Raw genomic sequence first — 56,666 nt, forward strand, 5'->3', positions numbered from 1 at the left:
GTGGGGCAAGGGGTTTGCGGAATTTAAGGCAGGATCGCAGGCATGAACGGCAAATTGGTCACCCTGATCGGCGGGGGCGGGTTCCTCGGGCGCTATGTCGCGCAGGATCTGCTGAAAGCAGGCGCGCGATTGCGCATCGCGCAGCGCGACCCGCGCAGCGCGCTGTTCCTGCGCACGCAGGGCGGGCTGGGCCAGACGCAGTTCGCCGCGATCGACGTGACCAAGCCGGACTCGATCGCCCGCGCGATCGAGGGGTCGGACGGCGTGGTCAATCTGGTCGGCGTGCTGAAGGGCAATTTCCACGCCGTACAGGCCGAGGGCGCGGGCAATGTCGCGCGCGCCGCGGCGGCCGCCGGGGTCGGCGCATTGGTGCATGTCTCGGCGATCGGCGCGGATGCCGCCTCGCCTTCGGCCTATGGCCGGTCCAAGGCGGCGGGCGAGGAACAAGTGCGCGCCGGCTTCGCCAAGGCCACCATCCTGCGCCCGTCGATCGTGTTCGGGCGCGAGGACCAGTCCGTCAATCGCTTCGCCGGCATGATCGCCAGCGCCCCGGTGGTGCCGGTGCTGCGCGCCGGCGCGAAATTCCAGCCGGTCTATGTCGGCGATGTCGCCGCCGTGGTGGCCAAGGCGCTGGCCGATCCGGAAACGTTCGGCGGCAAGACGTTCGAGCTCGGCGGGCCGGACGTGCTGACGATGGGCGCGCTGATCCGCTGGATCGCGCAGGCGATCGGGCGCACGCCCAGCATCGTCGAGCTGCCCGATCTGGCCGGCGCGCTGATCGCCCGCGCCGGCTTCCTGCCCGGCGCGCCGATCACGATGGATCAGTGGAAGATGCTGCAGAGCGACAATGTCGTCACCGGTACGGACGGCCTGGACGCGTTCGGCGTCGCGCCGACGCCGCTCGACGCGGTCGCGCCGGCCTGGCTGGTGCGCTATCGCCGCCAGGGCCGCTTCGGCACGGTCAGCGACGCTGCCTGAGGCGCGCGGCCGGCACGGCCATCAAGGGGGGATTTCCACGTGTACGATCTGATTGTCATTGTCCTGCTCGGCATCGTCGAGGGGGTGACCGAATTCCTGCCCGTCTCCTCGACCGGCCATCTGATCCTGGCCGGCGCATTGCTCGGCCTGCCCCAGGCCGACGCGACGTTCGACATCGTCATCCAGCTCGGCGCGATCCTCGCCGTCGTGGTGCTGTTCTGGGGCCGCTTCATGAAGGTCGGCCGCGGTCTGCTGGCGCGCGATCCGGCGGCGATCCGCTTCACGCGCAACGTGCTGCTCGGCTTCCTGCCCTCGGCGGTGGTCGGGGCGATCGCCTATAAGTCGATCAAGGCGGTGCTCGAGGCGCCGTTGGTCGGACCGCTGGTGGTGGCGATCGCGCTGATCGTCGGCGGCGTGCTGATCCTGCTCATCGAACGGCTGCAGAAGCATGTCGTGACGCGCTCGGTCGAGGACATGCCGTGGCGCACCGCGCTGGCGATCGGCGTGGTGCAGTGCCTGTCGATGATCCCCGGCGTCAGCCGCTCGGGCGCGACGATCATGGGCGCGCTGACCTTGGGCGTCGATCGTGAGACGGCGGCGGAATACAGCTTCTTCCTCGCCATCCCGACAATGTGCGGTGCCACCGCGCTGGCGTTGTACAAGAGCCGCAACGAGCTGGGCGATGCGCATCTCACTGCGATCGCGATCGGCTTCGTCGTGTCGTTCGTGGTGGCGCTGGCGGTGATCCGCTGGTTCGTTGCGTTCGTCGGCCGGCACGGCTTCGCGCCCTTCGCCTGGTACCGGATCGTCGCAGGATCGATCGCGCTGATCGCGTTGCTCGCGCGATAGGGCCGAATGGGGACTATATCCATTGATGGGTGTGAAGACGGCGTTAGATCACTGCCTTCCGCCTACCTAAATAGGTAAGCTTGGCTTACATAACGACGCAATTTGTCGTGACTCAGCTCGAAAATGTAATTATGCGCGCCTTCGACACAAGGTGAGGCCGCATGACCGAAACGATGCTCCAGTTCGTAGGACGGCCGCAGGCCTATCCCGGCAAGCGCCCGGCGGATCTGCGCGCCGAGGATTTCCGCGAGATCGCCAATCGCTATGCGCCGCCCGCCGCGGAGGACCAGGCCGGGCGCTGTTCGCAATGCGGCGTGCCCTATTGCTCGGTGCATTGCCCGCTGCACAACCATATCCCCGATTGGCTGCGGCTGACCGCCGAGGGCCGGCTGCGCGAGGCCTATGAGCTGAGCAATTCGACCTCGACCATGCCCGAGATCTGCGGCCGGATCTGCCCGCAGGACCGGTTGTGCGAAGGCAATTGCGTGATCGAGTTCACCGGGCACGGCGCGGTGACGATCGGCGCGGTGGAGAAATTCATCACCGATACGGCGTGGGAGGAAGGCTGGGTCGAACCGGTCACGGTCGGTCCGGCGCGGGGCCAGTCGGTCGGTATCGTCGGCGCCGGCCCCGCGGGCCTCGCCGCGGCGGAATATCTGCGCAATTACGGCTATGACGTGCACGTCTATGATCGCTACGATCGCGCCGGCGGGCTGCTCACCTATGGCATTCCCGGCTTCAAGCTCGAAAAGCACGTCGTCATGCGCCGCGTCGAGCGGCTGAAGGACGGCGGCATCGTCTTCCACGAGAATTTCGAGGTCGGCCGCGATGCCAGCCTGGACGAACTGCGCCAGCGCCATGACGGCGTGCTGATCGCCACCGGCGTGTACAAGCCGCGCGCGATCAAGGCGCCGGGCGTGGGCAGCGACGGCGTGGTCGACGCGCTCGATTTCCTCACCGCATCCAACCGCAAGGGCTTCGGCGATGCCGTGCCGGCGTTCGACGACGGCTCGCTGGATGCCGCGGGCAAGCATGTCGTGGTGATCGGCGGCGGCGATACGGCGATGGATTGCGTGCGCACCTCGATCCGCCAGGGCGCCGCAAGCGTGAAGTGCCTCTATCGCCGCGACCGCGCCAACATGCCCGGCTCGCAGCGCGAAGTCGCCAATGCCGAGGAAGAAGGCGTCGAATTCGTCTGGCTGTCCGCGCCGGAAGCCTTCGCCGCCGGCAATGACGATGCGCTGGGCCGCGTGACCGGCGTCCAGGCCAGCCGCATGCGCCTCGGCGCCGCCGATGCGAGCGGCAGGCGCGCGCCGGAGATCGATCCGGCGGGCGGGTTCGACGTGCCCGCCGACCTCGTGATCAAGGCGCTTGGCTTCGATGCCGAGGATCTGCCGACGATGTTCGGCGCGCCGGAACTCGGCGTGACGCGCTGGGGCACGGTGCTCGTCGGCAAGACGCTGATGACCTCGCTCGACGGCGTGTTCGCGGCCGGCGACATCGTGCGCGGGGCGAGCCTCGTCGTATGGGCGATTCGCGACGGCCGGGATGTCTCCGCGGCGATGCACAAGTGGCTCAAGGCCAAGGCGGCCGCCGCGAAGGTGGCTGCCTGAACGATCTACCCCGGATACCGCGCGCCTGCGCGATCTACCTCAATGTGAAGGACTGGCTGGCATGACCGACATGGACGCCGAACGCACCCGCCTTGCCGCCGAAGGCATGTACCGCCCGGAATTCGAATCCGATGCGTGCGGCGTCGGCCTGATCGCCGCGACCGACGGCACCCCCTCGCGCCGCGTCGTCCAGTCGGCGATCGATGCGCTCAAGGCGGTGTGGCATCGCGGCGCGGTCGATGCCGATGGCAAGACCGGCGACGGCGCCGGGCTGCATGTCGATCTGCCGCTCAAATTCTTCGACGATGCGGTCGCCGCCTCGGGGCATCGCCCGCTGCCCAATCGCCTCGCGGTCGGCATGATCTTCCTGCCGCGCACCGATCTCGGCGCGCAGGAGGAATGCCGCACGATCGTCGAGAGCGCGATCATCGAGGAGGGATACAAGATCTATGGCTGGCGCCAGGTGCCGGTCGACGTGTCGGTGATCGGCCTCAAGGCGCAGACCACGCGCCCCGAGATCGAGCAGATCATGATCGCCGGGCCGCTGCCCGAGGAACAGTCCGCCGCCGAATTCGAGAAGAACCTGTATCTCGTCCGCCGCCGGATCGAGAAACGCGTCATCGCCGCGCAGGTCCAGGGCTTCTACGTCTGCTCGCTCAGCTGCCGCTCGATCATCTACAAGGGGCTGTTCCTGGCCGAGAGCCTGTCGGTCTTCTACCCCGATCTGCAGGACCAGCGCTTCGAATCGCGCGTCGCGATCTTCCACCAGCGCTATTCGACCAACACCTTCCCGCAATGGTGGCTGGCGCAGCCGTTCCGCTGCCTCGCGCATAACGGCGAGATCAACACGATCCGCGGCAACAAGAACTGGATGATCAGCCACGAGATCAAGATGGCGGCGAACGCGTTCGGCGAGCATTCGGAGGATATCAAGCCGGTGATCCCGGCCGGCGCCTCCGATACCGCGGCGCTCGATGCGACGTTCGAGGCGATCTGCCGCTCGGGCCGCGATGCGCCGACCGCCAAGCTGATGCTGGTGCCCGAAGCCTGGGCGCCCAAGGGCGAGATGCCCAAGCCGCATCTCGACATGTACAAATATCTCGCCAGCGTGATGGAGCCGTGGGACGGCCCGGCCGCGCTGGCGATGACCGACGGGCGCTGGGCCGTCGCCGGCATGGACCGCAACGCGCTGCGCCCGTTGCGCTACACGCGCACCAGCGACGGGCTGCTGATCGTCGGCTCGGAAACCGGCATGGTCATCGTCCCCGAATCGACCGTGGTCGAGAAGGGGCGCCTGGGACCCGGGCAGATGATCGCGGTCGATCTCGATACCGGCACCCTGTTCAAGGACCGCGAGGTCAAGGATAAGATCGCCGGCGAGGCCGATTACGCCGCGATGGTCGGCAATTTCCTCGACGTCGATGATCTGCCGCCGGCGCCGGGCGATGCCGTGACGCGCTTCCCGCGCGCCGATCTCACGCGCCGCCAGATCGCCGCCGGGCAGACGCTCGAGGATATGGAGCTGATCCTGTCGCCCATGGTCGAGGGCGCCAAGGAAGCGATCGGCTCGATGGGGGACGATACGCCGCTCGCCGTCGTGTCGGACAAGCCGCGGCTGATCAGCCAGTTCTTCCGGCAGAATTTTTCGCAAGTCACCAACCCGCCGATCGACAGCCTGCGCGAACGCCATGTCATGTCGCTCAAGACGCGGTTCGGCAATCTCGGCAACATCCTCGATACCGACGAGCGGCGCGATGGCGTGCTGGTGCTCGAATCGCCGGTGCTGACCGGCGCCGACTGGCTGCGCTTGAAGGCGTTCTTCGGCACCAAGGTGGCCGAGATCGACTGCACGTTCGAGGCCGGCGGCACGCCCGACACGCTGCGCGGCGCGATCCAGCGCATCCGCCGCGAGGCCGAGCAGGCGGTGCGCGAGGGCAAGAGCGAACTGTTCCTCAGCGACATGAACGTCGGCGAGGATCGCATCGCCATTGCCGGCGTGCTCGCCGCCGCGGCGGTGCACACGCATCTCGTGCGCAAGGGGCTGCGCTCCTATGCCAGCATCAACATCCAGAGCGCCGAATGCCTCGACACGCATTATTATGCGGTGCTGATCGGCGTCGGCGCGACGACGGTGCATGCCTATCTGACCGAGGCCTCGATCGCCGACCGGCACGAGCGCGGCCTGTTCGGCGAGCTGTCGCTCGACGAATGCCTCAAGCGGCATCGCAAGGCGATCGACGAAGGGCTGCTCAAGATCATCTCGAAGATGGGGATCGCGGTGATCTCCTCCTATCGCGGCGGCTACAATTTCGAGGCGGTCGGCCTGTCGCGCAGCCTGGTCAACGATTTCTTCCCCGGCATGCCGGCGAAGATCTCGGGCGAAGGCTATGCCTCCCTCTTCGTCAACGCGACCGACCGGCACGATGCTGCCTATGACAGCGCAGTCGCGCATCTGCCGATCGGCGGCTTCTATCGCCAGCGCAACACCGGCGAGACGCATGCCTATTCGGCGCAGCTGATGCATCTGCTGCAAAGCTCGGTCGCGTCCGATTCCTATTCGACCTATCTGCAATTCTCGCGCGGCGTGGAGGCGCTGCCGCCGGTCTATCTGCGCGATCTGCTGCAGTTCAACTTCCCCGACGAAGGCATCCCGCAGGATCAGGTCGAGGCGATCACCGAGATCCGCAAGCGCTTCGTCACGCCGGGCATGTCCTTGGGCGCGCTCAGCCCCGAGGCGCACGAAACGCTGGCGATCGCGATGAACCGGATCGGCGCCAAGGCGGTGTCGGGCGAAGGCGGCGAGGACAAGGCGCGCTACACGCCCTACGCCAATGGCGACAACGCCAATTCCGGCGTCAAGCAGATCGCCTCCGGCCGCTTCGGCGTCACGGCCGAATATCTCGGCAGCTGCGAGGAGATCGAGATCAAGGTGGCGCAGGGCGCCAAGCCAGGCGAGGGCGGGCAGCTGCCCGGCTTCAAGGTGACCGAATTCATCGCCAAGCTGCGCCACGCGACGCCCGGGGTCACGCTGATCAGTCCGCCGCCGCATCACGACATCTATTCGATCGAGGATCTCGCCCAGCTCATCTACGACTGCAAGCAGATCAACCCGCGCGCGCGCGTCTGCGTCAAGCTGGTCAGCTCGGCCGGCATCGGCACGGTCGCGGCGGGCGTGGCCAAGGCGCATGCCGACGTGATCCTGATCGCCGGCCATGTCGGCGGCACCGGCGCTTCCCCGCAGACCAGCATCAAATATGCCGGCACGCCGTGGGAAATGGGCCTGTCGGAAGTCAACCAGACGCTGACGCTCAACGGCCTGCGCGGCCGCATCAAGCTGCGCACCGATGGCGGATTGAAGACCGGGCGTGACATCGTCATCGCCGCGATCCTCGGCGCCGAGGAATTCGGCATTGGCACGCTGAGCCTCGTCGCGATGGGCTGCATCATGGTGCGCCAGTGCCATTCCAACACCTGCCCGGTCGGCGTGTGCACGCAGGACGAGAAGATGCGCGCCAAGTTCACCGGCACGCCGGAAAAGGTCATCAACCTGATGACCTTCATTGCCGAGGAAGTGCGCGACATCCTCGCCCGCCTGGGCTTCCGCAGCCTCGACGAGGTGATCGGGCGCACCGAACTGCTCCGCCAGGTCAGCCGCGGCGCCGAGCATCTCGACGATCTCGATCTCAACCCGATCCTCGCCAAGGTCGATGCCGACGATTCGCAGCGCCGCTTCTCGCTCAGCACCTTCCGCAACGAAGTGCCCGACAGCCTCGACGCGCAGATGATCCGCGATGCGGCGGCGGTGTTCAGCCGCGGCGAGAAGATGCAGCTGACCTATTCGGTGCGCAACACGCACCGCGCGGTCGGCACGCGCCTGTCCTCGGAGATCACCGCCAAGTTCGGCATGTCGACGCTGGCCGACGGGCATGTCCATGTCCGGCTGCGCGGTTCGGCCGGGCAGAGCCTCGGCGCGTTCCTGTGCAAGGGCGTCACGCTGGAAGTGTTCGGCGATGCCAATGATTATGTCGGCAAGGGCCTGTCGGGCGGCAAGATCGTCGTGCGCCCGATGGTCAGCGCGACTTTGGCCAGCGAGCGCAACACGATCATCGGCAATACCGTGCTGTACGGCGCGACCTCGGGCAGCCTGCTCGCGGCGGGCCAGGCCGGCGAGCGCTTCGCGGTGCGCAATTCGGGCGCCAACGTGGTGGTCGAGGGCTGCGGCGCGAACGGCTGCGAATATATGACCGGCGGCGTGGCGGTGGTGCTGGGCGAGGTCGGCGCCAATTTCGGCGCTGGCATGACCGGCGGGATGGCGTTCGTCTACGACGCGGACGACAGTTTCGCGCGCCGCGCCAATCCCGAAAGCATCACTTGGCAGCGCCTCGCCTCGATGCACTGGGAATCGGTGCTGCTCGGCCTGGTCCGCGCGCACCATGCCGCGACCGACAGCAAATGGTCGGGCGCGCTGCTCGACGATTGGGGCCGTGCGGTCGAGCGTTTCTGGCAAATCGTGCCGAAGGAAATGCTCGGTCGCCTGCCGCACGCGCTCGACGACAGCCTGGAGGTCATCGCCGCCGAATGACGCGGGACTCGATGCCGGCCGCCTTTCCTGCTAGGAGGTGCGCCGGTATTCGGATCGGACGGCGTATCATGCGACTGATTTCTTTGGCTGTTTCCACCGCCGCGTTGATCGCGGCAGCACCTGCGGCGGCAAATGAGCGCGCCGCGCCGAGCGTCGATCAGGTCGCGCGCGCGCTGGCCGATCCGCAGGTCCAGGCCGGCGTCGCGACGGTGCTCGATGCCTTTGCCGGCACGGTGCTCGACACGCGCGTCGGGCCACTGGCGCATTATACCGACAAGGTCCGCCCGGACGATACGCTGCGCGATGTCGCGCGGCGCGGCGATCCCGCCTTCGACCGGCATCTGCAGGAGCGCACCCGCGGCGCCGTCGCGCTGGCCGGGCGCACCGCGCAGGATGCCGCGACGATGCAGGCCGAGCTGGCCCGCACCGCCGCCCGGCTGCGCGATCTGATGGCGACCACCTCGGCCGTGCTGGACGCCGTTTCGACCGGGCAATAGGCCGGTACGGCACGGAATTTTCGGGCAGCGCCGCCACCCCCTATCGGCCTCCGGCGCCTTCGCCTAACAGAAGTGCATGTGGCAACTTCATCAATTTCCGCTCTGCCCGTTCTCGCGCAAGGTGCGCCTGCTGCTGGGCGAGAAGGGCGTCGGCTACGATCTCGTGCGCGAATCGCCGTGGGAGCGGCGCGACGAATTCCTCGACATGAACCCGGCCGGTCAGGTCCCGCTGATGATCGATCCGGCGCGCAAGATCCTGCTGATGGATTCGATGGCGATCTGCGAATATCTCGAGGAAACCGTCGATAAGGCGCAGATGATCAGCGGCACCGCGCCGAATCGCGCCGAGATCCGCCGTCTGGTCTCCTGGTTCGACACGCAATTCTATGCCGACATCACCGCGCCCTTGATGCACGAGCGCATGATCAAGCGGCTGGTGACCAAGGAATCGCCCGATTCCAAGGCGCTGCGCGAGGCGATGAAGGCGGCGGTGCGCCATCTCGATTATACCGATTATCTGCTCGGCCATCATAACTGGATCGGCGGCACGACGATGAGTCTGGCCGATCTGGCGGCGGCGGCGCAGATTTCGGTGACCGATTATCTCGGCGGGATCGATTGGAAGAATCACGAGGAAACCGCGCGCTGGTATGCCGGCATGAAGAGCCGCCCGAGCTTCCGCCCCTTGCTCTCGGAACGGATGGAGGGAATCTCGCCGCCGCCGCATTATGACGACGTGAATTTCTGATGCACGTGACGCACGATGCCGCGGCCGGCGCCGCCGCGACGATCGGCTTCGACGACTTTCTCGCGGTCGATATCCGCGTCGGCACGATCCTGGAGGCGCTGCCGTTCCCCGAGGCGCGCAAGCCAGCCTACCGGCTGGTGATCGATTTCGGCCCGGTGATCGGCGTGAAACGCTCGTCCGCGCAGATCACCGAGCATTACAGCCTCGCCGATCTGCCCGGCCGACAGGTCGCGGCGGTGGTCAATTTCCCGCCGCGCCAGATCGGGCCGGTGATGTCCGACGTGCTGACCCTGGGCTTTCCGGACGAATCGGGCCATGTCGTGCTGGTCTCGCCCAGCCGGCCCGTGCCCAATGGCGGACGCCTGTTCTAGGCCGGCCCGCCGCCCTTCAGCACGATCTCGCCTTCATCCTCGCCGTCCCAATAATGCGCGCGCACGCCGACGACCTTGATCAGCACCAGGCCCGGCGTGTCCACGACCTGCGGAAACCAGCGGTCGAGCCCGCTGGTCCAGTGCTCGGCAAACGCCGCCTTGTCGCGGATCAGATCCGCCCGGCCCTCGATCGCGACGAAGAACGGGCGCAGCCCGAGCATTCCGGCCTTGCCCTGGAACGATAAGGAGACGTTGGGCGCGGCGGTGATGTCCTTGACCATCCGCGTGTCGTCGGTGGTGAAATACCAGCTGTCGCCGTCATAATCGACCTCGCGATTGTTGCTCATCGGCCGCGCGGCGATCGCGTCATTGTCGGTCCGGGTCGAGAGCATGGCGAAGTCGATATCTTTCATCGCCTCGGCGATGTCGTGCAGCGTCTTGGGCATGGCGTCTCTCCTGTGTCGATCGGTGAACGACCCAGGCGGCGCTTGGCTCCCTTTGCGATCAGTCGCTCTCGATCAGCCTCAACGTGGCGGCGTCGCGCGCCCCGCCGAAAAAGGCATCGAGACACTGTCCGAACCCGGCCGCGCCGCCCGCCGCCTCGAACAGGGTACAGCTCGAGCGCAATTTCACCGCGTCGATCCCGCCCAGGATCGCCTCGGCCGAGCGCTGGCCGGCATGGCCGAGCATCGCCGCGACACAGGCCGCCAGCCGCGCATTGAGCAGCGGATGCGCCAGATAGGCACGCGCTTCGGCCAGGTCGCGGATCGCGTAGAACCGCGCGGTCGGGCTCTGCCCGAGCCCGGCGATCTGCGGGAAGATGAACCACATCCAGTGGCTGCGTTTGTCCCCCGCGCCGAGCTCGGCCAGCGCAGTGTCGTAGCTGTCGCGTTGCGCGTCGAGGAACCGCTCCAGGCTCACCGCTAGGTCTCCGCCAGTTCGGGCAAGGCCCAGTCGATCGTCCCGCGGCCGTGTGCGGCGAGAAAGGCATTGGCCTGCGAAAACGGCCGCGATCCGAAAAAGCCGGTCCGCGCCGACAGCGGCGAGGGATGCGCCGCCATCAGCACCAGATGGCGGGTGGCATCGATCAGCGCCGCCTTCTGCTGCGCGTGCGCGCCCCACAGCAGGAAGACGACCGGTTCGGCCTTGGCGCTGACCAGCCGGATCACCGCATCGGTGAACGGCTCCCAGCCGCGCTTGCGATGCGACGCCGCCTGCCCCTCCTCGACCGTCAGCACGGTGTTGAGCAGCAGCACGCCCTGTTCCGCCCAATGGTCGAGGAAACCGTGCGCAGCGCGCGCGATGCCGAGATCCGCCTGCAATTCCTTGTAGATGTTGACCAGCGAGGGCGGCGGTCGCACGCCCGGCTGGACCGAGAAGCACAGGCCGTGCGCCTGCCCCGCGCCGTGATACGGATCCTGGCCGAGGATCACCACGCGCACCCGATCGAGCGGCGTCAGATCGAACGCGCGAAAGCGATCCGCCGGCGCCGGGAAGATGCGCTTGCCCGCGGCCTGCTCGGCTTCCAGAAAGGCCTCGAGCGCCGCCATCGACGCGCCGTCCAGCGCGGGACCAAGCGACCCGCGCCAGCTGTCATGCATCATCCCAGCCCGCATGCCCGATCAGCGCTTCCGGACGAATTCGGCGCGCAGCACCAGGCCCTTGATGCCCTCGTAGCGGCAGTCGATCTCCTGCGCGTCGCCGGTCAGGCGGATCGACTTGATCAGCGTGCCGCGCTTCAGCGTCTGCCCGGCGCCCTTGACGGTCAGATCCTTGATCAGCGTCACCTGATCGCCGTCGGCGAGCAGATTGCCGACCGAATCGCGCACCTCGACCGCGCCGTCGCCCGCCGGGGCCGCCGCCGCGTCGGCCGCGCTGATCCATTCGCCGCTCGCCTCGTCATAGACGAAGCTGTCATCGTCATTCGCCATGGATCGGATCAGCTCTTGATCGTGACCATGTCGACCGACTTGTTCTTGGTCGAGCTGTTGGCGGCGATCGCCTTGACCTTTTCGGCCTTGGGCTTGCGGACTTCCTTGTTCGACTTCTTCTGGCTCTTCGCCATGGCCGGTTCCTCACGGGCGAGATGCCCGGTGCCGAGCATAGGCCGCAAATCGCGGCATGGCGCGCGGATTCGGAACCTGCCGTGCATTCGGGCCATTGAAAGAAAGGATCGAGGAGAATGCGCATGCTGGAACATATCCCCCATTGGCTGGGCTCCGCGCTGCACGGGCTGCGCGCGGGGGCGGACAAATTGGCGATCGCGCAAGGCGACCTGCACGGCGCGGCGACGATCGACCTGTCGAGCCCGGCATTCGGCGCGCAGGGCCGCCTGCCGCCGCGTTTCACCGCGGATGGCGAGGGCGTCTCGCCGCCGCTGGTCTGGGGGCCGGTGCCCGAGGGCACGGCGATGCTCGCCTTGCTGGTCGAGGATGCCGATGCGCCGACGCCCGCGCCGCTGGTCCATGCGATCGTCTGGGGCGTGCCGGCCGATGCCGGGCGGATCGCCGAAGGCGCGATCGTCGCCGATGGCACGGGCAGCGCGGCGGCCGGCGATGTCGGGCGCAATTCCTATTTCAGCGAAGGCTGGCTGCCGCCCGATCCGCCGACCGGGCATGGCGATCATGCTTATGCATTCCAGCTGTTCGCGCTCGATGCGGGCGTCGCCGATCCCGGCGAGACGCCGGGCCGCGCGGCGCTGCTGCGGGCGATGGCGGGGCATGTGCTGGGCGCCGGTGTGCTGATTGGCACCTATTCGCGGGGGGAGGTGGCGGCGAGCGGTCCGCTGGGGAGCGTGCTGCCGGCCTAGGCCGGCGGTGTCAGCCGAGGGCTGCGCCGGCCAGGGCCTGCTGGCCGATCAGGGCGAGGAGGGTGACGGCGAAGGCGGCGACACCCAGGAAAATGCTGCGGGTCATGCCGGCGCGATCCGGACGGTTGCCGATCACGCGATCGGCAACACGGGAACCGCAGCGCTGACCATCAGCGTGGCGACGAACAGAGCGGCGACGGCGGAGAAAGCGACGCGCTGGAGAGCTTCGAACCGAACGGACATGATGACTATTCCCTGTATTTCCGGCGGTCCGGACCATCCGTCCGCCGATGCAGGGAAGATTGCATGCGCCGTGCCAGTTTTCGAAGCCGTTGGTTTTCCTCGCTTTATCTGCGGGGAGCCGCGTTCGATCGCAAGTCGGGCCAAGTAACGTGGTGAAATACGCCAACCTTTGGCGCGGCGTTCAGCAGTCCGCGCGCAGCCGGTTGCGACCGGCATTCTTCGCGGCATAGAGCAGCGCATCGGCGCGCCCGAAGGCGCTGGCCAGCGGCTCGTCGCTGCCGGCGCAGGTCAGTCCGGCGGAGAAGGTCACTTCGCCAAGCGGCTCGTCCGTGCCGCGCAGCCGATAGCGTTTGGCGGCGACGGTCAGCCGCGCATCGTTCAGCGTCCGCTGCGCCGCCTCATGGTCGACATCGCTGAACAGGATGGCGAACTCCTCCCCACCATAGCGCGAGACGAGGTGCCCGGCGCAGGTCTGCGACAGCGCCTCGGCGATCGCCTTGAGCACCCGGTCGCCGACGGCATGGCCGAAGCGATCGTTGACCGCCTTGAAGCGATCGACATCGCACACCGCGATGCACAGCCGCGCGCCGCTCGCCGCCGAGGCGGCAAAGGCCTCCTCGAACGCGCGGCGATTGGGCAGATCGGTCAGCGGGTCGCGGCGTGCATTGTCGCGCGCCTCCTCCAGCTTGGCGCGCAATTCGCTCGCCTCGTGCGTCGCCGCCTCGAGCCGCGTCTCGGCGGTGCGCACGCGCGCGATCATCGATCCGGTGAGCTGCACCACGTCGCTCATCCCCAGCATGTCGAGCCGGCGCAGCGCCTCGGCACGGGCGGCGAGATCGCGGCCGAAATCCTCCGTCTCGACGCGCATCGCCTGCACCATGTCGGTAAAGCCCTCGACCTGCATCTGCGTCTGCGCGACGAGCCCGTCATTGCTCGGCCGGTCGCCGGGGCCGCCGCCGAGCGGCGCGCCATCGCGAACCTGCCCGCCGAGCTTTTCGATATCGTTGCGCGACAGGCGCACGCCGCCATCGGTCAGCGTGCGCACGCTGCGGGCCACCGCGCTGTCGGGATGGGTGAGCACGCCGTGCGCAAAGGCATAATGCGCCGGATCGGGGCTCAGGTGATGTTCGCGCAGAAAATCGCCGATACGCTCGAACAGGTCGACCGCCGCATTCTCCACCGCCATCCGTGCAAGCACCCGCGACATCCCGCTCCTTCCGCATCCATCTGCGCCTCACTGGAGCGCAGTGCGACCCGCCTTCCTGCCGTCGCCATTTAGGCCCGAACTGCTAACAACCGGTTTGCGCGGGGCCAAAAACGCCTCGTTCCGGGTCGATCAGCGCGTGAACGCGATGCCGATCCGGACGTGCCGATCGCGCCGGTCGTAGCGGTCGAGCACCTCGCCGAAACCGCTAAAGCCCTGGCCGAACAGATAAATGCCAGGCAGGCCGAGCACGCCCAGCGGATAGGAGACGAACAGTTCGCCGGCCCCCTTGCCGGTCCCCGGATTGCCGCGCAGCATGGCCGAAACCTTGATCCCGTCCTGCCGCCCGATCGAGCCGCTCAGCGCGCCATAGCCCCAATAGCGATCGATATCCGGCGCCGCGCCCTTCGCGCCGACATAGAACCAGGCCTGCGGCGTCAGCGCGGCGCGCCAGCCCGCACCGAGCTCGAACGATTTGGTGACGCGCGCGGCCAGGCGGTTGACGTCGATCGAGCTGGCCGGCCCCGCGCCGTTCGAATCATGGCGATAGCCCACCCCCAGCAGCAGTGAATCGCCAAGCGGCAGATCGACGAGCGCTTCCGGGCTGTAGGTGGTCGGCCCGATCGGGCCCGACGACTGGTCGAGCGCCCACAACATGGTCTGCGTATAGGCCAGCATCAGCCGCGGCCCGTCGGCCCGGCCGAGCGCACGGAACGCGAAACTGAGCTGCAGCTTGCCGCCATCCTCCAGCCCGAACACGCCATAAGTCGGCTCGTGCGGGGCGAAGCGATCGAGCAGGCCGCGCGCTTCGCCGCGCGAGGCCAGCGTCACCGTCTCGCGCGGCGCGGCCGGAACAAGCGGCGCGGTGGCGGCGGCGACCGCCGCCCCGTGCGCCGCGAGCCGGTATTGCACCCGGGCGAATCCCCCCGCCTTGACGATCGCCGCCCCCTCGGGCGCGGCAATCAGCCGCAGCGGCGTGCCATCCCTGGCGGTCGTGTCGAGTTCCGCCGGGCCGGTCGCCGGCAGGTCGGCCGGCCCCTCATTGACCAGATAGACCGCGACTCCGTCCTGCTGCGCCGCCGCGGCCGATGCCGGCGGCTCGACCAGCGGGCGCAATTGCGCGGCGGCGGGGGTGGCGAGCGACGCGATGATCGCGAACGGGAGCATGCGCATGGCGCGATGATGGCAGTGCATTGTTACGCCTGCGAGTCGAAAAACACCCGCTGGCAACGCGCGCGCGCCATGGCTAGGCATAAGCGATGCGCATCACCGACACAGACATCGCCTTCGCCGCCCGCCTGGCCGACGCCGCCGGCGCCGCGATCCGCCCCTATTTCCGGGCCGCCCACGGGCTTGAGGCGAAGGACGATTCGTCGCCCGTCACGCTCGCCGACCGCGCCGCCGAAGCGGCGATGCGCACGCTGATCGAACAGACCTATCCCGCCGATGCGATCATCGGCGAGGAATATGGCGTCAAGGAGGGCACGTCGGGCCGCGCCTGGGTGCTCGATCCGATCGATGGCACGCGCGCCTTCATCTCCGGCCGCCCGATCTTCGGCACGCTGGTCGCGCTGATGGTCGAGGGCTGGCCGATGCTCGGCGTGATCGATCAGCCGATCCTCAAGGAACGCTGGCTCGGCGCGGTCGGCAAGCCGACCCTGTTCAACGGCCAGCCGGCGGTCACCCGGCGCTGCCCCGATCTCGCTAAGGCGTTGCTCGGCACCACCTCGCCCGCGCTGTTCGACGATCACCAATTGCACGCCTTCGAGCATCTCGATGCCGCGACGATGAGCACGGTGCTGGGCGGCGACTGCTACAATTACGGCTGCGTGGCGAGCGGCTGGCTCGACGTGGTGGTCGAGGCCAATCTCAAGATCCACGATTTCGCCGCTTTGGTGCCGGTGGTCGAGGGCGCCGGCGGCCGCATGTGCGACTGGGCCGGCGACCCGCTCACCGCCGACAGCGTGGGCGAAGTGATCGCCGCCGGCGATCCTGCGCGGATCGAGGAAATCATCGAAGCGCTGGAGTGTCGCGGACACTGAACCACTACGCCCCCATCCTCACCCCGGACTTGGTCCGGGGTCCACCGGGCCGCATGCGCGGCGCTTTTGATACGTCTGGGTGAGGAAGCCGCTTGGTGGACCCCGGACCAGGTCCGGGGTGACTGAGTGTTGGCACCCAGGCGGCCCGTCCACCAGCCTCAGAAGATCCCCAGGAACTTCTTCTTCTGGCCCTTGCGCTCGTCCTTGCTCTTCTTGCCGTCCTCGGCCTTGGCGGTCGTGCCGCGGCCGACATCGTCGCGCGGCTTGCCGTCCTTGGTCAGCTGGCGCTTGGCGGTCGCGCCGGCCAGCACCGGGCCGCACGCCGCGCCCTCGGCATCGCCGACATCGACGAACGCCAGGATTCCGGCCAGCGGCGTGGCGACCAGGCTTAGCCCCAGTCCGGCCCCGGCGCGGGCGAGCAGCTGCTCGCTGACCACGCTGATCCCGGGTTTGGCGAAATAGCCGTTGATCCCGACCGGCGACTGGCCGGCGAACACGCTGAACTTCTTGCTGTCGGCGCGGAAGGCGAGATCGAGCGCCTCGTTCTTGAAGCTGAATCCGCCGCGCCCGAGCATCACGTTCTTGCGCGTATCGATCAGGATCGGGTCGGCCGCGGCGATGCCGTTGCGCACGGTGAAGCCGATCAGCCCGCAATTGATCTGCACCGGCTCCTTCAATTTCCCCTGGAACAGGCGCTGCGCATAGGTGCCGACATCCAGTTCGGAGAGCTGGATGTTGCGCGCCCAGAAGCTGCCCTGCGGCAGGATGATCGCGATCCGGCCGTTCGACGTGCTGAGCGAATCATGCACCGTATCGCCGCGCCCGACCAGCTTGACGCGCGCCTTCACCGTGCCGGTCGTGCCCGCTTCCTCGACGCCCCAGCCGGCGAGCAAAACGCCCATCGGCGTCGGTGCGAGGCGGATGTCGTAATCGGTCAGCGCCGGGCGGCGGCGCGTGTCGACCGTCACGTCGGCGGCGACCTTGCCGCGCGCCATCGTCATGGTCAGTGGCGACAGCGTCAGCACCGCATCCTTGAGCTTCAGCGTCAGCGCGATGTTCGAGATCGGGATCGCGCGCGAGCGCAGCTGCGCGGCGCGATAGGTGACGTCGGCATCGAACGCGCGCATCGCCGCGACGTTGAGCGGCGCATCGGGCAGCACGCGCGCCGGTGCGGCGCCGGTCGCCGCCGCCGCAGCGACCGCGCCGCGCGCCGCGACGATATCGGGATTGTAGCCGATGAACGGCGCGACATCGACGATATCCAGCCGCCGCGTGGTCAGCGTCGCATCGATATGCACCTTGGGTTCGCGCTGGCTGACGGTGAAGCGCCCGGCGATGTCGCTGTCGCCGAACCGGCCCGTCAGCCCGGTGAACTTATAGTCGATCCCCGATTTCACCACTTGCGCACGCAGCCGATAGGCGCGCGTGTCGGGCGTCAGCACGCCCAGGATGGCGAGCAGTTCGGCGACGTTGCGGCCGCGCGCGGTGACCGCCAGCGGCACGTTCTCGATCTCGGCGACGCTCGGCAGCGTGCCGCTCATGTCGATCTGGTTGCGCCCGGCAAAGGCGCGCAGCACCAGCTTGTTGGCGCCGCGCGCGGCGGTCTCGTTGGGCGAGAGCAAGGCGCCGGTCAGCCGGAACGGGGTGCCGCGCACCACGCCCTTGCCGGTAAAGTGCACCGCATCCTCGATCCGCGTGGCGCGCGACTTGATCGTCTCGAACGCCAGAGTGGTATCGAGCTGCAAGCGGGTATCGAGATAGCGCAGCGTCGTGCCGGCAACCGTGGCGCGGCCGATCAGCGGCAGTTCGAACGGCTTGCCGCCCTTTTCGTCGCTGAACGTCCAGGTGTTGCGGTCGTGCGCCTTGTTCCATTCCAGGTCGATCGTGGCATCACTGAGCTCCAGCCAGTGCAGCCTTCGGCGCCCGAACAGCAGCGATAGCGGCGCGATTCGCGTATCGATCTTCTTCGCCTCGAACAGGTTCGGCTTCTCCGCCCAGCCGGGGTTCGACAGCGTCGCCCCCTCGGCCAGCAGCTTGATGTCGAATGGCGCGAAATAGAGCTGGAAATCGCCCCGTACGGTCACTTTCCGGTGCGTGAGCCCGCCGACGATATTCTCGAACGGGTGCTTCAGGAAGCGCCCCTTGGTGATGAACAGGATCGCCCAGACGGCGAAGATGGCGATCGCCAGCCACAGCAGGACGCGCTTGATCCAGCCCCATGGCGTATATTTGCCGTAGCGGCGCCGGTGCCAGGGCGCGGCGGGCGGCGGCGGCGTGGAGTCGGATGCCGGCGCAGGCGGGGTCGTTACAGGTGTCTCGAGCTCTGCCATGAGGCGTGCAACCGGCGACGAAAGTGAATCGTTCCCCCACCCGGCTTGGCGCCTTGCAATTCCGCCACGCGCCGGTTATGCGCCCCGCTCTTCCGCGAGTATAGAGGAACTGCCCGGCCGGTATGGGCTGCCGTGGCCGTTCATAAACGCTCCGCGAAACTGAAAGGACGAAAATGCCCAAACTCAAGACCAAGAGCGGCGTCAAAAAACGCTTCAAGCTCACTGCCACCGGCCTGCTGAAGCACGGCGTCGCCGGCAAGCGTCACCGCCTGCTGCACCACAATGGCAAGTATATCCGCCAGAATCGCGGCATGAAAGTGCTGTCCAAGGCCGATACGGCAACCGTTAAGGCGTGGGCGCCTTACGGTCTCGGCTGAGCGGAAAGGAATAAAGAATGGCACGCGTCAAACGGGGTGTAACCACCCACGCCAAGCACAAGAAGATTCTCTCGCAGGCAAAGGGCTATTACGGCCGCCGCAAGAACACGATCCGCATCGCGCGGCAGGCGGTCGAAAAGGCCGGCCAGTACGCCTATCGCGATCGCAAGGTTAAGAAGCGCTCGTTCCGCGCACTGTGGATCCAGCGCATCAACGCTGCCGTCCGCATGGAAGGCCTGACCTACGGCACGTTCATGCACGGCGTGAAGCTGGCCGGGATCGAACTCGACCGCAAGGTCATGGCCGATCTCGCGATGCATGAGGCTGCTGCGTTTAGCGCCATCATCGCGCAGGCGAAGGCGGCTTTGCCCCAGGCCGCCTAAGAGCGACCTGCGAGTAAGCGACATGAGGGGCGCGGGTGGTCTAGGCCACCCGCGCCCTTTTCGTTATCGGCAGGATCCCCGCCCCCCGCGGGGATGACGGAGTAAGCAGTACCGTGACCGAGCAACCCATCGATATCGAGCAGCTGCAGACGGACCTCGTCGCGGCGATCCAGACCGCCGCCGGGCTCGACGCGCTGGAGGCGTGCCGCGTGCACGCGCTGGGCAAGGCCGGCGCGGTCACCACGTTGCTCAAGACGCTCGGCAAGATGTCGCCCGAGGAACGGCTGGTGCAGGGGCCGCGCATCCAGGGCCTGCGCGAGACGGTCGCGACCGCGATCGCCGACCGCAAGGGCGCGCTGGAACGTGCCGCGCTCGACGCCCGCCTCGCGAGCGAGACGATCGACATGACGCTCCCCGCCGACCTGCCCCCCGCCGGCACGATCCACCCGGTGAGCCAGGTGATGGACGAACTGGCGGAGATCTTCGCCGATCTCGGCTTCGCGGTGGCCACCGGCCCCGAGATCGAGGACGACTGGCACAATTTCAGCGCGCTCAACATTCCCGAGACGCATCCCGCACGCGCGATGCAGGATACCTTTTATCTCGATCCGAACAGCACTGAACGTACAGTTATAGATGAATGGGCGGCGGCCCCGCCGATGGTGCTGCGCACCCACACCTCCCCGGTGCAGATCCGCACGATGGTCGAGGTCGCGCGCCGCTCGTCGGGTGCCGGCGAGCCGATCCGCATCATCGCGCCGGGCCGCGTCTACCGCTCCGACTGGGATGCCACGCACACCCCGATGTTCCACCAGATCGAGGGGCTGGTGATCGACAAGGGGATCACGCTCGGCCATCTCAAATGGACGCTCGAGACGTTCCTGCGCGCCTTTTTCGAGCGCGACGATGTCGTGCTGCGGCTGCGCCCGAGCTATTTCCCGTTCACCGAGCCCTCCGCCGAGGTCGATGTCGGCTTCAGCCTGGAGAAGGGCAAGCGCGTGATCGGCGGGTCCGACGGCTGGATGGAAGTGCTCGGCTCCGGCATGGTCCATCGCAAGGTGATCGAGGCATGCGGGCTCGATCCGAACGAGTGGCAGGGCTTCGCGTTCGGCTGCGGGATCGATCGCCTGGCGATGCTAAAATACGGCATCGACGATCTGCGTCCGGTGTTCGAAAGCGACGTTCGCTGGCTGAAGCATTACGGCTTCTCCGCGCTCGACGTCCCCACTCTGTCCGGCGGAGTCGGCGCATGAAATTCACCCTCGATTGGCTCCGCCAGCATCTCGACACGACCGCCAGCCTCGACGAGATCGTCGACACGCTGACGCGCATCGGCCTCGAAGTCGAAGGCGTGGAGAATCCGGGCGAAAAGCTCGCCGCGTTCAAGGTCGCGCGTGTGCTCAGCGCCGAGCGCCACCCGCAGGCGGACAAGTTGCAGATCCTCTCGGTCGATGCCGGGGACGGCCCGATGCAGGTCGTGTGCGGCGCGCCCAACGCGCGCGCCGGCCTGGTCGGCGTGTTCGGCGCGCCCGGCGCGTACGTGCCCGGCAGCGACATCACCTTGAAGGTCGCCGAGATCCGCGGTGTCGTGTCCAACGGCATGATGTGTTCGACCCGCGAGCTCGAACTCGGCGAGGATCATGACGGCATCATCGAGCTGCCCGCGGATGCGCCGGTCGGCACGTCGTACCCCGATTATGCCGGCCTGACCGATCCGGTGATCGACGTCAGCATCACGCCCAACAAGCAGGATTGCATGGGCGTCTACGGCATTGCGCGAGATTTGGCCGCGGCGGGCTTGGGCACGCTCAAGCCGCTGGCCATCACCCCCGTCGTCGGCGACGGCCCCGGACCCGACGTCCGCAGCGACGATCCCGACGGCTGCCCGGCCTTCTACGGCCAGTCCGTCAGCGGCGTCACCAACGGCGAGGCCCCCGAATGGATGCGCCGCCGCCTCGCCGCGATCGGCCAGAAGCCGATCTCCGCCTTGGTCGACATCACCAATTACGTGATGATCGATCTCGGCCGCCCCTTGCACGTCTATGACCGCGCCACGCTCAGCGGCGGCCTTGTCGCGCGCAAGGCGCAGCCCGGCGAACAGGTGCTCGCGCTCAACGGCAAGACCTATACGCTCGCCGAGATGATGACGGTGATCGCCGACGACGCGCAGGTCCACGATATCGGCGGCATCATGGGCGGCGAACATTCCGGCGTGTCGGAGAGCACCACCGACGTGCTGATCGAATGCGCCTATTTCGATCCCGACGCGATCGCCCGCACCGGGCAGAAGCTGGGTCTCACCAGCGACGCGCGCCAGCGCTTCGAACGCGGCGTCGATCCCGCGTTCCTCGATACCGGCCTGGCGATCGCCACGCGGCTGGTGCTTGACCTCTGCGGCGGCACTGCCAGCCAGGTGACGCGCGCCGGCACCCCGCCGGTTGCGCCGCGCAACGTGTCCTACGACCCCGCGCTCGCCGAAACGCTCGGCGGCCTCGCCATCCCGCCCGCGCGCCAGCAGGAGATTCTCGAACGGCTCGGCTTCACGGTCGATGCCGACTGGTCGGTGACGATCCCGAGCTGGCGGCGCGACGTCGACGGCCCGGCCGATCTGGTCGAGGAAGTGATCCGCATCGAGGGGATCGACAACGTCCCCTCCACCCCGCTCCCCCGCCAGCCCGGCGTGGCCAAGCCCACCGCCACGCCCGAGCAGAAGCTCGAACGCCGCGTGCGCCGCGCCGCCGCGGCGCGCGGGCTCGACGAATCGGTCACCTGGAGCTTCCTGTCCGAGGCGCAGGCCGCGCCGTTCGGCGGCGGCGCCTGGACGCTCGCCAACCCGATCAGCGAAGAGCTGAAGGTGATGCGCCCGTCGCTGCTGCCCGGCCTGCTCTCGGCCGCCGAACGCAACCTCAAGCGCGGCGCGACCAGCGTACGTCTGTTCGAGCTCGGCCGCCGCTATCTCGCCGACAAGGAGCGCGCGACCCTGGGCGTCGTGCTTGCCGGTGCATTGCGCCCGCGCGGCTGGCGCGGTGGCAAGGCGATGAGCGCGGACGCGTTCGACGCAAAGGCAGAGGCGCTCGCCCTGCTCGCCGCCGCCGGCGCGCCGGTCGACAATCTGCAGGTGATGGGGGACGCCGGGGACGCCTGGCATCCCGGCCAGTCCGCCACGTTGCGGCTCGGCCCCAAGACGGTGCTCGCCGCCTTCGGCATGGTCCATCCGAGCGTGCTCAAGGCGTTCGACCTCGACGGCCCCGTCGCCGCGGTCGAACTCTATCTCGATGCGATCCCGCCCAAGCGCGCCACCGGCTTCATGCGTGCCGCCTATACGCCGCCCGCGCTGCAGGCGGTGACGCGCGATTTCGCCTTCCTGGTGCCGGCCGATCTGGCGGCGGATGCGCTGGTGCGCGCGGCGAAGGGCGCGGACAAGGCGGTGATCACCGGCGCGCGCTTGTTCGACCTGTTCACCGGCGCCGGCGTCGAGGAAGGCAAGAAGAGCCTCGCCATCGAAGTCACGCTGCAGCCGACCGCCAAGAGCTTCACCGATGCCGAACTCAAAGCGATCGCCGACAAGGTGGTGGCGGCGGCAGCAAAGCTCGGCGCGACGCTGAGGGGCTGACGCGCTCACCCCTGCCCCCCGGCGCCCGCTCCCGGCGCGCGCCGGGGCGCCGGCCGTTTCGCGCGCCGCGCGCTATCCCTCGACCCGCAACAGCCCGAGCGCGATGCCCCGCCACGCGGCGGTGCCCCATAGCAGGTGGGTGGGGATGGCGAGCGCCAGCTGCACGGCGAAATACAACAGATAGGCGTGGTGGATCCGCCCTAGGCGGTAGAGATCCCAGAGGAACAGCGGCGCGATCAGCAGCAGCGGCCATAGGTCGGCGGTCAGCGGATTTCCCGGCATCGTGCTCGGCAGCCACTGGATGCGATCGGTCGCTGCGGGCAGCGCGGTCGCGGTGCCGAGGATCATGAGCCGCTTGTGAAGCGACGGACGGCTGCGCCGTACCGCCAGGCCGATGCCGATCAGCAAGGGGAAGGCGATGCCGATCCGTAGCTGGAGCAGCATGATGTCGAGCACGATGGCGAGCACCGGACGCAACTGCGCCGCCACCGCCGGTGGGCCATGCAGGACGCCGTCTGCGATCGGCCGGTCCATCGCCGGAATGAGTGCGAAGCCGGCGATCACCAGCGCCGGGGCGAGCACGAAGGCTGCCAGCCCCAGCTGCATGTGCAGCGTGCGACGCGCCGTCGCCATCAGCGTCGTCTGCGCCATGAGCACGAGCAGCCAGCTGCCCATGAGCAGGGCGTGGATGTGCAGTATCGCGGGAAAGGGCGGCCGGTGGCCGATCCGTACTGCTTCCATCTTGGCAAGCGAATCGGGCACGAAGCCGATGAGCACTACGACGATGAACAGGCCGGCACTGAAAGCATAAATCCAGCGATCGACGATTGCTACGAAAGTTGCAGATCCAGAACCCCCAAGGCGCTCCCCAGTCAGTGTCGCCATATCCCCCTCCAACGACAGCGAACACCGTCGGCATATCGCAGGACGGCCGATTCTTCAACTGACCTATGGACAACTATGCTATCACGATGCTTTCGGGTGGCATAGTTTACTGTGCCGTTATTGAGCGATGCGTAGCCATATACGCCAACGCTGGAAGCGCGCCCCGCGGCCGCGCGCGTCGACAGGCGTACGCTGACCGGCTCAAAACGGCCATTCCTTCCGCCCCCATCCCCCGCTACGGAAGCGCCATGACCGACCTCATCACGATCAAATCCCCCAAGCTCACCGCGCAGATCAACCCGTTCGGCGCCGAGCTGACCTCGCTCACCGATCGGCAGGGCAAGGAGCTGATGACCGACGCCGATCCGGCCTTCTGGACCGGCCATGCGCCGATCCTGTTCCCGATCGTCGGCGCGCTGCACCAGGATACGCTGCGCATCGACGGCACGGCGTACAAGATGGAGAAGCACGGCTTTGCGCGCCGCAACGCGTTCGAGGTGGTCGACGTGCAGGCGCACCACGCCGTCTTCCGCCTCACCGACAGCGACAAGACGCGCAAGGCCTATCCCTTCGCCTTCGCGCTGGAGCTGACCTATGCGCTGGAGGGCGCGACGCTCACGATCACCGCGCGGATCGTCAATCGCGGCGCGGCGCCGATGCCGGCGAGCTTCGGCTTTCATCCCGGCTTCGCCTGGCCGCTGCCCTATGGCGAGCCGCGCGAGGCGCACCGCATCCTGTTCGGCAAGCAGGAGCCGGGCACGCTCAGGAAGATCGCCAAGGACGGCACGATCGCCCCCGAACCGCGCGAATCGCCGCTCGACGGCCGCTCGCTGCGGCTGCGCGACGATCTGTTCGCCGACGACGCCTTGGTGTGGGATCCGGTCGCCTCGTCCGCCGTCACGTACGGCGCGTTCGGCGGCCCGACGCTCGACATCGCCTTCCCCGACACGCCGAGCCTCGGCATCTGGACCCGGCCGGGCTCCGCCTATGTCTGCATCGAGCCGTGGCACGGCACGGGGGACCCGTCCGGCTATACGGGCGAGTTCCGCGACAAGCCCGGCGTGTTCGAGATTGCAGCGGGCGGCGACAAGACGATCGAGATGCGCGTCACGCTTAATCCCTGAGCGTCGCCGTCCCCCCTGCGCAGGCAGGGGCCCATCGCTCTCTCCTTCTACTCCGCCGCTTGCCGAAACAGCGATAGGCCCCTGCCTGCGCAGGGGTGACGGTATCGGCGGGGTGACGAACGCCTCGCGCGAAGCTACGGCGTTTCCATGTCCCAGATTTCCGACCGCCGCACCTTCGCGATCATTTCCCATCCCGATGCCGGCAAGACCACGCTGACCGAAAAACTGCTCTATTTCGGCGGCGCGATCCATCTCGCCGGTGAAGTGAAGGCCCGCGGCCAGAATCGCCGCGCGCGCTCCGATTGGATGAAGATCGAGCAGCAGCGCGGCATCTCGGTCACCTCCTCGGTGATGACGTTCGAGAAGGACGGCCTGACCTTCAACCTGCTCGATACGCCGGGCCACGAAGACTTTTCCGAGGATACGTATCGCACGCTGACCGCGGTCGATTCCGCCGTCATGGTGATCGATGCGGCGCGCGGCATCGAGGCGCAGACGCGCAAATTGTTCGAGGTCTGCCGGCTGCGCTCGGTGCCGATCATCACCTTCATCAACAAGGTCGATCGCGAGGGCCGCCCGCCGTTCGAACTGCTCGACGAGATCGCCGATATCCTGCAGCTCGATGTCACGCCGATGAGCTGGCCGGTCGGCATGGGCAGCGATTTCGAGGGCGTGTACGATCTCCACGCCAACACGCTGAGCCAGCCCGAGGGGCCGAGCCGCGAGTTCATGGGCACGTCGATCGCTTTTACCGGCATGGACGATCCGAAACTGGCCGCGACGATCACGCCGGCCGGGCTGCAGACGCTGACCGACGAATCCGAACTGGCGCTCGGCGGCTATGCCGAGTTCGATGTCGAGCGGTACCGCGCCGGCGATCTGACCCCGGTCTATTTCGGCTCGGCGCTGAAGGATTTCGGCGTTGCCGAGCTGATCGCCGCGCTCGGCCAGCATGCGCCCGGCCCGCGCCCGCAACCGGCCGAGCCGGCCCCCGTCACGCCCGATCGCGCCGACGTCACCGGCTTCATCTTCAAGGTCCAGGCGAACATGGACCCCAATCACCGCGATCGCATCGCCTTCATGCGATTGTGCTCGGGCGTGTTCAAACGCGGCATGAAGCTGACCCCCACCGGGCATGGCAAGCCGATCGCGATCCATTCGCCGATCCTGTTCTTCGCGCAGAATCGCGAACTGGCCGACGAGGCGTTCCCGGGCGACATTATCGGCATCCCCAATCACGGCACGCTGCGCGTCGGCGATACGATGAGCGAGCGCGCCGATGTGCGGTTCACCGGCCTGCCCAATTTCGCGCCGGAAATCCTGCGCCGCGTGGCGCTGAAGGATCCGACCAAGACCAAGCAGCTCCGCAAGGCCCTGGACGACATGGCCGAGGAAGGCGTGACGCAGGTCTTCTATCCCGAGATCGGCTCGAACTGGATCATCGGCGTGGTCGGGCAGCTGCAGCTCGAGGTTTTGCTCAGCCGGCTGGAGGCAGAATATAAGGTCGATGCCGGGCTGGAAATGGCGCCGTACGACACCGCGCGCTGGGTCTCCGCCGAGGATCCCGCCGATCTCAAAGCGTTCACCGATATCAACCGCAACCAGCTGGCCAAGGATCGCGACGGCAATCCGGTCTATATGGCGAAGACCGCGTGGGATGTCGGCTATGTCTCCGATCGCTATCCCAAGGTGAAGTTCGCCGCGACGCGCGAACGCTAGGCGCACGCCGCTTGCAATGTTGGATTTCGTCTGAGATCCTCAGGCGCTGTTTGACATCGTCTTGTTGCCCGCCCCGCGCTCCGCGCGCGCGTGGAGCGTGCGACTTTCGCGACTTTTGCCGAGCGCGGGACGGCGGCGTCAGGCCGCCGGCTCGTCCACCCAGTCCCGGCGCAACGGCTTCACCGCGAGGAACGCCAGGATCGTCGCCAGCACGTAGAAGCACGCCACCGCCACCGCCGAATAGCGCAGCGCATCCTCGCCGAAGCTCACTTTCAATGCGTCGGACAGCGCGCCGATCGCGAACGATCCCACGCCCAGCCCGATCAGATTGTTGATCAGCAGGAAGCTCGCCGAGGCGGTGGCGCGCATGTGCGGCGGCACCAGGTGCTGCACCGCGGTGGTCAGCGGCCCCAGCCACAAGATGTTGAGCGCATTGGGAATGATCAGGAAGAACCAGGCGATATAGGGTGACGGCGACAGGAATCCGGCGATGAACAGCGGCCCGGTGATCAGCCAGGCATAGGCCGGCAGCTTGGCGTAATTGCCGCGATCGCCGCCCAGTCTGTCCGCGAGCACCCCGCCGAGGAACACGCCGCTCGCGCCCCCGACCAGCAACAACGAGGCGAAGTAGAGCGAGGTCGAGGGCAGATCGAAGCCGTAGGAACGCATCAGCAGCGACGGCACCCAGAAGGCCAGGCCGTAGCCTGCCAAGCTGCTCATCGAGGCGGCGAACGCCATCAGCCAGAAGCTCGGCTTCTTCGCCAGGATCGCGAACACCGCGCTGACCGGCGCGCGCCCGACCGGCGCCACCGCGCGCACCGGTTCCTTGACCACCAGGCGGAACACCGGCGCGATCAGCAGCCCGGCCACGCCGACAGCGATGAACGCCGCGCGCCAGTCGATATAGGTGGCGATGAACGCGCCGAGCAGCGTGCCCGCCGCCAGCCCGATCGGGATGCCCATCGAATAGATGCCCAGCGCCCGTGCGCGGCGCTCGGGCGGAAAGTAATCGGCGATCAGCGCATAGGACGGCGCCACCCCGCCCGCTTCGCCGACGCCGACGCCGAGGCGGAACAGGAACATCTGCCCGAAGCTCGTCGCCATGCCGCACAACGCGGTGAACAGGCTCCACACGGCCAGGCTGATCGTGATTACCCAGGAACGGCTGGTGCGGTCGGCGATCAGCGCCAGCGGGATGGCGAGCGTGGAATAGAGGATCGCGAAGGCGGTGCCGCCGAGCAGCCCCAGCTGCGTGTCGCTCAAGCCGAGCTCGCTTTTGATCGGCTGGACGAGGATGCCGAGGATCTGCCGGTCGAGGAAGTTGAACGTGTAGACCAGCAGCAGCATGGCCAGCACCAGCGCGCTATACCTCGCGGTCGGTTTCGGCGCTGGCACGGCGGTGTCGGTCATCTGGCGCTCTCCCGGGCGGATAAGGATCGGGCGCGGATCGTTGCCGCGCCCGAACCCCTTCATGGCGGTCGGCCTACCGGCCGTCCATTCAGAACTTGGCGGTCAGCGTGGCGAACACCTGCCGAGGATTGCCGTAATAAGCGGTGAGCACGCCGGCGCCGCCGAGCGTCGGGATCAATGCGCCGGCCGGCGTGCGCAGGAAGTCGCCGGTATCGGGGTTCTGTGCGAGGAAGTTGTAGCCCGAGACGATATATTGCTTGTCGGTCAGGTTCTTGCCGTGGACGCCGATCGAGAAGCGATCGTTGATATTGTAGACGATGTTGGCGTCGAGCAGCGCATAACCGGGCTGGTCGAGCCCGGGCGTGCGCAGTTCGAACTGCTGCGAATCGCTGCGATAGGACAGCGTCGAGCTGAGATCGAGCGAGCCCTCGCCCATCGGCTGGGTGAACGCGACCGTCCCGCTGGCGGTCAGATCCGGCGTGTTCTGGAACTTGCGGCGCGAGGCAACGTCGATGCCGCGCGCATCGATGAACCGCGTATATTTCGCATCGAGATAGCCGACCGTCCCCGCCAGGCTCAGCCGCTGCCCGTCCGCGCCGCGCAGCACGGTGAGGTTGGCTTCCGCTTCCAGCCCGTTGATCCGCGCGCGCCCGGCATTGGTTGTAATGCCGACAAAGGTCTGGATGCCGCCCACCGTCTGGCCGACCGAGCCAGGCACCTGCACGTCACTATATTTCGAATGGAAGCCCGCCAGCGCCAGCGTCAGCCGCCGATCGAACATGCTGGCCTTGTAGCCGATCTCGTAGCTCTCGACCGTCTCGGGATCGAACGACAGGAAATCGTAGATATCCGCCCGGTCGCCGCCCGCGCCGGTCACGCCGTTGCCGTTGAGATCGGGCGCCGCCGTGCCGACGCCGCGCGGGTCGAAACCGCCGCCCTTGAAGCCCTTGGCATAGCTTGCATAGAGCAGATGATCCTGCGCCGGCTTGAAGCTGATCGAGGCGCGCGGGGTGAATTTGGCGAAGTCGGCGGTGCCGCGGAAATCGGTCTGCCGGGCGATCGGCGCGCTGGTCCCGCCGAAGAAGGGTGACGATCCGAGATAGACGTTGCGCTGCACCTGCGAGCGACGCGTATCCCAGGTATAGCGCCCGCCGACCGACACGCTGAGCGCCGGCGTGATATCGTAGGTCGCATCGCCGAAGATCGCGACGGTATCGGTGCGCACGTTGCCGAAGGTGAGCGCCGTGACCGTGCCGGGCAGCCGCACGTCGAACACCGTCGTCGCCTCGGCATCGAGATAATAGAGGCCGGCGAGCATGTTGAACGGACCCGTATCGACCAGCAGTTGCACTTCCTGGCTGAACTGCTTGTTGTTGTAGAAGGCCGGCACGTCGACGTCGACCACAGGCAGCGCATCGAAATCGATCGGCGTGCTGCTGTCATCCTTGCGATAGCCGGTGATCGACCGGAACGTCAGCCAGTCGGCTGGCTTGACCTCGGCGAACAGCGAGCCGCCATAAGCCTCGACCTCCTGCTTCGGCGCGATCAGCGCGCCGCGGCTGTCATAGACGTCGCCCAGCACCGGAAAAGCGGTGCTGTTGAGCGCCGGGATCAGCCGATGCCCGCCGCGCGTGTTGCTGTTGTCCTTGGTATAATCGCCCGACAGGCGGAAGAACGCGCTGCCGCTCGGCTCATATTGCAGCGTGCCACGCGCGCCCCACAGGTCCTTGTTGTAATTCTCCTGCCCCGTGGTGAGGTTGTCGCCGAACCCGCCGCGGCTGAGCCGCGCCACCGCCGCCCCGATCTTGAACCCGCTATTGCCGATCGGCGTGCTCGCGCTGATCACCCCGTCCGCCTGATTATAGCTGCCATAGCTGGCGCGGACGTTGAGCGTGGGGTCGTCGCCGATCCGCCGCGTGACATATTTCACCGCGCCACCGATCGTGTTGCGGCCGTACAACGTACCCTGCGGCCCGCGCAGCACCTCGATCCGCTCGACGTCGTAGATATCGAGCACCGCCGCCTGCGGGCGGTTGAGATAGACATCGTCGAGATAGATGCCGACGCCCGCCTCGAACCCGGCGACCGGATCCTGCTGCCCGACGCCGCGGATGAAGGCGCTGAGCGTCGAATTGGTGCCGCGCGACACTTCCAGCGTGACGTTGGGCGTCACATTGGCGATGTCAGTGACGTCGATCGCACCGGCCGCCTCGAGTTGCGCGCCCGAAAAGGCGGTGATCGCCACCGGCACATCGATCAGCCGCTCCTCGCGGCGCCGTGCGGTGACGACGATGTCGCCATCGGTCGCTGCGTCGTCGAGCATGGCCGCTGCTTCCTGGAGCGCGTTAGCCTGCGAATCAGACGTGTCTTGGGCGAAAGCGGGCAAGGCAACGAGCGCCAGCAGTGCAACGCCGGCATTGAGCAAAACGCGCGCGGATGAGTGACGTGACATGATGATCCTCCCCAATAGGCGCCCCGCTTGATGTGCGGCCGGTGATCCGGGTTGTGCGCTGTTCGATCGCGCTATACTGAAACATGAACCAGGTTTCAACTTGGGCTTTGGGGAGGAGCGAAAATAATGTCGGAGCAGGGTATCGACCCGCCCATGCCACACCGCGATCGAAACGACGCCGCCGGCGCAGGCAAGACGCCGCGCACCGAGCGTGGCCGCCGCACGATGCGCGCGATTCTTGATGCCGCGGCGCTCGAATTCGGCGAACGCGGTTTCCACGATGCCTCGATCAGCGGCATTACCCGGCGCGCCGGCGTGGCGCTCGGCAGCTTCTACACCTATTTCGATTCGAAGGACGCGGTGTTCCGCGCGCTGGTTCGCGACATGTCGGATCAGGTGCGCGATCATGTCGCCCCCGGCATCCGCGCCGCGCCCGACCAGCTCGCCGCCGAACAGGCCGGCCTGCGCGAGTTCATCGGTTTCGTACGCGGTCACAAGGTATTGTACCGTATCATCGACGAATCGGAGTTCGTCGATCCCGATAGCTTCCGGCTACATTACGCCACCACCGCCGAGCGCATCGCCACGCGGCTCAAGGCCGGTGCGGCGCGCGGCGAGATCCGTGCCGACGTGTCCGAGATCCACGCCTGGGCGCTGATGGGGATCAACGTGTTCCTGGGGCTGCGCTACGGCGTGTGGGCCGAAGATGTCGCCGCCGAGACGGTCGCCGAGACGATCGCCGACATGCTGATCAACGGCATCGGCCCGGCGCGTCCCTGAACCGCGATGGATCGAGGCCACGTACGACGGAATGCTGCATGACTGCCGATCCGCGCCTATCTCAGGGCGTGACGATCTGCCGGATCGCCTCGCCGGTCGCCAGCCGATCCAGCAACATGTTGATGTCCGACAGTGGGCTGATCGAGCTCAGCAGTCGCTCGACCGGCAGGCGGCCGGCGCGCCACAAGGCGATATAACGCGGGATGTCGCGTGCCGGGATGGACGAACCCATATAGCTGCCGATCAGTGTCTTGCCGTCCGCGACCAGCGACAGCGCCGGGATTTCGAGCATCTCCGCCGGATTGGGGAGCCCGACCGTGACGACCCGCCCGCCGCGCCGCGCGCTGGCATAGGCCTGGGCCAGCACCGCCGCCTTGCCGACGGTCTCGATCACCACATCGGCCTTGGGCAGCGTACCCGCGTCAGCCGGCGACACGGCTGCCGCCGCGCCGAGTTCGAGCGCCAGCGCGCGCTTGGCCGGGGAGGGATCGACCGCGGTCACCGTCTGCGCGCCCGCCGCCAGCGCGCCGAGCAATGCGGCCAAGCCGACGCCGCCTAGGCCATAGACGAGCAGGCTCTCGCCGGGCCGCACCTGCGCCGTGTTCATCACTGCGCCGACGCCGGTCAGTACCGCGCAGCCGAACAGCGCCGCGGTTTCCGCCGGAATGTCGCGATCGACCTTCACTGCCGAGCGGCGATCGACCACGGCATGGCTGGCAAAGGCCGATACGCCGAGATGATGATGCACCGTCGCGCCGCCATCCGACAGCCGCGATCCGCCGCGCATCAGCATCCCCGCACCATTGGCCGCCGCCGCATTGGGGCACAGATAGCCCTCGCCTGCAGCGCACGACACGCAGTCGCCGCAGGAGGGCAGGAACACCAACACGACCTGATCACCAACCGCGAACCGACTGTCCTCCGGATCGCCGAGTGCCAGCACCGTCGCGGCCGCCTCATGGCCGAGCGCCATCGGCATCGGGCGCGGTCGATCGCCGTTGATCACGGACAGATCGGAATGGCAGATGCCGGCGGCGTCGATCCGGACGAGCAGTTCGCCTGGCCTTGGGTCGGCGAGCGTCACAGTCTTCACCGCGAGTGGAGACGTGTCGGCATAGGGGCGGGCGTGATCGCCGCTCCGGGCGAGGATCGCGGCGATGATATCGATGCTCATTGCTTGTCCACCCACTTGATCGCCGATCGACATCGTCCGGCGCCGCTGTCCCCAAGCTGATGGGCGCGCGCGATGGATGACACAAGTAGGGCAGGAGCAGGCGAGACAACCTACGCAGGGAGCGACAGCGGTGCGCGCATCCGCGTTGATCACGCGCTGCATGCGCAGTGGATTGACTCCCGACAAGGAACGGTCGCATTAGAACATAACAGGAACATGTTATGCGCGATTCGGCCAATGCCATTGCCGCGCTCAGGCGGCGTATCTCCCAGGTGGAGGGGCTGCGCCAGACGGAAACGTCCGGCGTCGTCCCGCTCGGCCATACCGGCATCGATGCCCGCCTGGGCGGCGGGCTGGAGCGCGCACGGCTGCACGAAATCTTCGCCGAGCATGACGATGCGAGCAGCGCGGGCGGGTTCGCCTCGATGATCGTGCGCCGGGCAGAGCGACCGGGATCGCCGGTGGTGTGGCTGCGGCAGGAGGAAGCGCAGATCAGCGGCGGCATGCTGCACATGCCGGGGCTGGTCGAGCTCGGCCTCGGCCGGGTCGATCTGGTGATCGGCATATTGCCCGATCCGCTCAGCCTGCTGCGCGTCGCGGCGGATGTCGCGCGCTGTGCCGAGGTCGGCGTGGTGGTGATCGAATTGTGGAAGAATCCGCGGCCGCTCGATCTGACCGCAACGCGGCGGCTGGCGGTGGCGACCGAAGCATCCGGCGTCACGGCGCTGCTGCTGCGGGTCGGCGCCGAACAGGGGCCGAGCGCAGCGGCGACGCGCTGGTCGATCCGCGCGCTGCCAGCGCTGCCGCTGGAGGCGAATGCGCCGGGGTTTCCGGCCTTGGACGTGGAATTGGTGCGTCAGCGCGGCGGCAGGACCGGCGGGCGATGGAATGTGGAATGGGATCGTGACCAAGCAATCTTCCGTGAACAGGCGCACGTCGCCGCCGGTCTCCCCCCGGACGCGCCGCTACCTGGGCTTGTGGTTCCCGCTGCTGCCGGCGGAACGGCGCGCGCGTGACGGTACCGCACCGACCGACACCCCCTATGCGCTGATCGAGAAGGTACGTGGCAGCATGCGGCTCGCGGCGGTCGACGCCCGCGCGCAAGCCATGGGCATCGCCATCGACATGACGCTCGCCGATGCGCGGGCGCGCGTGCCTGAGCTGGTCGGGCTCGATCACGATCCTGTCGCCGATCATCTGCTGCTCGAGCGCATCGCCGATGGCTGCGATCGCTATACCCCGCTGGTGGCGATCGATCCGCCCGATGGCCTGACGCTCGACATCACCGGCTGCGCGCATCTGTTCGCCTCGGAAGAAGCGCTGGCCGACGATCTCGTCGCGCGGCTTGCCGCTTATGGCCTGCACGCGCGCCACGCGCTGGCCGCCACGCCCGAGGCGGCGCAGGCGCTGGCGCGGTTCCAGACGATGCCCGCGGCCGACGAACAGGGGGCGGTGCGGCGACTGGGTGTCGTCGCGCTCCGGCTCGACGAAACGACCGAGCTCGCGCTGCGCCGCGCCGGATTGAAGACGATCGGCGATCTTGCGGGCCGCCCGACCGGCCCGCTTGCCGCGCGCTTCGGCAATGCGATGACCGATGCGCTGACCCGCTTGCTGGGCAAATCGGACAGCCGCATCACCCCGCGCCGTGTCGCGCCGGCGTTGCTGGTCGAGCGCCGCCTGGCCGAGCCGATCGCACGCACCGAGCATGCGCTCGCCATTCTCGGCGAACTCACCGCCGAGGCGGCGCAGGACATGGAGGAGCGCCATCTCGGCGGCCGCCGCTTCGTCGCGCGCTTCTTCCGCAGCGATGGACTGGCAATCGATCTCGCGGTCGAGACGAGCCTGCCGGTGCGCGATGCCAAGGTGGTGATGCGCTTGTTCGACGAGCGGCTCGACACGCTCACAGATCCGATCGATCCGGGGTTCGGATTCGATCTGATCCGACTCGCCGTGCCGACGCTCGCGCCGCTCGCCCCGACGCAATTGCTGCTCGAAGGCGGCGCGGTGGCCGAGGGCGAACTGGCTGCGCTGATCGACCGGCTCAGCACGCGCATGGGCCGTGGCCGCTTCCGCCGCCTTTCCCCGCGCGACACGCATATTCCCGAACAGGCCGTGCTCGCGCTGCCGGCGATCGACGCGACCAGCCCGGCGAGCTGGCCCGAACCCGAGACCGGCGAGCCGCCGATGCGGCCGGTGCACATGTTCGATCCGCCGCAACCGATCCAGGTCACCGCGCAGGTCCCGGACGGCCCGCCGCGCCAGTTCCGCTGGCGCCGCACCTTGCACGATGTGCTGCGCTTCGAGGGGCCCGAGCGCATCGCCGCCGAATGGTGGCATGAGAAGGGCGCGAAGCTGACGCGCGATTATTACCGCATCGAGGATACGCGCGGGCGGCGCTTCTGGGTGTTCCGGCACGGCCTGTATGAAAGCGAGCGGCGTGATCCGGGCTGGTACATGCACGGCCTGTTCGCATGAGCGCAGGATTCGCCGAGCTGGTCGCGGCGACCAACTATTCGTTCCTGCGCGGGGCAAGCCATGGCTCGGACATGCTCGATCGCGCCTGGCGGCTGGGCATGAACGCGATCGGCATTGCCGACCGCAACACGGTGGCGGGCGTGGTGCGCGCCTGGTCGGCGCTGAAGGATGCGCCCGACAAGAATCGCGTCGCCCTGCTCGCCGCCAAGAAGGCCGCCGGCGAAACGGAAGAGCTGACGCCGACAGAATGGGCCGCCTGTGCGGTCGATCTGCGGCTGGTGGTCGGCGCGCGGCTGGTGTTCGCCGACGGTACGCCGGACGTGGTCGCCTATCCCGCCACACGCTATGGCTGGGGCCGCCTCACCCGCCTGCTGACGCGCGGCAATCTGCGCGCGGTGAAGGGCGATTGCATCCTGAAGATCGATGACCTGATCGATTATTGCCAGGATCTGCTGCTCATCGTCATGCCAGGATCGACCGCGCAGCAACAGGACGAACACCGCACGCCGGCACCCTATCAGTTCGACGATGTCGCCGATCCGCCAAAGCCGCTGCTGCGTCTCGTCTCCAAGCCGGACGAGGATATCGGCACGACGCTTGTGCGCCTGTCCCGCGCTGCGCCGGCGCGCGTCTGGCTGGGTGCGGCGATGCCGCATCACGGACGCGACGGGCGCGCGCTGGTTCGCCTGCACCGCATCGCGCGCCAGGCCGGCGTGCCGCTGATCGCCACCAACGACGCGCTCTATGCCACGCCCGAGCAACGACCGCTGCACGACGTACTCACGTGCATCCGCGACGGCAGCACGATTGCCGCGGCGGGCAAGCGACTGGAAGCCAATGCCGAGCGCTACCTAAAATCGCCTGCAGAGATGGCGCGGCTGTTCCGCGATCATCCCGATGCGATCGCGCAGACGCAGATTCTGCTGTCGCGCATCACTTTCGATCTCAAGCAGTTGCGCTACGAATATCCGCACGAAGCCGTGCCCGATGGCTGGGAGGCGCAGGCCTGGCTCGAACATATTGCCTGGCAGGCGGCGATCGAGCGCTATGCCGATTATATGCCGCCCAAGGTGATCGCCACGCTAGGCGAGGAATTCGCGCTGATCCGCGAAAAGGCCTATGCTTATTACTTCCTCACCGTGCACGATCTCGTCGCCTTTGCGCGCGCGCAGGATCCGCCGATCCTATGCCAGGGGCGCGGCTCGGCGGCCAATTCCGCGGTCTGCTTCCTGCTCGGCGTCACCTCGGTCGATCCGATCCAGCACGATCTGCTGTTCTCGCGCTTCGTGTCCGAAGAGCGCGACGAGCCACCCGACATCGATGTCGATTTCGAGCACGAGCGGCGTGAGGAGGTGATGCAATATGTCTATCGCCGCTATGGCCGGCACCGCGCTGGCATCGCCGCGACGGTGGCGCATTACCGCTCGCGCAGCACGGTGCGCGAAGTGGCTAAGGCGCTGGGCCTGAGCGACGATATCCCCGAGCGGATGGCGAGCACGGTATGGGGCAGCCATTCCGGCGACATGGAGGAGCGCCGTATTGCCGAGGCCGGGTTCGACATCGCCAATCCGGAGATCGCCCGGCTGCGGTTCATCATGGGCCAGATCCTCGATGCGCCGTTCCCGCGCCATCTGTCGCAGCATGTCGGCGGGTTCGTGCTGACCGAGAACCGGCTCGACGAAACCGTGCCGCTGCACCACGCGGCGATGGCCGATCGCACGTTCATCGAATGGGACAAGGACGATATCGATGCGCTCGGCCTGATGAAGGTCGATATCCTGGCGCTGGGCATGCTGACCTGCATTCAGAAGAGCTTCGCGCTGCTGCGCCAGCACGGGCTCGGCGATCACGATCTCGAGGTCGATCTCGATACCGACGATGCCGCAGTGTACGAGATGCTGGGCCGGGGCGACAGTATCGGCGTGTTCCAGGTCGAAAGCCGCGCGCAGATGAACATGCTGCCGCGGCTGCGGCCCAAGAGCCTGTACGATCTGACCGTGCAGGTCGCGATCGTGCGGCCGGGGCCGATCCAGGGCGATATGGTGCATCCCTATCTTCGGCGGCGGACCGGCATCGAGAAGGTCGAATGCCCGCGGCCGGATCCCAAATTCGGCCCGCCCGACGAGCTGCATCAATTGCTCGGCAAGACCTATGGCGTGCCGCTGTTCCAGGAACAGGCGATGAAGCTGGCGATCGTCGCGGCCGCCTTCACGCCCTCCGAAGCCAATCAGTTGCGCCGCGCGATGGCCACGTTCCGCAACGTCGGGGGCATGCACAATTTCCGCCAAAAGCTCGTCGAGGGCATGGTCCACCGCGGCTATCAGCGCGATTTCGCCGAGCGCTGCTATCGGCAGATCGAGGGCTTTGGCAGCTATGGTTTCCCGGAAAGCCATGCACTGTCGTTCGCCCGGCTGGTCTATGTCTCGTCCTGGATCAAGTGCCACCATCCGGCGGTATTCGCCTGTGCCCTGCTCAATTCTCAGCCGATGGGCTTCTATGCCCCGGCGCAGATCGTCCGCGATGCGCGCGAGCATGACGTCAAGGTGCGCGCGATCGACGTGAATGCCAGCAACTGGGACAATCAGCTCGAGCCGGGCGCAGGCCGCCTGGCGCTCCGGCTTGGCCTGCGACAGATCACCGGCTTCAAGCGGAGCTGGGCGGAATCGCTCGCCGCGGCGCGACTGGAAGCACCCTACGACACGATCGAATCCGTTGCCCGCCGTGCGCGTCTTCCGCAACGCGCACTACGCCTGCTCGCCGATGCGGATGCGTTCCGCTCGATCGCGCTCGATCGCCGTGCCGCCCTGTGGGAAGTGCGCCGCACGCCGGATGCCGCCTTGCCGCTGTTCGCCGCCGCCAGCGCACGCGAACTCGGCGCGGAGACCGATCTCGCTTTGCCCGCCATGTCCGATGCCGAACATGTCGTCGCCGATTACCAGATGACGCGCCTGTCGCTGAAAGACCATCCGATGCGGTTCCTGCGCGATGCGCTGGACGCGCAAGGCGTATCCAGTTGTGCTGCGACGTCCGCCGCGCCCAACGGCCAGCGTGTGCGCACCGCGGGCATTGTTTTGATCCGCCAGCGCCCCGGCAACGGCAAGGCGATCTTCGTCACGATCGAAGACGAGACCGGCGTCACCAATATCGTCTTGTGGGAGCGACAGTTCGAACGGTATCGCCGCGAAGTGATGTCGGCGCGACTGATGCTGGTCGAAGGCGAGGTGCAGAAGGCCGGCCCGCGTGACGGCAATGTCGTCCATCTGATGGCGGCGCGCGTGTTCGATCGCACCGAGATGCTCGATCACCTTTCGGACAGCGACCGGAAGACACTGCATCTCATGCCGTCAGACGAATTCGAGAGCGGCCAGCCATCGCGCTATCCCGGGCGGCCGCAGGCGCCCCGTACCGGCCACAACAGCCCGCGCCACGGTCATCCCCGCGACGTGCGCATCATCCCCAAGTCACGCGACTTTCACTGATCAGTTCAGCAAGGCGCGCAGCTTGAGCACGGTGTTCCAGTTGCGCGCCGTCGCCAGCTTGGGGAATCTGAGCCTGGCCATCGCCTGGGGTAGTTTCGACTCACCGATATTGGCGGCGTAATCGATGTAAAGTTCGCGCCCGATCGCCGCCAACCGCTCCGGGCCTTGATACAGTTCGGGAATGCGCCCGATCAATCCGTCGGGCACGGGATCGCGGTGGAAAGCGACGATATAGTGGCTGGGATGATCGGCGGCGGCGTCGGGAAACGGATCGGCGGCGATGATGCGGTCGATGTCCGCAGGCGTGCGTACCAGCACGTCGGTGCTCAGTCCGAGTCCCTCCAGCGCCTCTTCCAGCCGCGCCTCGATCACCGCGCCATCGCCGTGATCGCTCTTGAAGACGACATTGCCCGACGCCAGCAACGTCGTCACGTCGGCATAGCCGAGGCGCTCGACCATGCTCTTGAGTTCCGCCATCGGCAGCTTGCGGTTGCCACCGACATTGACCCCCCGCAGCAAGGCCGCCCAGCGCATTACCCGTGTTCGCGCGTTAGCGGCCGGGCCAGCAACGCGCCGACCACGCCGCGTACTTCCGCGCCGCCGAGCAGCGCGCACACCGCGTCGCACACCGGCATGTCGATTCCCGCCGCCGCCGCCGCCTCGCGCAGCACCGGCGCCGTGAACGCGCCTTCCGCGACGGTACGGCGATCGGCGAGCAGGTCGGCCGCGGCACGGCCTTCGCCGAGGCCCACGCCGAGCGAGAAATTGCGCGAATTGGTCGACGAACAGGTCAGCACCAGATCGCCCAGGCCGGACAGGCCAGCAAGCGTTTCGACGCGCGCGCCGCGCGCGAGGCCGAAGCGAGTCATCTCGGCAAAGCCGCGCGCGATCAGCGCGGCGCGGGCGTTCTGGCCGAGCCCCGCGCCCTCGACCACGCCGCAGGCAATGGCGAGCACATTCTTTACCGCGCCACCGATCTCGGCGCCGACAACATCGTTCGAGGCATAGGTGCGGAACGCAGGTCCGGCGAGCCGCGCGGCTAGCCGCGCACCGAGTGCCTCGTCCGCGCACGCCAGCGTCACCGCGGTCGGCTGACCGGCGGCGACTTCGTGCGCGAAGGTCGGGCCGGACAGGACCGCGATCGGCGCGGTCGGGTGTACCGCATGCGCCACCTCGCCCACCAGCAATTGCGTTCCCGCTTCGATGCCCTTGGCGCACAGGACGAGCGGCGTCGTGCCGATCGTCAGCGCTGACAATACGGCGCGAACATGTTGCGCCGGGGCGACGACCAGCAAGGCCTCGCACCCGTTCAGTGCGGTCAGATCGCCAGTGGCGCGAATCGTCTCCGGTAGGGGGACGGCGGACAGGAAGACCGAATTGACGTGCCGCTCGTTGATCGACGCGACCACCTCCGGCTCGCGCGCCCACAGCATCACCTCACGTCCGCCGCGCGCCGCGACCTGCGCCAGGGCGGTGCCCCAGGCCCCGCCACCGATGACACCGATCTTCATGCCTTCACTCCCGCCCCGCGCACCGTTTCGGCGTCCGGATCGAGCGGCCAGCGCGGGCGCGCCGCGATATCCAGCGGGTCGGTGAGCCCGGCAGCAAAGCGCTCTACGCCGGCCCAGCCGATCATCGCCGCATTATCGGTGCACAACCACAAGGGCGGGGCGACGAAGCGCAGGCCGTTCGCGGTCGCCAACCTTTCGAGCGCGCCGCGCACAGCCTGGTTGGCGGCAACGCCGCCCGCCACGACCAAGGCGGTCGCCCCGTCCGCCCGCTCGAGCGCGCGCGCGGTGCGGTCGAGCAGGCAATCGATCACGGCCTGCTGAAACGACGCGGCAATGTCCTCCGCCCGCCACTGTCCCGAATCCGCTGCACGCGACACGGCGCTCTTTAGCCCGGCAAAGGAGAAATGTGGTTCGGCCGAGCCTTTCAGCGGGCGCGGCAGCGGCACCGCATCGGCATTGCCTGCCAACGCCGCGCGCTCGACCGCCGGGCCGCCGGGAAAGCCCAGGCCGAGCAGCTTGGCGGTCTTGTCGAACGCTTCGCCCGCGGCGTCATCGATTGTCGTCGCCAAGCGGCGATAGGCACCGACTCCCTCGACCAGCAGCAACTGGCAATGTCCGCCCGAGACCAGCAGCAGCAGATAGGGAAAGGCGAGATCGGGGTCGCTCAGCCGCGGCGACAGCGCATGGCCTTCGAGGTGATTGACCGCGACCAGCGGCTTGCCCGCGGCGTGCGCCAGCGCCTTGCCCGTGACCAGCCCGACCATCACGCCGCCGATCAGCCCCGGCCCGGCAGTGGCGGCGATCGCATCGACCTCACGCAGATTGACGCCAGCATCACTGAGCGCACCTTCGATCAGCGGCATCAGCGCCTCGACATGCGCGCGCGCAGCGATTTCCGGCACCACCCCGCCGAACGGGCGATGCTGGGCTTCCTGCCCGGCCAGGCGGTGAGCGAGGATCCGGCGGTCGCCGGTGACCAGCGCCGCCGCAGTTTCGTCACAGGAAGATTCGAGTCCGAGGATCAGCATCGCCCCGCCCTAGCGGGTCGGCCCCTGCTTGTCGAAGGGCCGCGCTTCTTCTAGCCAGTGCCAAAGGGTTATGGTCGTGCCACATCACCCCGAACGGAGTTTTCGTCGTGCAGCCTTTCCGTCTCGGTACCCGAGGATCGCCACTTGCGCTGGCCCAGGCCGCCATGGTGCGCGACGCGCTCTACGCGGCGCACGGCTGGTCCGACGGCGCGGTCGAGATCGTGCCGATCCGTACCACCGGCGATCGCGTGCAGGATCGCGCGCTAGCCGAGATCGGCGGCAAGGCGCTGTGGACCAAGGAGTTGGATCGCGCACTGCTCGACGGCGAGATCGATTGTGCGGTCCATTCGATGAAGGATGTCGAGACGGTGCGGCCCGCCGCGATCGCGATCGTGGCAATGCTGCAACGCGCCGATGTCCGCGATCGGCTGATCGGCGCGGCCACGCTCGCCGATATCCGCGCGGACGGCGTGGTCGGCAGCAGCTCACCACGCCGCGCCGCGCAGGTGCGGCGCCGGCGTCCCGACCTCCAGATCGTCCTGTTCCGCGGCAACGTGGATACGCGGCTGACCAAATTGGCGGCGGGCGAGGTCGATGCAACCTTGCTTGCCGCGGCGGGGCTCGACCGGCTGGGGCGGCCCGATATCGGCACCGCGATCCCGGTTGACGAGATGCTCCCGGCGCCGGCGCAGGGCGCGGTCGGGATCGAGACGCGCGCCGACGATGCGCGGGCGAGCGCCATCGTCGGTGCGATCGACCACTTGGCGACGCGGATCTGCGTGCTCGCCGAACGCGCCGTGCTCGCCGCGCTGCAGGCCGATTGCCATTCGCCGGTCGCCGCTCTGGCCAGCCTGTCGGGCGATACGCTGACGTTGCGCGCGGAGCTGCTCGCCGAGGATGGCAGCGATGGCGTTGCCGGCCTTATCACCGGCGCGGTCGGCGATACGGCGATGCCTGCGCGGCTGGCGCAGGATCTGCTCGACCGCGCCAGCCCGGCGATCCGCGCCCTGTTCGCGGGATGAGACAGCTGGCGGTGCTGCGGCCCGAACCGGGCAATGCGGCAACCGCCGCCCGGATCGCGTCGGCCGGCCACGATGCGCTGCGCCTGCCATTTTTTGCGGTCGCCCCGCTCGATTGGACGCCTCCCGACCCGGCCGCGCACGACGCGCTGATCCTGACCAGCGCCAACACGCTGCGTCATGGCGGCACGGCGCTGTCGACATTGCGCGCGCTTCCGGTGCTGGCAGTCGGCCAGGCTACCGCCGCGGCGGCACGCACCGCCGGGTACCAGGTGCTGCTCACCGGCACTGCCGACGCCGCGCAATTGCTCGCGCTGGCCGAGACGCACGGCATCACGCGGGCGCTGCACCTGGGCGGCCGCGAGCGCAGCATACCGGAAAGCGACATCGTTGCGGCTGCCATCGCGGTCTATGCCAGCGAACCGCTGCCGATCACCGCGGGACAGATCGCCGCGCTCGATGACACCGTCGCCCTGCTCCATTCCGTGCGAGCGGCGCGCCGCCTGAGCGAGCTTATGCCGTGCCGCGCCCACCTGCGCATCGCCGCCCTGAGCCCGGCGGTGCGCGACGCCGCCGGCACCGGCTGGGCCGCCGCCGTTACCGCTGCAACGCCGCAGGACGCCGCGTTGATCGCGGCCGCGATCACGCTCGCCGATTGACCGCCCGACTGCGCACGGGGATAAGACCGGAATGAGCGATCACACAACGATGCCGCCGGTTACGCCGGCACGGCCCCGCTTCCGGAGCGCCGCGATCATCGCCGGCCTCGCCTTTCTCGCCGGTCTGCTCGCGATGGCAGCGGTGCTGCGCTATCAGGCGCGGTGGTTCGGCCTCCCCGCCAGTGTGCCGGTGGTGGCGGCCAAGGGGCAGGTGCCGGTCGTCGTCGTGCCGGCCACCACCACACCGGCCAGCCCGCCGCCGGTGATCGATCTCGACGCTCTATCGTCGCGCGAGACCCAACTGGCCGGCCAGCTGGCCGACCTCGAACAACGCACCGCGCGTATCGCCAGCGCCGCCCAAGCCGCCTCTGGCTACGCCACGCGCTCGGAGAACATGCTGGTCGCGTTCGCGGCGCGCCGCGCGCTCGATCGTGGCCTCGCGCTCGGTTATGTCCAGGATCAGCTGCGTGCCCGCTTCGCCGGCACCCAGCCGCGCGCCGTCGCTGCGATCCTGCAGGCGGCACGCGAGCCGGTCACCGTCGCCGAACTGCGTGCCGGGCTCGACGGGATTGCGCCGGAACTCGTCACCGGCCAGGCCAGCACCGGCTGGCTGGACAGTTTTCGGCGTGAACTCGCCAACCTGATCGTCATCCACCGCGCCGATACCCCTTCCCCGCTGCCGGTCGATCGACTCGCCCGCGCACGCCAGATGCTCGAGGGCGGCAAGGTCGAGGCCGCGCTGGCCGAAGTCGCGCGCATGCCCGGCGCGCCGCAAGCCGTGCGCTGGACCACCGCCGCCCGCCGCTATATCGGCGCCCGTCAGGCGCTCGACACGATCGAGGCAGCGGCCATTACCGGCCAGGCCAACCCAACCGATATTCCCGGGGCAGTGGCCCCGCCGGGCTGAGCTATTTCAGCCGGTCGATCAGCGCCAGCGCGCCGGCCGGGGCGCGAACCTTGGCGCCATTGATGAAGAACACGAACGTGTCGCGGCCGACCGATTTAGGCGCCGTTGTCTCGACATAGGGCAGTCCCTCAGGTGCACCGCCCGCCGCCCAAGACCGCGCCGCTTCCGCCCAATGATCGAGCTGCTGGTCGGTATAGCCGGTGGTCACGTCCTCCGCGGCGTTTTCCAGGCGCGCATAGACGAAGTCGCCCGTGACATCGGCGATTGCCGGATAGTCCGCCGAGTCTGCATAGACCACGGTTACGCCCGCCTTGCGGCACAGCGCGATGAATTCGGGCACTGCGAAACTTTCGTGCCGCACGTGGACGGCGTGGCGCAGCGCGATGCCGCCTTGCTTGGCCGGCAGCAGATCGAGGAACGCGCCGAAATCGTCCGCGTCGAACTTCTTGGTCGCCATGAACTGCCACAGAATCGGGCCGAGCTTGTCGCCCAGTTCGACGATGCCCTGGGAGAGGAACCGCTCGATCGACTCGCCCGCCTCGGCCAAAACCTTGCGGTTGGTGGTATAGCGCGACGCCTTCAACGCGAACACGAAGCCATCCGGCGCGGTTTTCGCCCAGGTCGCGAAGGTCGCCGGCTTCTGCGTGCTGTAATAGGTGCCGTTGACCTCGATCGCCGTTACCGCGCGAGACGCGAATTCGAGCTCCTTCTTGTGCGGCAGCCCGTCGGGAAGAACACGCCGCGCCACGGTTCAAAGGTCCAGCCGCCGATTCCGACGCGAATCTCATTTTTGCTCATCCGAACCATATAGCCGGAAGTGGCGGAAGCGTCGCGGCAAACGCACGCGGTCGCGTACCGGGCAGATGCGCCGACGGCGCGGCCGATGGGCGCGCTCAGATCGTGCGCAGCGCCTGATAGCCGGGCAAGCCGGGCATCGCATCGATCCAGAAGTCGTCGGCGCGACAGCCCGGCAGATAATCGCGCGTCGCCAGCACCGCGGGTGCGCACAGGGCGATGATGCAGGCGGCGATGTCCGGCGCATCGGCGGGGCCGATCGTGTCGATGATATCCTCGTCGGCAAGCGCGTCGCCACGCAGTTGCGCGATCGCGGCGCGCCAAAGCGCCTCCGGATCATCCAGTACCAGGGTCAGCGACAGGCGATATTCGGGTTGCGGCCCGCAAGTGCGCTGCCCGGCGTCGTGCCGGAGCCCCCTGATCTCGACTGGATGCATCGACGTTCCCCGTTTCAGACCGTGACGGATTTCATTGCGCCGCCACCGCGCGCACGGAAATATCGAGTTTTCCCTATAGTAGTTGTGCGTAGCCGCCCGGCCCGATCACCGCATCGAGCGTCCATGCGCCAGGATGATGCAGAGCTCGGCGAACAGCCGGTCCCACAGGCCAGACGGGATCGCCAATGCTGGACCGGAGGGTTTTTCGACCAGGATCGCAGAGACCGGGTCGCGCACCAGGCGCAGGACGATGCCGTGCGGGCCGGCCAGACGCTCATCCGGCAGGTCGCCCTTGCCCGCCAGCCGTGCCGACATGACGAAGCCCGCCAGAACGTCCGCGCCATATTGATCGAGCGTCAGGTGCGGCCGACCCGAGAGATCGGGCCGGGCAAAGGTTACGGACATCGCGCCCGGATGACGTTCGGCCCTGAGCTGAAGTCGTAACCCGAACGCGTCGATGATTTCGCGGGAACGGGAGAAAATATCGTGGCGCATGCCGACATTCTAGAGATTTCACAGCCACTTCGGACGCAGATGCGGCGTAAGTGGCGGGATGCTGGTGATACGAAAACGGGCGGCTGAACGGGATACCCGTCCAGCCGCCCGCCCCCTGTCGCCGATCCCGTCGGGGGGGATGGATCGGCGAGGAGAAGTTTAACGGAACAGCGAGGTGATGGTCTGCGGCGCCTGATTGGCGATCGACAGTGCCTGTACGCCCAGCTGCTGCTTGACCTGCAGCGCCTGGAGACGTGCCGATTCCTTGGCCAGATCGGCATCGACGAGATTGCCGATCCCGCTTTCGATCACGTCGGACAGCTTGCTGACAAACGAGGCCTGGCCATCGATCTTGCGCGACGCCGCACCCAGGGTGCTGAGCTTGCCGTTGATCGCAGCCGCCTGCGTGTCGAGCGTATCGACCATCGTCTTCGCCGTGGCGGCGTCGGTGAATGTCGCACCGATTGCCGTCACGATCGCCGTGAAATCCTGGTTGTCCACGTCCAGCGTCGTAGCCGCCGTATCGGTCGACTGCAGCGCCTTCACGTCGCCACCGGCAGCCTTGAGCAAGTTGGTCCCGTTGAATTCCGAAGAATCGATGATCGTGTTGATCTGCTCCTTCAGGGCATCGAAATCCTTGCCCATGGCGGTCCGGCTGTCAGCGTCCAGCCCCTCGTCCGACGCAGCCGTCGCATTTGCCTTCATCTGGTTGACGAGGTCCGAGATCTGCTCCGCACCGGCCACCGCCACATCGGTCGCGCTTTTGGCGCGGCTGAGCGACGAGCCCACCGACTTCAGCCCGCCCAGGTCGCCGCGAAGCGTCTGTGCGATCGTGAAGGCGGCCGAATCGTCTTTGGTCGTGGCGACGTTCATGCCGGTGTTGATGCGATTCTGGGTGGTGGCCAGGCTCTTGTTGGTCGCGTTGAGGCTCTGGAGAGCCGCCATTGCGCCGACATTGGTGTTCACGGAAAAGCCCATATCATTGTCCCTTCTGGAAATGGCGGTCGCTTCTGCGACCGGGGGTCGATCCGGCGCCCCGCCGACGGTCCGCAGTTCGCGGCTCGCCCTCTATTGTGGACGTCACACGCACCATCCGGTCGCGACGTGACAAGAATGATCGTTAACGCTGCCCGCTCCGGTGCGTGTCGCGCGCGGCCGGACGCGTGTGCAGCAAACGATCGATTACGCGAACTGGAGCAGGGGCGTCGTAGTGCCCCGCGCCGCAGCAGGTGCCGAGCGCGACGTCTGGCGACGATCGATCGCCACGGGCAGATCGACCTCGCGCCGATCCCATTCGAAGGTATTGGCCTGATCGACCATCTCGCGCGTCTCGCGCAACAGGCCCTGCGCCGCCGCGGACGTCTGTTCGACCATCGCGGCATTCTGCTGCGTGGTCATGTCGATCTGCCGCACCGCATCGGCTATCTGTCGGATCGCCTCGGCCTGGGCGCTGCTTTCGCGCGTCAGCAGCGTCAGCAATTGGTCTACCGCGCCGACATCGTCGACGATGGCGGCAAAATCCTGTTCGACGGCCTCGACCTCACTGACGGCGTGCTGGATGTGATCGGCGGTCGCCGTCAATTGTGCCCGTGCTGTCTGCGCTTCCTGCTCGGCGCGATAGGCAAGCTGGGAAACCAGGTCGGCGACGACCGCAAAGCCGTGTCCCGCCTCGCCGGCGCTACCCGCTTCGATGGCGGCATTCATCGCCAGTACGCGGGTCTGAAACGCAATCTTGTCGAGCGCATCCATCACCCCCGACACGGTATTGGCGCTGTCGCGCACCGCGACCATCGCGGCCGCCGCGGACTGTGCCTTGGCCGATCCCCGATCGACGGCGGTGCGCGCGCGCGCCGCCGATTCCGCGGTCTGGTGCGCCGCGGTCTGTGTGGCTTCGATACGCGCATCGACGGTGACAAGGGCGGCGGACGTCTGCTCCAGTGCGGCGGCGTTGGATTGCGTGCGCACCGCCAGATCCTGCGAGGCTACGGCGATCTCATCCGCCGCCATGCGGATCGCGTCGGCGCGCGCGACGACGGTCTGCACCATCTTGCGCAGCGTGCCGATCGCCTGGTTCATGTTCTTCCCGACAACCGCATATTCTCCGGGAAAGTCGATCGCCAGTTGCCGACGCAGATCGCCGCTCGCCATCTTGACGAGCATATCGGCCAGCGTCCGGGTGATCGTGCCTGTTTCGGCGGCCAGCTGCGCATCCGCCTCGGCACGGCGTTGCGTGGCATCGCGAAATTGCGCAACCGCAAGAGATAGCGCGCCGACCTCGTCGGTGCGATCGGCATAGGGCACGGGCAGACGCGCGCCTGCCGCGAGCTGCGTGGTGACTTCGGCAACATCACCGAGCGGCGTAATGACCCGACGGATGAGCATGATGGAAGCGGTCGCGGTGCCGGCGATCACGCATAACCCCAGCACGACAAGCAGAATGATCGTCCGGGTCAGCGTCGTATCGGCATCCTGGATGAGGGCCGCCTGATTCCGTTGCGCGGCCAGGACCAACGCGTCGATTTCGCGACGATGCCGCGTATAGGCGTCGGATATGAGCGCATAGGCCGCGCGGGCGTCGGTCGCGTCGTTGCGGCGCACTGCGGGGATCAAACCGGTGTCGACAGCACGCCAGAAATCCTCTGCGGGGCGATAGCTGTCCACGATCATGCGCCGCTTGATTTCCGATGGAAGATCAGCCCGCGTCCAATATTCGTGTCGCTCGTCATACTGGCGCCGCAGCAGCTGCAGCCGCGCGATCCGCGCCGCGCCATCCTGCGGCAGGGAAACGAGCTGCGTCGCCTCGAGATAGGCCTCGATGACATAAGCGGGTGGCGGCAGGATGTCGGCCACCAGATCCGACGATTGCTGAAGCTGGCGTTGCGCCGGCCCGCCGATGCGGATCGCATTGACGCTGACCGATGCAATCAGCACGCCTGCCAGCAACAGCCCTAGAAGAGCAGCGCTTCCTAGCCTGACCAACCGTTTAATCGACATCGGCGTTTCCTGACTGAATCTCATCCTGACCATAGTAGCAGCGGGCGGCGGGCGGCGGACGCTGCAGCGTTACAATCCGCTGCTGCGTCCGTCTGTGAAGAACCGGCATATCCTTCAGAAGGGGAATAAAGCGTCGTAAATCTGCTGCCCCCAGCGCGCCTGCTGCGCGTCGGACAGCTGCCCGCGTCCGCCATAACTGATCCGTGCTTCGGCGATCTGCGAATGGCGGATCGAATTGTCCCGCGCGATGTCCTGCGGGCGAACGATCCCGGTGACGATCAGCTCGCGCAACTCGTAATTGACGCGTACTTCCTGTCGCCCGCGAACCATCAGATTGCCATTTGGCAGCACCGCCGTGACGATAGCGGACATCGTCATGCTGATCGTTTCCGACCGGCTGATATTGCCGCCGCCGGACGACTGCGACTTGGAGTTGGTACTGGCGAGATTGGTCGGATCGATGCTCTTGGGCAACAGCTTGTCGAGCCCGAGCAGCGCACCGATGCCGGCATTTTCCGAGCCCGATCGGTTGCGCGATGTCGTGTTTCCGACTTCGGCCTTGTCGGCGATGTTGATGCGGATGGTGAGGATGTCGCCGACCCGCGCGGCGCGCTGGTCGCCCAGGAAGGCCGCCGCACCGACGCGGAACAGCGATGCGCTGGCCGCCGGTGCGGTGCCGTCCGGACCAGCCGGCACGGCGTCGCGACGCAAGCTCGCGCCCGACTGGCCCAACGATGCTTCGATCGTCGGCGCATCGCCCGGATCGGCGGGCGACAGCTTGGGTGCCTTGCCGACGTTCTCGAGCCGCCCGACGACGCCGCAGCCGGATAGCAGCAGTACCATCCCAGCCAGGGACGCGATGAATTTCATGGTCACTCTCCCGAAATCAGCGGCCGACCAGCACCAATCCGCTGGCCGCGACGACGCCGTCGACGGTGCGGTTGGTCTCGCTCACGACGGCCCGCAGCGCCTCGCCCGAACCGCCATCGCCCAGCGCCCGTCCCGCCGTGGTGATCAGCAATCCCCGGTTGCGATAGGCAATCGTCACGGCGTCGCCGCGGTGCACCAGGCGCAGCGGCGCGACATCGGTGATGCGCACCACGTTGCCCGGCGAAAGCGACCGTAGCGCCTCTTTCCCCACGATATCGCTGGCCGACAGCGCGCCGCGGGCCTGTGCGATCTGGCGGGTCTCGATCGCGAAGTCGCCGGCGGACAATGGCTCGCCACGCAATATCGGGCGCGCCAGCACGAAGACCTCCTGCGTTGGCGGCGCCGCACCCGGCGGCGCGAGCTGCGCCTGCACGGATCCTGCAAACACCGTGGCAGCGATCAGGGCGAGGCGACGGGTCATCGCATCTGACTCGTGGTGGCAAGCATTTCGTCGGCAGTCTTCACCACGCGGCTATTCATTTCATACGCCCGCTGCGCGGTGATCAGCGCGGTGATCTCCGATACCGGATTGACGTTCGACGCCTCGATAAAGCCTTGCGCGACACTGCCGAAGCCAGGCTCGCCGGGATTGGCCAGCGTCGGTTCGCCCGATGATCCGCTTTGCAGGAACAGGTTGCCCCCCTGCGCCTCGAGCCCGGCTTCGTTGACGAACGTGGCCAGTTGGAGCTGCCCGATGGTTTGCGGCGCGGGCTGGCCGGCGAGCTTCACCTGCACCTCACCGGTCTTGGATACCAAGACGTCGATCGCTTCGGGCGGAACCGTGATGCCGGGCTGCACCACCAGGCCATCGGCGGTGACCAGTTCGCCTTGATCCGACAGCTGAAACGAACCGTCTCTGGTATAGGCCGTCTCGCCGGAGGGCAGCGTGACCGGGAAATAGCCGCGCCCCTGAATGGCCAGGTCGTAGCGATTGTCGGTCTGCGTCAGCGTGCCCTGGGTGGCGATGCGATAGACCCCGCCGGTCTTCACGCCGGCGCCGATCTGGATGCCGGTCGGCACGCGATTGTCGGCCGAAGACGCTGCGCCCGGGCGCGACACCTGCTGATACAGCAGATCCTGGAACTCGGCGCGCTGACGCTTGAACGCCGTGGTGTTCATGTTGGCGATGTTGTTCGAAATGACATCGACATTGGTCTGTTGTGCCAGCATGCCCGTGCCGGCGATCGATAATGAGCGCATGTTTCTCTCCCGTAAGCGCGATCAGCCGAACCGGCCGAGTTTCTCGATGGCGGATTTGCGCATGTCGCCCAGCGCTTCGGACATGCGCATGCTGGTCTGATAGGCGCGCAGTATCTCGACCATATTCGTCGTCTCCATGATCGGCTGGACGTTCGATCCCTCGACCCCGCCGCTGCGCAGGCGCGTCTGCGTGGCGGCGAGCTCGCGTCCGCCGGTCGCGTTGAACAGGCCGTCACCGCGCGGATCCACGCCGCGTTCGTCGTCGAACATGGTTACCGCAACGCGGCCCAAGGCACCGCCGGGGCCGCTGATCGTGCCGTCCGCACTGATCGCCAGCTGGCCGATCTGGTCGGCCGGCACCGTTATCGGCCGGCCGCCTTCCCCGCGAACCTTGAGGCCGCCGGCGGTTACCACCGATCCGTCCTCGCCGATCTTGAGATAGCCGGCGCGGGTATAGGCCACATTGCCATCGGGCGTGTCGACGGCGAGATATCCTGCCCCATCGATCATGACGTCGAGCGGATTTCCCGTCGTCAGGAAGGCGCCTGGCGAGGTGTCGTGCACCGCCCCCTGATCGAGCACCAGTGACGTCGTCTGGATCGGTGCCGCCGCGTCGCCGGTTCGCTCGACAAATTCCCGGAACACCGGATCCTCGCGCTTGAAACCGGCGGTCGACAGGTTCGCCATGTTGTTCGACGCGACGTCCAGGCGGCGCTGCAGCGCCTGCTCGTGGCTCAGCAAAACATAGGATGAGATGTCCAAGCGTGCCGTTCCTCAAAAAAACCGCATCAATTTCCGGCTAGGCAAAAACTGCCCATCGGCCCCTCTATAATAGGACGGAATTGCCGCAGCGGTCGCCGCGCGGCGGGGAGATCGACCAATGAGCGACCCGGAACACGATGCCGCCGGCACGCCGACCGCTGCCGCACCAGCCAAGAAGAAGCGCCTGATCATCGTCGGCGCCGCCGCCGCCGTGCTGCTCGCCGCCGGCGGCGGCTGGGCGATGCTCGGCGGTTCGAACGACAAGGCTGAGGCTACCGCGGAACAGGCGCCGGCGCACGGGGAGGAGGCGGAGGGGGGCGGAGAAAGCTTCGTCGACGTACCGCCGATGGTGGTGAACCTGCGCACGCCAGACGGCGGCGCGCGCTTTCTGAAGATCCATCTGGTGCTGGTCCCCGGCCCCAAGGCCACGCCGGAAAAGCTCACCCAGCGGCTGCCGTTGTTGCTCGATGCCTATCAGTCGGTGCTCCGCGAGCTTCGCCCGGACGATCTGGCAGGTTCGGCGGCGGTGTATCGTATCAAGGAGGAATTGTTGGTTCGTGCCACCACCACCCTGGGCGCCGATCAGGTCAAGGACGTGCTCATCCAGGATCTGATCCAGCAATGAGCGACGATTTCGACGATTTCGCACTGCCCGATCCCCCGCTTGCAGCGGTGGGTGGCGACGGCAATTTCGATCAGGCCGGGATCGATGCGCTGTTCGGCGATCTCGATGCGCCGATCGAGCCCAAACATGGTTTGCGCGCCGTCATCGAATCCGATGTGATCAGCCATGAACGGCTTCCCATGCTCGAAGTGGTGTTCGACCGGATGGTGCGGCTGTTTGCCACGTCCATGCGCAATCTGACTTCCGACGCGATCGATGTCAGTCTGGAAGACGTGACCTCGGTCCGCTTCGGCGACTTTCTCAACCACGTCGCGCTGCCCGCGATGATCGGCGTGTTCCGCGTCGAGGAATGGGAGAATTACGGTCTCGTCACGGTGGAGTCCGGGTTGATTTACGCAGTAGTGGATGCCCTGCTCGGGGGCCGCCGCGGCGGCGAGCCGATGATGATCGATGGGCGCGGCTTCACCACGATCGAAAGCGATCTGATCGCGCGCATGCTGCGCCAGGTCCTGGCCGATATGGGTGCCGCGCTGACCCCGATTACGCCGACGACCGTTGCACTCGAGCGGATCGAGACCAGCCCGCGTTTCGCCAGCATTGCCGGTTCGTCGAACATCTGTGCCGTGGCGAGCTTCCGCGTCGATATGGAGGAACGCGGCGGTCGATTTTCGATCCTGCTCCCCTATGCGACGATCGAGCCGGTCCGGCATATCCTCAGCCAACGCTTCATGGGCGAGAAATTGGGACGCGACGGCATGTGGGAGGCGCACATGGCCGCGCAGATCCGCGAGACCGAGGTCACGATCGAGGCCGTGCTCGGGGAACGCCTGCTGCCCCTCGCCACCGTCACCGGCCTTGCGGTCGGCCAGACCATCTCACTCCATCGCAGCCCCGACGATCCCGTCCTGCTGACCTCGGGTGGCGTGCCGCTGGCGCAGGGACAAATCGGTCAGCGATCGAACAACATCGCGGTCAGGATGATCACCGACCTCGCCATGGAGAGCCGTTCATGACTTTTTCGACAATCGCCGATCTGGTGACCACAGCATTGTGCGTTGCCGTCATCGTCCAGATGTTGCGCGTCAAACGTTCGCTCGACGCGGTCCGCCGCGGAGATCTCGGGCACGTCGTCGCGGCACTCGACCAATCGACGGTGCAGGCGCGAATCGTCCTGTCCGAGCTGAAGGGTACGCTCGAGCGATGCACCAGCCACGCTGAGACGACCGAGCGCGGGCGCGAAGTGCTCGACGAACTGCGCTTGATGGTCGAGCTCGCCGATGGGGCGGCCGATCGACTGATCGCGGCATCCTCGGCGCGAACCGCCGCCGGCAAAGAGTGCGCGGTGGCATGATGCGCGCACCATCGCTGTTGATCCTGACCGCCGCCACGGCCGCCGTCACCGCCGTCGCCAACACCGTCGAGGCCGCCGCGCCGCCCGCCCCCGGCGCCAAGAGCCGGCTGGGCGTGTCGATCGAACGCGACATAGCCGAGCGCGATCGCACGGCCAGTACGCGACGCCAGGCGCTGGATCTGCGTGAACAGGCGGTCCGTGCCGCAGAAGCGCGTGTGAAGGCCGCGCTGGACGCGCGCGCGCCGGCCGCACGCGCCGGCCCGGACGGGCGAGCGCCCGCCGAAACCCCGCCCCCGCAGTTCGCCGAGCTTGCCGGTATCTATCAGGCAATGAAGCCTGCCAAAGCCGCGTTGGTGTTCGAGCAGCTTGATCTCGACGTTCAGGTGCGGGTCGCACGGCAAATGCGCGGCCGGTCGACCGGCATGATCATGGCCGCGATGACACCCAAGGCCGCAACCCGCCTGTCGATGGCGATGGCGCGCGGCGATGGCGCGGGAACGCCGCTCTTGCCCGCGGGGGCAGCGAGATGAGCTTTGCCCCGCTTGGGTAACACGACGGTGCTCATGCCATCGCCCGTGCGCACCGCAGGGTTTCCCGCGACGCATCGGGAGCGTGAAGCGTGGCGTTGAGAAACGACCGCGCGCATGGCCGCAATGTCATCCGGCAGGCGTTCCTGTTCGCGTCGGGCGCGCTGCACGTAGCGAACGATCCGGTGATCGACTGCGCGATCGGCGATCTCGCCGCGACGCTCGACGCACCCTATGCGGGCGTCGCGATGCTCGACCGGACCGTGGCGCATAGCCTGTCCATGATTGGGCTGGCAGCCGAGCAGGCCGGCGATCTGCGCGTGTTCTGGAGCGATGCCGTGATGCACGCCCAGCCGGTCAACTTCGACGATCTGTCAGCGCATCCCGCTTATGACACGCACCGAGCCGTGCGCTGTCATCCCGCTGTACGTGCCTTTTGCGCGCTCCCGATCACGCTGGCCTACCCGGTGCCGATCGGCGCCATCTTCGTCGCCGACATGCGTCCGCGCCGTGCTTTCCTGCAGGATGCGCGGCCGCATCTTGACCGCGCGTTGACCGTCGTCTCGCGAGAATTGAGCCGACCCCGCCATGTCTATCGCGCCGGTCATGCGTCGATCGACCGGATCATCGACCTCATCCGCGACGCATTGAGCGTCGGGAATGACGCCCTGGTCAGGGACCTCGACGAGATCTTGCGGGATGTCGAAGCCACCTGCAAAACCCCCGGCGGTTGATCAGCGGACGGAGCGCGCCGTAACCTCGACGATCAGCACATGACGGATTTGGGGGTCGACGGATCGCACCGACATGGTCAGCGCCTCCGACAGCAGCTGAACATCGACCGGCGCATTCGGCGAGACCCGCAATCGCGCAAACTCCAGTGCGGCCGACAGCAACGCCGCGCGATAGGCCGGAACGCGGGATGCGTCGCTGCTCGCACCGAGCTCGAGATCGGCCTGGACCAGCAACGTACCCTCCAGGCGTCCGGCATCGAGCACCGGGACGCGTAGTGCGTCGAGCGGCAGCACCGCCGCGGGCTCACTCTCGCCGCCGGGCGCCGTGTTGGCTGTAAGGATCGATGCCGCTGCGGCGAGCGCGGTCAGGCGAAAGCGGGGGCGCATCGACAACTCCGATTGCGCCACGCGAACCGCCTCGGCGCTACCGAGCTATAATAGAACGTGATCCATGATTCCGGACGCTTAGCATGAACCACGATCAAAAACCCGCGCGTGTCCGCGTCGTCGCCGCCACCGCGCCGGCCGCCGTTCCTACCGTCGAACGCCGGCATACAGACAATGGCGCCGCGATGCCCGCCGACCTGTCGACGTCTGCCGCTCGGAGCGGCATCGCGAAGGTCGCGGCCGCAGCGCTCTTTCTCCTCGCCTGTGTGCTGGGTGGCATCGCCGAAGCGGTGCTGAACCGATGACCGTCCCGCGCCGCGCGTCTCTTCTTGCCCTCGCCATGGCCTTGGTTGCCGCCGCGCCGCCGACCATCCAGCCGGCCCCGTCGTCGCGCCTTGCCCCGTTCGCGGCGACATTGGCCGACCGTGATCTGCCGGCGATGCGTGGGGCATGGCCGCGGACCGATCGCTCGGCCGCCTGGGCGGCGATCGCGCAGTCGACCGCGGCCAATCGCCAATCCGCGCGATGGGCGCTCGCCCAGACGCTGCTGGCCGATCGGCAGTTCGCCGATGCCCTTGGTGTGCTCGACACGATGGCGCGTGACGACGCCGATTTGCCGCTTGTGGCAGCGTGGCAGCTGGCACACGGCATTGCCCTGGCGGCGCTGGATCGTCCAAGCGAGGCGCTGAGCGCGCTCGGAAGTCCATCGCTTCTCGGCCATCCGGAAGCCTGCGCGTGGCGGGCCCGCGCCATGGTGGCGACTGGGGACATGGCCGGCGCACGGGGATTACTGAAATGTGCGCTGCCGGCGATCGCCGCGCGCACCGTGCCCGATCAGGCGCCGTTTCTGCTGACCTTTGCCGATGCGGCCGTCGTGTCGGACAGGCCACGACTCGCCATCGATCTGCTCGGCGCGCTCGATGATCGTGATCCCGCCGCAAATTTGCGGCGCGGCCGCGCGTTGCTGGCCGCCGGCGATATCCGCGCCGGCACCCTGTTACTCGACCGCGCGTCGCGCAGCGGCACGCCCGACGTGCGCGCCGCCGCGCAGCTGGCGCTTATCGCCCAGCGTGCGGCGGGGCCAGCCGCCCCGCCCGCCGCGGCCACGGCGGCGCTGGATCAGTTGTTGCGACGCTGGCGGGGCGATGCGATCGAGCGAGAGGCGCTGGATCTGCGGTGGCGGCTCGCCGAACGTCGTGGGGACACGCGCGCCGCGCTGGCGGCGGGCGCAACCCTGTTCCGCTATTTCGACCTGGGCGCGCAGACCGCGCCGACGCTGTCGCGCCTTCAACAACAATTGCGCGCCGTCGTCTCGGGCGACGCCAGATCGTCAGTCGATGACATTGCCGGCACATTCTGGGATTATCGCGATCTGCTGCCTGGTGGTGCCGAGGGCGAGGCGCTGACCGCCGCGCTGGCCGAGCGACTGACGGCGGCGGGCCTGTACGGCCGCGCCGCCGAATTGATGCGCACGGTGCTCGACCGGCGCCCCTTGGACGCAGCCACCGGCCCGCTGTCGGTTCGGGTCGCCCATCTGTACCTGCGCGCCGACGATCCCGAGGCCGCGCTACGCGTGCTGCGGCGCGGGGCGCCGACCGTCTTTCCGCAACCGATCCAGGTGCAGCGCCGCCAGATCGAAGCCATTGCGCTGTTCCGCCTTGGCAAGGCGAATGAGGCGCTGGCGATTCTGGACGACGTGCCCGACACTGCGGCACTGCAAGCGGAACTGCTGTGGCAGAAGCGCGACTGGCCGGCATTTGCACGCGTCGCGCGGCGCCAGCTGCCGGATCCGCGACGACTGGACGCGACGGGTCAGGCCATGGTGCTACGGCAGCTGGTCGCCCTCACGAACATCGGCGACGCCGCCGGCGTCACGGTGCTGCGACGCCGCTATGCCAGCGCCTTTGCCCCGCTACCGAGCCGCGACGCGTTCGCGCTGCTGACCGATCCGGTGGATGCGCTTGACGCAGCCAAGGTCGACAAGGCCTTTTCGCGGCTTACTGCGGCTAATCCCGACGCGTTGTCGCTTGTCGCGGTCGGCGGATGATCCTGATCACGGCAATAGGACGCTGACAGCAAAATGCCCCGCCCACTTTCGTGGACGGGGCGCGGCCGGGCGCGAGTTCGGGGGGAGAATCAGAACTCGTCCCAGTCGTCCGTCGAGCGCA

The 56,666-nt window shown here is 67.5% G+C and carries 54 protein-coding genes and 1 pseudogene (1 of these 55 only partly in view); 29 read left to right on the plus strand and 26 right to left on the minus strand.

Annotation, left to right across the window (positions count from 1 at the left end):
* The first annotated feature begins 42 nt into the window (after positions 1-42).
* The 7 genes from NV401_RS07870 (at position 43) to NV401_RS07900 (ending at position 9,638) form a co-directional block, all read left to right on the plus strand.
* A complete protein-coding gene (locus NV401_RS07870) occupies positions 43-978 on the plus strand; it encodes a complex I NDUFA9 subunit family protein (RefSeq protein WP_261293844.1) in 936 nt (311 codons plus the stop codon).
* A gap of 39 nt (positions 979-1,017) precedes the next feature.
* Positions 1,018-1,827: an undecaprenyl-diphosphate phosphatase gene (locus NV401_RS07875; protein ID WP_261293845.1), complete on the plus strand. Its 810-nt coding sequence runs from the start codon at positions 1,018-1,020 to the stop codon at positions 1,825-1,827.
* Between the two features lie 161 nt (positions 1,828-1,988).
* Positions 1,989-3,440, plus strand: coding sequence for an NAD(P)-dependent oxidoreductase (locus NV401_RS07880; protein WP_261293846.1), 1,452 nt, complete (start codon positions 1,989-1,991; stop codon positions 3,438-3,440).
* Between the two features lie 61 nt (positions 3,441-3,501).
* The gene (gene gltB, locus NV401_RS07885) at positions 3,502-8,022 is read left to right on the plus strand and encodes a glutamate synthase large subunit (protein WP_261293847.1); all 4,521 of its coding nucleotides are present in this window, start codon (positions 3,502-3,504) and stop codon (positions 8,020-8,022) included.
* Positions 8,023-8,090: 68 nt separating this feature from the next.
* Positions 8,091-8,519 carry a hypothetical protein gene (locus NV401_RS07890; protein ID WP_261293848.1) on the plus strand — a complete coding sequence of 143 codons (429 nt, stop codon included), beginning with the start codon at positions 8,091-8,093 and terminating at the stop codon, positions 8,517-8,519.
* 76 nt (positions 8,520-8,595) lie between these two features.
* Entirely contained in the window at positions 8,596-9,267 is a 672-nt protein-coding gene (locus NV401_RS07895; protein WP_261293849.1) for a glutathione S-transferase family protein, read from the plus strand.
* Entirely contained in the window at positions 9,267-9,638 is a 372-nt protein-coding gene (locus NV401_RS07900) for a tRNA-binding protein (protein WP_261293850.1), read from the plus strand. Before NV401_RS07895 ends, NV401_RS07900 begins: the two co-directional genes overlap by 1 nt.
* Here NV401_RS07900 and NV401_RS07905 read toward each other — a convergent pair.
* The 5 genes from NV401_RS07905 to NV401_RS07925 are packed head-to-tail and all read right to left on the minus strand — an operon-like array spanning position 9,635 to position 11,703.
* The gene (locus tag NV401_RS07905; protein WP_261293851.1) at positions 9,635-10,084 is read right to left on the minus strand and encodes a pyridoxamine 5'-phosphate oxidase family protein; all 450 of its coding nucleotides are present in this window, start codon (positions 10,082-10,084) and stop codon (positions 9,635-9,637) included. The two genes, NV401_RS07900 and NV401_RS07905, sit on opposite strands and share 4 nt — an antisense overlap.
* 58 nt (positions 10,085-10,142) lie before the next feature.
* The gene (locus NV401_RS07910; RefSeq protein WP_261293852.1) at positions 10,143-10,559 is read right to left on the minus strand and encodes a DUF1810 domain-containing protein; all 417 of its coding nucleotides are present in this window, start codon (positions 10,557-10,559) and stop codon (positions 10,143-10,145) included.
* Between the two features lie 2 nt (positions 10,560-10,561).
* Positions 10,562-11,242 (minus strand): uracil-DNA glycosylase, encoded by a 681-nt coding sequence (gene ung / locus NV401_RS07915; protein WP_380815597.1) that lies wholly within the window; start codon positions 11,240-11,242, stop codon positions 10,562-10,564.
* An 18-nt stretch (positions 11,243-11,260) separates the two neighbouring features.
* Positions 11,261-11,569, minus strand: a complete 309-nt coding sequence (locus NV401_RS07920; RefSeq protein WP_261293853.1) for an alkylphosphonate utilization protein — start codon at positions 11,567-11,569, stop codon at positions 11,261-11,263.
* Between the two features lie 8 nt (positions 11,570-11,577).
* Positions 11,578-11,703, minus strand: coding sequence for a hypothetical protein (locus NV401_RS07925; RefSeq protein ID WP_261293854.1), 126 nt, complete (start codon positions 11,701-11,703; stop codon positions 11,578-11,580).
* Between the two features lie 123 nt (positions 11,704-11,826).
* Here NV401_RS07925 and NV401_RS07930 point away from each other — a divergent pair, with 123 nt between their 5' ends.
* Positions 11,827-12,447 (plus strand): YbhB/YbcL family Raf kinase inhibitor-like protein, encoded by a 621-nt coding sequence (locus NV401_RS07930; protein WP_261293855.1) that lies wholly within the window; start codon positions 11,827-11,829, stop codon positions 12,445-12,447.
* A 424-nt stretch (positions 12,448-12,871) separates the two neighbouring features.
* Here the strand turns inward: NV401_RS07930 and NV401_RS07935 are convergent, their stop codons facing one another.
* Together NV401_RS07935 and NV401_RS07940 are read right to left on the minus strand one after the other, a co-directional pair.
* Positions 12,872-13,897: a GGDEF domain-containing protein gene (locus tag NV401_RS07935; RefSeq protein ID WP_261293856.1), complete on the minus strand. Its 1,026-nt coding sequence runs from the start codon at positions 13,895-13,897 to the stop codon at positions 12,872-12,874.
* A 129-nt stretch (positions 13,898-14,026) separates the two neighbouring features.
* The gene (locus NV401_RS07940) at positions 14,027-15,067 is read right to left on the minus strand and encodes a phospholipase A (RefSeq protein ID WP_261293857.1); all 1,041 of its coding nucleotides are present in this window, start codon (positions 15,065-15,067) and stop codon (positions 14,027-14,029) included.
* An 86-nt stretch (positions 15,068-15,153) separates the two neighbouring features.
* Here NV401_RS07940 and hisN point away from each other — a divergent pair, with 86 nt between their 5' ends.
* Positions 15,154-15,936 carry a histidinol-phosphatase gene (gene hisN, locus NV401_RS07945; protein WP_261293858.1) on the plus strand — a complete coding sequence of 261 codons (783 nt, stop codon included), beginning with the start codon at positions 15,154-15,156 and terminating at the stop codon, positions 15,934-15,936.
* A gap of 158 nt (positions 15,937-16,094) precedes the next feature.
* Here hisN and NV401_RS07950 read toward each other — a convergent pair whose 3' ends face one another.
* Positions 16,095-18,266 carry an AsmA family protein gene (locus NV401_RS07950; protein ID WP_261293859.1) on the minus strand — a complete coding sequence of 724 codons (2,172 nt, stop codon included), beginning with the start codon at positions 18,264-18,266 and terminating at the stop codon, positions 16,095-16,097.
* A 173-nt stretch (positions 18,267-18,439) separates the two neighbouring features.
* On the opposite strand from NV401_RS07950, the gene rpmI reads away from it, so the two are divergent.
* From rpmI to pheT, 4 genes are all read left to right on the plus strand, one after another.
* Positions 18,440-18,643, plus strand: coding sequence for a 50S ribosomal protein L35 (gene rpmI / locus NV401_RS07955; RefSeq protein ID WP_261293860.1), 204 nt, complete (start codon positions 18,440-18,442; stop codon positions 18,641-18,643).
* Positions 18,644-18,660: 17 nt separating this feature from the next.
* Complete coding sequence (gene rplT / locus NV401_RS07960) at positions 18,661-19,026, plus strand: 50S ribosomal protein L20 (protein WP_261293861.1); 366 nt, start codon at positions 18,661-18,663, stop codon at positions 19,024-19,026.
* 143 nt (positions 19,027-19,169) lie between these two features.
* Positions 19,170-20,279, plus strand: a complete 1,110-nt coding sequence (pheS, locus tag NV401_RS07965; protein WP_380815941.1) for a phenylalanine--tRNA ligase subunit alpha — start codon at positions 19,170-19,172, stop codon at positions 20,277-20,279.
* Positions 20,276-22,639 carry a phenylalanine--tRNA ligase subunit beta gene (pheT, locus tag NV401_RS07970; protein WP_261293863.1) on the plus strand — a complete coding sequence of 788 codons (2,364 nt, stop codon included), beginning with the start codon at positions 20,276-20,278 and terminating at the stop codon, positions 22,637-22,639. The genes pheS and pheT overlap by 4 nt, the downstream gene beginning before the upstream one ends.
* A 72-nt stretch (positions 22,640-22,711) precedes the next feature.
* Here pheT and NV401_RS07975 read toward each other — a convergent pair whose 3' ends face one another.
* A complete protein-coding gene (locus NV401_RS07975; RefSeq protein ID WP_261293864.1) occupies positions 22,712-23,416 on the minus strand; it encodes a hypothetical protein in 705 nt (234 codons plus the stop codon).
* 356 nt (positions 23,417-23,772) lie between these two features.
* Here NV401_RS07975 and NV401_RS07980 point away from each other — a divergent pair, with 356 nt between their 5' ends.
* Positions 23,773-24,648, plus strand: coding sequence for an aldose 1-epimerase family protein (locus NV401_RS07980; protein WP_261293865.1), 876 nt, complete (start codon positions 23,773-23,775; stop codon positions 24,646-24,648).
* A 147-nt stretch (positions 24,649-24,795) separates the two neighbouring features.
* Positions 24,796-26,367: a peptide chain release factor 3 gene (locus tag NV401_RS07985; protein WP_261293866.1), complete on the plus strand. Its 1,572-nt coding sequence runs from the start codon at positions 24,796-24,798 to the stop codon at positions 26,365-26,367.
* A 138-nt stretch (positions 26,368-26,505) separates the two neighbouring features.
* Here the strand turns inward: NV401_RS07985 and NV401_RS07990 are convergent, their stop codons facing one another.
* Together NV401_RS07990 and NV401_RS07995 are read right to left on the minus strand one after the other, a co-directional pair.
* Entirely contained in the window at positions 26,506-27,777 is a 1,272-nt protein-coding gene (locus tag NV401_RS07990) for a spinster family MFS transporter (protein ID WP_261293867.1), read from the minus strand.
* Between the two features lie 88 nt (positions 27,778-27,865).
* On the minus strand, positions 27,866-30,229 hold the full coding sequence (locus NV401_RS07995; protein ID WP_380815588.1) for a TonB-dependent receptor: 2,364 nt from the start codon (positions 30,227-30,229) through the stop codon (positions 27,866-27,868).
* 153 nt (positions 30,230-30,382) lie between these two features.
* Between NV401_RS07995 and NV401_RS08000 the strand changes: the two genes are divergently transcribed.
* Positions 30,383-31,009, plus strand: coding sequence for a TetR/AcrR family transcriptional regulator (locus tag NV401_RS08000; protein ID WP_261293869.1), 627 nt, complete (start codon positions 30,383-30,385; stop codon positions 31,007-31,009).
* Positions 31,010-31,070: 61 nt separating this feature from the next.
* Here NV401_RS08000 and NV401_RS08005 read toward each other — a convergent pair whose 3' ends face one another.
* A complete protein-coding gene (locus NV401_RS08005) occupies positions 31,071-32,183 on the minus strand; it encodes a zinc-binding dehydrogenase (protein ID WP_261293870.1) in 1,113 nt (370 codons plus the stop codon).
* 221 nt (positions 32,184-32,404) lie between these two features.
* Here NV401_RS08005 and NV401_RS08010 point away from each other — a divergent pair, with 221 nt between their 5' ends.
* From NV401_RS08010 to NV401_RS08020, 3 genes are read left to right on the plus strand one after another with little or no spacing between them, the layout of a single operon-like run.
* The gene (locus NV401_RS08010) at positions 32,405-33,199 is read left to right on the plus strand and encodes an ImuA family protein (RefSeq protein WP_261293871.1); all 795 of its coding nucleotides are present in this window, start codon (positions 32,405-32,407) and stop codon (positions 33,197-33,199) included.
* The gene (locus tag NV401_RS08015) at positions 33,159-34,658 is read left to right on the plus strand and encodes a Y-family DNA polymerase (protein ID WP_261293872.1); all 1,500 of its coding nucleotides are present in this window, start codon (positions 33,159-33,161) and stop codon (positions 34,656-34,658) included. Before NV401_RS08010 ends, NV401_RS08015 begins: the two co-directional genes overlap by 41 nt.
* Complete coding sequence (locus tag NV401_RS08020; protein ID WP_261293873.1) at positions 34,655-38,137, plus strand: error-prone DNA polymerase; 3,483 nt, start codon at positions 34,655-34,657, stop codon at positions 38,135-38,137. The genes NV401_RS08015 and NV401_RS08020 overlap by 4 nt, the downstream gene beginning before the upstream one ends.
* Here the strand turns inward: NV401_RS08020 and NV401_RS08025 are convergent, their stop codons facing one another.
* From NV401_RS08025 to tsaD, 3 genes are read right to left on the minus strand one after another with little or no spacing between them, the layout of a single operon-like run.
* Complete coding sequence (locus tag NV401_RS08025) at positions 38,138-38,671, minus strand: DUF1697 domain-containing protein (RefSeq protein WP_261293874.1); 534 nt, start codon at positions 38,669-38,671, stop codon at positions 38,138-38,140.
* A complete protein-coding gene (locus NV401_RS08030; protein WP_261293875.1) occupies positions 38,671-39,648 on the minus strand; it encodes an NAD(P)H-dependent glycerol-3-phosphate dehydrogenase in 978 nt (325 codons plus the stop codon). The genes NV401_RS08025 and NV401_RS08030 overlap by 1 nt, the downstream gene beginning before the upstream one ends.
* Complete coding sequence (tsaD, locus tag NV401_RS08035; RefSeq protein ID WP_261293876.1) at positions 39,645-40,676, minus strand: tRNA (adenosine(37)-N6)-threonylcarbamoyltransferase complex transferase subunit TsaD; 1,032 nt, start codon at positions 40,674-40,676, stop codon at positions 39,645-39,647. Before tsaD ends, NV401_RS08030 begins: the two co-directional genes overlap by 4 nt.
* Before the next feature lie 107 nt (positions 40,677-40,783).
* On the opposite strand from tsaD, the gene hemC reads away from it, so the two are divergent.
* The 3 genes from hemC to NV401_RS08050 are packed head-to-tail and all read left to right on the plus strand — an operon-like array spanning position 40,784 to position 43,261.
* Positions 40,784-41,698 carry a hydroxymethylbilane synthase gene (gene hemC, locus NV401_RS08040; protein ID WP_261293877.1) on the plus strand — a complete coding sequence of 305 codons (915 nt, stop codon included), beginning with the start codon at positions 40,784-40,786 and terminating at the stop codon, positions 41,696-41,698.
* A complete protein-coding gene (locus NV401_RS08045; RefSeq protein WP_261293878.1) occupies positions 41,695-42,354 on the plus strand; it encodes a uroporphyrinogen-III synthase in 660 nt (219 codons plus the stop codon). The genes hemC and NV401_RS08045 overlap by 4 nt, the downstream gene beginning before the upstream one ends.
* Before the next feature lie 31 nt (positions 42,355-42,385).
* Positions 42,386-43,261 carry an MICOS complex subunit MIC60 gene (locus NV401_RS08050; protein WP_261293879.1) on the plus strand — a complete coding sequence of 292 codons (876 nt, stop codon included), beginning with the start codon at positions 42,386-42,388 and terminating at the stop codon, positions 43,259-43,261.
* A 1-nt stretch (position 43,262) separates the two neighbouring features.
* Here NV401_RS08050 and NV401_RS08055 read toward each other — a convergent pair.
* The 9 genes and pseudogenes from NV401_RS08055 to NV401_RS08095 form a co-directional block, all read right to left on the minus strand.
* A pseudogene (locus tag NV401_RS08055) lies at positions 43,263-44,059 on the minus strand (DUF72 domain-containing protein).
* A gap of 95 nt (positions 44,060-44,154) precedes the next feature.
* Positions 44,155-44,493: a hypothetical protein gene (locus tag NV401_RS08060; protein WP_261293880.1), complete on the minus strand. Its 339-nt coding sequence runs from the start codon at positions 44,491-44,493 to the stop codon at positions 44,155-44,157.
* A 105-nt stretch (positions 44,494-44,598) separates the two neighbouring features.
* A complete protein-coding gene (locus NV401_RS08065; RefSeq protein WP_261293881.1) occupies positions 44,599-44,988 on the minus strand; it encodes a hypothetical protein in 390 nt (129 codons plus the stop codon).
* 159 nt (positions 44,989-45,147) lie between these two features.
* On the minus strand, positions 45,148-45,966 hold the full coding sequence (locus NV401_RS08070; protein ID WP_261293882.1) for a flagellin: 819 nt from the start codon (positions 45,964-45,966) through the stop codon (positions 45,148-45,150).
* A gap of 204 nt (positions 45,967-46,170) precedes the next feature.
* The gene (locus NV401_RS08075; RefSeq protein WP_261293883.1) at positions 46,171-47,982 is read right to left on the minus strand and encodes a methyl-accepting chemotaxis protein; all 1,812 of its coding nucleotides are present in this window, start codon (positions 47,980-47,982) and stop codon (positions 46,171-46,173) included.
* 114 nt (positions 47,983-48,096) lie between these two features.
* A complete protein-coding gene (gene flgH, locus NV401_RS08080) occupies positions 48,097-48,852 on the minus strand; it encodes a flagellar basal body L-ring protein FlgH (RefSeq protein WP_261293884.1) in 756 nt (251 codons plus the stop codon).
* 16 nt (positions 48,853-48,868) lie between these two features.
* The gene (gene flgA / locus NV401_RS08085) at positions 48,869-49,333 is read right to left on the minus strand and encodes a flagellar basal body P-ring formation chaperone FlgA (RefSeq protein WP_261293885.1); all 465 of its coding nucleotides are present in this window, start codon (positions 49,331-49,333) and stop codon (positions 48,869-48,871) included.
* Positions 49,330-50,112 (minus strand): flagellar basal-body rod protein FlgG, encoded by a 783-nt coding sequence (gene flgG / locus NV401_RS08090; RefSeq protein ID WP_261293886.1) that lies wholly within the window; start codon positions 50,110-50,112, stop codon positions 49,330-49,332. The genes flgA and flgG overlap by 4 nt, the downstream gene beginning before the upstream one ends.
* 21 nt (positions 50,113-50,133) lie before the next feature.
* Positions 50,134-50,874, minus strand: a complete 741-nt coding sequence (locus tag NV401_RS08095; protein ID WP_261293887.1) for a flagellar hook-basal body protein — start codon at positions 50,872-50,874, stop codon at positions 50,134-50,136.
* Between the two features lie 118 nt (positions 50,875-50,992).
* Here NV401_RS08095 and NV401_RS08100 point away from each other — a divergent pair, with 118 nt between their 5' ends.
* The 5 genes from NV401_RS08100 to NV401_RS08120 all read left to right on the plus strand — a co-directional run bounded on the left by NV401_RS08100 (position 50,993) and on the right by NV401_RS08120 (position 54,111).
* Complete coding sequence (locus NV401_RS08100) at positions 50,993-51,499, plus strand: flagellar basal body-associated FliL family protein (protein WP_261293888.1); 507 nt, start codon at positions 50,993-50,995, stop codon at positions 51,497-51,499.
* Positions 51,496-52,512 (plus strand): flagellar motor switch protein FliM, encoded by a 1,017-nt coding sequence (fliM, locus tag NV401_RS08105; protein ID WP_261293889.1) that lies wholly within the window; start codon positions 51,496-51,498, stop codon positions 52,510-52,512. The genes NV401_RS08100 and fliM overlap by 4 nt, the downstream gene beginning before the upstream one ends.
* A complete protein-coding gene (locus NV401_RS08110) occupies positions 52,509-52,850 on the plus strand; it encodes a DUF6468 domain-containing protein (protein WP_261293890.1) in 342 nt (113 codons plus the stop codon). Before fliM ends, NV401_RS08110 begins: the two co-directional genes overlap by 4 nt.
* 17 nt (positions 52,851-52,867) lie before the next feature.
* Positions 52,868-53,380 (plus strand): MotE family protein, encoded by a 513-nt coding sequence (locus NV401_RS08115; protein ID WP_261293891.1) that lies wholly within the window; start codon positions 52,868-52,870, stop codon positions 53,378-53,380.
* A gap of 89 nt (positions 53,381-53,469) precedes the next feature.
* On the plus strand, positions 53,470-54,111 hold the full coding sequence (locus NV401_RS08120; protein WP_261293892.1) for a hypothetical protein: 642 nt from the start codon (positions 53,470-53,472) through the stop codon (positions 54,109-54,111).
* On the opposite strand, the gene NV401_RS08125 is transcribed toward NV401_RS08120, so the two are convergent.
* On the minus strand, positions 54,112-54,498 hold the full coding sequence (locus NV401_RS08125) for a hypothetical protein (protein WP_261293893.1): 387 nt from the start codon (positions 54,496-54,498) through the stop codon (positions 54,112-54,114).
* Between the two features lie 83 nt (positions 54,499-54,581).
* On the opposite strand from NV401_RS08125, the gene NV401_RS08130 reads away from it, so the two are divergent.
* Positions 54,582-54,803 (plus strand): hypothetical protein, encoded by a 222-nt coding sequence (locus NV401_RS08130; RefSeq protein ID WP_261293894.1) that lies wholly within the window; start codon positions 54,582-54,584, stop codon positions 54,801-54,803.
* The gene (locus NV401_RS08135) at positions 54,800-56,545 is read left to right on the plus strand and encodes an endoglucanase (RefSeq protein ID WP_261293895.1); all 1,746 of its coding nucleotides are present in this window, start codon (positions 54,800-54,802) and stop codon (positions 56,543-56,545) included. Before NV401_RS08130 ends, NV401_RS08135 begins: the two co-directional genes overlap by 4 nt.
* An 89-nt stretch (positions 56,546-56,634) precedes the next feature.
* On the opposite strand, the gene NV401_RS08140 is transcribed toward NV401_RS08135, so the two are convergent.
* Positions 56,635-56,666: the final stretch of a methyl-accepting chemotaxis protein gene (locus NV401_RS08140; RefSeq protein ID WP_261293896.1), read on the minus strand. The gene runs 1,975 nt beyond the window's last position; the window shows 32 of its 2,007 coding nt (coding positions 1,976-2,007); its start codon lies off the right edge, out of view; its stop codon occupies positions 56,635-56,637.

The organism is Sphingomonas hylomeconis (assembly GCF_025370105.1).
In the GTDB taxonomy this organism is placed as follows: Bacteria; Pseudomonadota; Alphaproteobacteria; order Sphingomonadales; family Sphingomonadaceae; genus Sphingomonas; species Sphingomonas hylomeconis.

Bases quoted from the DNA above. Each gene is read 5' to 3' on its own strand.
- NV401_RS07905 (WP_261293851.1), bottom strand. From the start codon at position 10,084: ATGCCCAAGACGCTGCACGACATCGCCGAGGCGATGAAAGATATCGAC.
- NV401_RS08030 (WP_261293875.1), bottom strand. From the start codon at position 39,648: ATGAAGATCGGTGTCATCGGTGGCGGGGCCTGGGGCACCGCCCTGGCG.
- NV401_RS08000 (WP_261293869.1), top strand. From the start codon at position 30,383: ATGCCACACCGCGATCGAAACGACGCCGCCGGCGCAGGCAAGACGCCG.
- NV401_RS07990 (WP_261293867.1), bottom strand. From the start codon at position 27,777: ATGACCGACACCGCCGTGCCAGCGCCGAAACCGACCGCGAGGTATAGC.
- NV401_RS08045 (WP_261293878.1), top strand. From the start codon at position 41,695: ATGAGACAGCTGGCGGTGCTGCGGCCCGAACCGGGCAATGCGGCAACC.
- NV401_RS07980 (WP_261293865.1), top strand. From the start codon at position 23,773: ATGACCGACCTCATCACGATCAAATCCCCCAAGCTCACCGCGCAGATC.
- NV401_RS07940 (WP_261293857.1), bottom strand. From the start codon at position 15,067: ATGCGCATGCTCCCGTTCGCGATCATCGCGTCGCTCGCCACCCCCGCC.
- fliM (WP_261293889.1), top strand. From the start codon at position 51,496: ATGAGCGACGATTTCGACGATTTCGCACTGCCCGATCCCCCGCTTGCA.
- NV401_RS08110 (WP_261293890.1), top strand. From the start codon at position 52,509: ATGACTTTTTCGACAATCGCCGATCTGGTGACCACAGCATTGTGCGTT.
- NV401_RS07950 (WP_261293859.1), bottom strand. From the start codon at position 18,266: ATGGCAGAGCTCGAGACACCTGTAACGACCCCGCCTGCGCCGGCATCC.
- NV401_RS08100 (WP_261293888.1), top strand. From the start codon at position 50,993: ATGAGCGACCCGGAACACGATGCCGCCGGCACGCCGACCGCTGCCGCA.
- NV401_RS07985 (WP_261293866.1), top strand. From the start codon at position 24,796: ATGTCCCAGATTTCCGACCGCCGCACCTTCGCGATCATTTCCCATCCC.
- ung (WP_380815597.1), bottom strand. From the start codon at position 11,242: ATGATGCATGACAGCTGGCGCGGGTCGCTTGGTCCCGCGCTGGACGGC.
- NV401_RS08025 (WP_261293874.1), bottom strand. From the start codon at position 38,671: ATGCGCTGGGCGGCCTTGCTGCGGGGGGTCAATGTCGGTGGCAACCGC.
- gltB (WP_261293847.1), top strand. From the start codon at position 3,502: ATGACCGACATGGACGCCGAACGCACCCGCCTTGCCGCCGAAGGCATG.
- NV401_RS07925 (WP_261293854.1), bottom strand. From the start codon at position 11,703: ATGGCGAAGAGCCAGAAGAAGTCGAACAAGGAAGTCCGCAAGCCCAAG.
- NV401_RS07870 (WP_261293844.1), top strand. From the start codon at position 43: ATGAACGGCAAATTGGTCACCCTGATCGGCGGGGGCGGGTTCCTCGGG.
- NV401_RS07920 (WP_261293853.1), bottom strand. From the start codon at position 11,569: ATGGCGAATGACGATGACAGCTTCGTCTATGACGAGGCGAGCGGCGAA.
- rplT (WP_261293861.1), top strand. From the start codon at position 18,661: ATGGCACGCGTCAAACGGGGTGTAACCACCCACGCCAAGCACAAGAAG.
- NV401_RS08005 (WP_261293870.1), bottom strand. From the start codon at position 32,183: ATGAGCATCGATATCATCGCCGCGATCCTCGCCCGGAGCGGCGATCAC.
- NV401_RS08020 (WP_261293873.1), top strand. From the start codon at position 34,655: ATGAGCGCAGGATTCGCCGAGCTGGTCGCGGCGACCAACTATTCGTTC.
- flgH (WP_261293884.1), bottom strand. From the start codon at position 48,852: ATGAAATTCATCGCGTCCCTGGCTGGGATGGTACTGCTGCTATCCGGC.
- flgA (WP_261293885.1), bottom strand. From the start codon at position 49,333: ATGACCCGTCGCCTCGCCCTGATCGCTGCCACGGTGTTTGCAGGATCC.
- NV401_RS07900 (WP_261293850.1), top strand. From the start codon at position 9,267: ATGCACGTGACGCACGATGCCGCGGCCGGCGCCGCCGCGACGATCGGC.
- NV401_RS08060 (WP_261293880.1), bottom strand. From the start codon at position 44,493: ATGCATCCAGTCGAGATCAGGGGGCTCCGGCACGACGCCGGGCAGCGC.
- NV401_RS08125 (WP_261293893.1), bottom strand. From the start codon at position 54,498: ATGCGCCCCCGCTTTCGCCTGACCGCGCTCGCCGCAGCGGCATCGATC.
- NV401_RS07895 (WP_261293849.1), top strand. From the start codon at position 8,596: ATGTGGCAACTTCATCAATTTCCGCTCTGCCCGTTCTCGCGCAAGGTG.
- NV401_RS07935 (WP_261293856.1), bottom strand. From the start codon at position 13,897: ATGTCGCGGGTGCTTGCACGGATGGCGGTGGAGAATGCGGCGGTCGAC.
- NV401_RS07880 (WP_261293846.1), top strand. From the start codon at position 1,989: ATGACCGAAACGATGCTCCAGTTCGTAGGACGGCCGCAGGCCTATCCC.
- hisN (WP_261293858.1), top strand. From the start codon at position 15,154: ATGCGCATCACCGACACAGACATCGCCTTCGCCGCCCGCCTGGCCGAC.
- NV401_RS07890 (WP_261293848.1), top strand. From the start codon at position 8,091: ATGCGACTGATTTCTTTGGCTGTTTCCACCGCCGCGTTGATCGCGGCA.
- NV401_RS08075 (WP_261293883.1), bottom strand. From the start codon at position 47,982: ATGTCGATTAAACGGTTGGTCAGGCTAGGAAGCGCTGCTCTTCTAGGG.
- NV401_RS08070 (WP_261293882.1), bottom strand. From the start codon at position 45,966: ATGGGCTTTTCCGTGAACACCAATGTCGGCGCAATGGCGGCTCTCCAG.
- NV401_RS08130 (WP_261293894.1), top strand. From the start codon at position 54,582: ATGAACCACGATCAAAAACCCGCGCGTGTCCGCGTCGTCGCCGCCACC.
- NV401_RS08135 (WP_261293895.1), top strand. From the start codon at position 54,800: ATGACCGTCCCGCGCCGCGCGTCTCTTCTTGCCCTCGCCATGGCCTTG.
- NV401_RS07995 (WP_380815588.1), bottom strand. From the start codon at position 30,229: ATGTCACGTCACTCATCCGCGCGCGTTTTGCTCAATGCCGGCGTTGCA.
- pheT (WP_261293863.1), top strand. From the start codon at position 20,276: ATGAAATTCACCCTCGATTGGCTCCGCCAGCATCTCGACACGACCGCC.
- NV401_RS08010 (WP_261293871.1), top strand. From the start codon at position 32,405: ATGCGCGATTCGGCCAATGCCATTGCCGCGCTCAGGCGGCGTATCTCC.
- NV401_RS08065 (WP_261293881.1), bottom strand. From the start codon at position 44,988: ATGCGCCACGATATTTTCTCCCGTTCCCGCGAAATCATCGACGCGTTC.
- tsaD (WP_261293876.1), bottom strand. From the start codon at position 40,676: ATGCTGATCCTCGGACTCGAATCTTCCTGTGACGAAACTGCGGCGGCG.
- flgG (WP_261293886.1), bottom strand. From the start codon at position 50,112: ATGCGCTCATTATCGATCGCCGGCACGGGCATGCTGGCACAACAGACC.
- NV401_RS08050 (WP_261293879.1), top strand. From the start codon at position 42,386: ATGAGCGATCACACAACGATGCCGCCGGTTACGCCGGCACGGCCCCGC.
- rpmI (WP_261293860.1), top strand. From the start codon at position 18,440: ATGCCCAAACTCAAGACCAAGAGCGGCGTCAAAAAACGCTTCAAGCTC.
- NV401_RS07930 (WP_261293855.1), top strand. From the start codon at position 11,827: ATGCTGGAACATATCCCCCATTGGCTGGGCTCCGCGCTGCACGGGCTG.